Source organism: Thioalkalivibrio sp. ALJ15 (assembly GCF_000383695.1).
Classification (GTDB): Bacteria; Pseudomonadota; Gammaproteobacteria; order Ectothiorhodospirales; family Ectothiorhodospiraceae; genus Thioalkalivibrio.
Map to the genome: position 1 here is coordinate 589973 of NZ_KB912056.1, position 54588 is coordinate 644560.

Genomic DNA, 54588 nt, shown 5'->3' on the forward strand with positions numbered 1-54588 from the left:
CGACGATGAAAATCCTGGTAACGGGTGGGGCGGGCTACATTGGTTCACATGTCGTGCGCCAGTTGCTGGCCGATGGTCACGATGTCGTCGTGTACGACAATCTCAGCACAGGGCATCGCTGGGCCATTGGTCATGCCGCGCTGATCGTCGGCGACATGGCAGACCGCCAGCGCCTGCACGGTGTTCTTGCGGACTACGCTTTTGATGGCGTCCTGCACTTCGCCGCCAGGATCGTCGTTCCGGAGTCGCTGGCCGATCCGCTGGGGTACTACGGCAGCAACACCCGCAACACCCTGAACCTCCTGGAGGGGTGCCAGGCGACGGGCGTGCGTTTCCTCGTCTTTTCCTCGACCGCCGCGGTATACGGCATCCCGGAAAATAACCCCGTCGACGAAACCAGCCCGCTCCTGCCCATCAACCCCTACGGCGCGTCCAAGGTCATGTCCGAGCGGATGATCGCCGACTTCGGTCAGGCGAGTGATCTGCGTTACGTCTGTCTGCGCTATTTCAACGTGGCCGGCGCGGCCCCCGACGGGACGCTGGGCCAGGCCACTCCCAACGCGACCCACCTGATCAAGGTGGCCTGCCAGGCCGCCCTGGGCGAGCGCGAAAGCATCACCGTCTTCGGCACCGATTACCCAACCGCCGATGGCACCTGCGTCCGCGACTACATCCATGTCGAGGATCTCGCCGCGGCCCACCTTCGCGCGATGGACTACCTGGTCGCGGGCGGCTCCTCGCAGGCCCTCAACTGCGGGTATGGCCATGGCTACAGCGTGTTGCAGGTCCTCGAGTCCGTGCAGCGCATCAGCGGTTACCGATTCCCCGTCATCCATGGCCCCCGCCGCGCCGGCGATCCGCCCGCCCTGACCGCAGACGCATCCCGAATCCGCGACCTGCTGGCCTGGTCCCCCGAGTACGACGACCTGGACCTCATCGTCCGTCACGCCCTCACCTGGGAACGCCGCATGACCACCGCCGCCGCACCCCACCTGGCCGTCCGGCTCCACCCCCTGCCCATGCCGGAAACCACCGCCCACGCCTACGGCGCCCCCTGATCCTCCGTCGAGGCGGTCGTCCGCAAGCGGGCAGCCTCTCCCGTTACAGGACCGTGCGGCGGGCGAGGTGCAGGAGCCGCGCGGGCATCTCGTACTCCAGCTCCCAGATGATGCTCATCGGCTTGCTGCCCTCGTGGTGCTGGTAACGCACCGGGCCGCAGAAGGTGAATGGCTCACTGAGGCCCGTCGCATCACGCTTAGCCCGCCGAATGAACAGCATGGGCGTGTAGCCGAGCTCTTCGTGGTGGATGTAACGCTGCCCGGTCTCCGAGGTGGGTGAGGTGCCGGACTGTGACTGCCAGTGGAACCGCCGCTCGTTGAGGGCGTAGTCCTCGTACATGGTGGTGGGCGAGAACTCCTGCTCGGATTTCTCCAGGGTCACAAACAACGCATCCACCCGCCGCTCCGGTACGTGCCGCACACCCTCCTGCTGGGTGATCGGCTTCTCCAGGCTACCGAGCCCCAGCGCCAGCAGGATCTGCTCGCGGGTGTAGGACGCGTGCAGTTCCAGTGGCCCCGTCTGCTCCGGGAAGGTGATGCCGCTGGCGGGGACGATACGCTCGTGTCGCCAGGCGGCGACTTCCTGGAGATCCCGGTACAGGGGGCGCTGTTCGCGGACGAAGGCGTCCACGGCGGATAGGTCCCCGTCCCCCGGCCGCGTCTTGCCCCATAGCGTGCTGTGGACAAGGGCCAGCCGGAGCCGATCTTCTTCGGCAAGCTGCTCCACGTTCGCGGCCGGCTGCGCCAGATGGGTCTGCAGGGTTTCCAGCAACTGGTGATCGTCACACCGCGCTAAGCGCTGCAGCCCACGTTTGAGGCCGCTGACATAGGGTCCCAGCGCTTCGGTCGACTCGCCTCCGCAGTCCGCGCGCAGCCGGGAGGGCAGGTCCTTGCGCAGCAGGTCTTCCGCTTCATCCATATGCAGGCAGTCGAGCATCTTGGGCAGGCTGGCGGAGTCGATGTCCTCCCGGAAACAGTCCTTCAGCTCGCGCACGATCTGCGGTCGCTGGCGGTTGATCTGCGCACGGATGTTGTCGAGCACGTGCTGGGTGGCCAGGCGGTCGAGGTGGATCAGGCAGCCGCTGGGTAACCAGGGGAAGCCTTCCTGAATCTGGTGATCCACCCGCTTCTCCGGCCGCGCGCTGAGCGCCCGGAACCGAGCGGCGTAGCGAAAGCGCCGGTGCTGCGGCGCGACGAAATCCAGCACGGTCAGATGCGGCTTGCCCTCGTGCAAGCGCAGGCCGCGGCCCATCTGCTGCAGGTAGACCGTCAGGCTCTCGGTCGGGCGCAGCAGCAAAACGGTGTCCACCTCCGGCAGGTCCACGCCTTCGTTGTAGAGATCCACCGTAAAGATGAAGCGGATGCGCCCCTCGCGCAGGTCACGCTGTATCGACTTCCGCTCGTGATCTGAGCTGTCGCCCGTCAGCACCGCGCTGGGCACCTGCTTGGCCGAAAAATACTCCGCCATGAACCGGGCATGGGCGCGACTGATGCAGAAACCCAAGCCCCTGACCGAGCCGAGATCCGTGGCGTGTTCATGGGCCTGCTGCAAGACCCAATCGGCGCGCGCCCGGTTGCCGGTGAACACCCCTTCCAATTCTTCGGCGTCATAGCCCCCGCGCCGCCAACTCACTCGGCTCAGATCCACGGACTCATGGTCGGCTACACCGAAGTAGTGGAACGGCACCAGCAGGCGGCGCTCGATCGCATCCGGCAGGCGGATCTCATGCGTGTAACGCTGGCCGAAGTGCTGGCGGATGTCGTCGGCATCCGTGCGCTCCGGCGTCGCCGTCAGACCCAGCAGGCACTTGGGCCGCACATGCTCGAGGATGCGCTGGTAGCTGCCGGCGCTACTGTGGTGCGCCTCATCCAGCACCACGTAATCGAAATGCTCCGGGTCTAGGCGATCGAGGTCCCGTGCATTCCAACTCGCCACCGTACAGAACAGGTGGCGGTCCTGACTCGGACGCGCCCCGCCCACCAGCACGTCGCCAAACTCGTGGTCCTGCAGCACTTGCCGAAAGCTGGCCATCGCCTGACGCAGGATCTCCTCGCGGTGCGCGATGAACAGCAGCGACGGGCGCCCCTTGTCCGCCTGCTCGCGCGCAAACCGGCGATAGTCGAACGCGGCGATCATGGTTTTGCCGGTCCCGGTGGCCGCGATCACCAGATGACGGTCGATGCCCGAACGGCGCTCGCGCCGGATGTCCTCCAGGATCTCCTGCTGAAAGGCATACGGCCGCAGGTCGAAGAACGTGGTGGCTTCTTTCTGCGCCCCAGGCCCCGAGCTGAATTCCGATTCCAGTGCCTGTTGCAGACGGGGTAGGTCGTCCGTGGTGAGCGGTTCGAACTCCGCCGGGTCTGCCCAATGCGCCTCGAACGAGGTCTGGATCTGGCGCCACATATGCGGCAGCTCGTACTCGCTGACCTTGGCCGTCCACTCCAGGCCCTCATCCATCGCCACCCGCGAGACATTCGCCGACCCGATGTAGGCGCTGCCGAAGCCGGTGCTGCGATGGAACAGGTAAGCCTTGGCATGCAGACGCGTGCGGTGGGTGTCGTACGAAACCCGAACCTCCGTGTTCGGCAGGCCCAGCAGAAACTCGATCGCCTTGAGATCCGTAGCCCCGAGGTACGAGGTCGTCGCGATCCGCAGCCTGGGCGAGCCATCGGCCGTCGGGGTCTCGGTAAAGCGCTTCAGCGTCTCGCGCAGGGTGCGAATCCCACTCCACTTGATGAAGGACACCAACCAATCGGCCCGCTCCGCACTGGCCAGCTCCTTCTCGATCTGCGTGACCAGACTCGGTGTGCGATCGGACCCAGTCAGCAGGCTGGACAGAGCCAAGGGAACATCCGGCCGTGGCGTCTCCTGCTGCCCAACCTGATCAGCCGACGGGGAACGCACCTCCAGCAACTGCCGAAACGGCGGCTGCGGAAGGTCCTCCTCGATCCCCGAAAGCGGATGCCCCGCCGCCGCCAACGCATCCGCCAGCCCCTGCACGGCTCGCGTCCAGTCCTCGTGTCCCTTTTCGCGCAACTCACCTGCGCGCTCCGCAAGCCGCTGCGCCAGCTCGGCGACCAGGGCCATCGCCAGATCATCGCCCTCTAGACCCTGGCTCCAGCGGGCGTGATCCTCCAACCCCAGGGCCTCGAGCGCCTGTCGTACCCGCGGCGTATCCAACCGTTCATGCAGGCCGACCCATTGGCCACTGGACAGGGATTTGGCAGCGCTATCTCGGCTCATTCGGAACGTGCAGCGATAAAGGCTTCGAGCAATGGTATGTCCGCAGGCGCAAGCTCGAGCCCTTGAGCTTCCGATGGCGACACCCAGCACCACCGATCGTGCACGGACAGCACCGGATTCTCGTCTTCCGTCCAGGCTCGCAGCGCCACCAGCTCAAGGCCCCCATTACCCGGAATCGGCGTACGCCCGATCTCTTCCCCCACCCGGAGCCCCATCGACAGCTCCTCGCGGAATTCCCGGCACAACGCGGCCTCCAGGCTCTCGCCCGCCTCAGCCTTGCCCCCGGGGAATTCCCAATACCCCGCCAAAGCCTGATCGGCCCCGCGACGCGCCAGAAAGACCCGCCCCTGTGCGTCCTCCAGAATGCCGCAGACCACCACCGCCTGACTCGCTTCCGTGAGAGTTTCCAACACCGGCTCTCCGTTAACCTCTGGCCGGAGCGTACCAGGGAACGCCGCGACAGCTCCCGTCGGAAGCCTGATTTTCGAGCCACGCGTCGTCGTTCCTCCCGTCACGCCACTCGGCCATAACGGTGATATACCGATTCTGTATAACACCACGTTCTGTCATACCCGAGGCGCCGCTCTCCACGACTCGTCCCGAATCCGTTCACCCCCAAGCCTTCAACGTCGGCCCCTGCATCCCGCCTAAGTTGGATCGGCCGGCCGATCTAAGCCTTTGATCAAGCGCCAACGATTGTTCATTACAGTGGGTGGGACGCCCTGCCACTCGACGCGACGCACACTACCATGATAAAAGCGTGGTTTACCTGTGGTGGTGTGCCACCGATAGGAGAACGCCGGGATGATATGCAGAATCTGTATATCACCAATCTGGCAGATTCTGTCTAATCTACTGTTCGCCGTCATCTGGACGTTTTCGTTGAAATGAAACGATTAATTGATCTCACTGCCGAGGAAGCACGTGCTCACTTTATGAAGGGGAGCAGTTACTTCAACGGCGATATGCCCCGATATATCAGTTTTGAGCCGATTCTCAACGACGTCGCAGCTGTGCTGAACGGGGGACTGTACTCCCAGTTCCAGGCATCGAAGCCGGGGCTATTGCCAAACGTCAACTACAACTTCATCGCCAACAAGGATGGCCGGTTCGCTTGGCGCCCGTACGAGCTCATGCACCCAGCGATCTACGTGTCCCTGGTCAATGTGATCTGTGAGAACGACAACTGGGCACTTATACAGAAACGATTCGGGGAGTTCGAAAATGGCGTTGTCGACTGTTGTAGCGCCCCGGTCATGTCTGTCGATCACCAGACCGATGTAGCCACGCAAGTTCGTAGTTGGTGGCAAAGTGTCGAGCAGCGTTCCTTGACCTATTCCCTCGAGTTCAGTCACCTGCTGCACACGGACGTAACGGATTGCTACGGGTCGCTTTATACGCACAGCATCGCCTGGGCAATTCACGGTCTTGAATCAGCGAAGAAGAACAAGGGCAAGAACTCGCTTCTTGGCAACAAGATCGATGCACACATACAGGCAAGTCGATACGGTCAAACGAACGGAATTTCTCAAGGTTCGGTGCTGATGGATTTCATCGCTGAGCTTGTCCTTGGATACGTTGATGAACAAATTAATGACGCTCTTAGCGATTGCAACGACATTCGGATACTGCGGTATCGGGATGATTTTCGTATCTTCGCAAATAGCGATGATCGCGCAGAGGAGGTCCTGAAGGTTGTTAGCGATCATCTCAGGCAAGTCGGAATGAAGCTCGGTGTCGCGAAGACGATCGCTTTTAGGAATGTGGTTGCAGGTTCCATAAAACCGGAAAAACTGGCGGGAATTGAACTGCAGGATCTAGGTGAGGCCAATGCTAAGACGATCCAGAAGCAATTGCTTCGCCTTCATTCGTTCGGCCAGAAATTCCCAAACAGTGGTGCCCTTCGACGATTGATCAGTGACTTTCACTCTAGTGTGGCAGATCAGTCGGAAGCCCCCGAGGATCTTGAGGTTCAGGTCGCTATCGCGACCGATATCGCCTTTGTTTCACCCGCTACCTTTCCAGCAGTCGCTGGCATCCTCAGTCACCTAATTTCGCTCGCCCCAAAGAACCAGAAGGTAGCTCTTTGGGAGAAGGTGAGGATGAAGATGGCGCGCATACCGTACAACGGCTATCTTGAAATCTGGCTGCAACGTGTCACTCAGCCGCAAGCGGTAGGCCTTGAGTTTGAAAGCTCAGAACCGATCTGCAAGATCGTAAACGGCGAATCACCACAGCTCTGGGAAAACGAGTGGATCGCCAATGACGCACTCAAACAGGCTTTGGACGTTTCGAATATTGTTGTCGCGGCCTTGTCGGATGAAGAGGAAGTGGTTCAACCTGAAGAAGTCGAATTATTCAAAGAAAATGCATGGGCATACTAGTGCGGTGCAAATGACGCCGAACAAATCGTTGCAGCAGACGTTTGGCCCGCCACGTACTTTTTCTGCCGCAAAAGCAGGCGCCGCCTCAAACGCCGCTCAACTCTGGCGTTATGCGAGTAACCAGAGAGTAGGGATGTGGATAACCTTTATCTGAAAATGACAGGCAACGCCTTCGATCAAGGATATAGGCTCGATAAAATGATCGCGGGGCTGTCGGGGACTCAGCAGGTGCTGGATGGCGTCTACAGAGGCGTCACCGGGAAAGGGCGGCTGTCTAAGAAAGATCGCGAGCAATACAAGCTTGTCGCCTACGAAGTCCAAAACAAATGCCTGTTCGTAACGCTAGGCGCGATTTTCTCGGGTATCCAGCAGATACTCCCACTTGTCCATTCGAATTCGCCCGAGGCAATGTGGGAGTATACGAGAGAGACGGTGAGGTTTCTCTACGATATATACAAGTCTGCGCATTCCGGCGAGGCCATACACATTGAGCAGAGAGATGATAATACAACCGTGGTTCACAAGGGAGATGGTAATAAAACAAATGTCTACCATGGCCCTGTGCAGCTCATGGGTGCACAAATTATCGTTGGTCTTCGGAGTTTTGATGACGCATTGGAGGAAGATAATGTGTCTGGAATCGAGCTCGGCGCAAAGCACGAAAAAGAGCCAGCTATAAGAATACCGCTTGAAGAAAAGGGGTTGTATTATCCGCCGATTACCATAGACAAAGAACCTAAAACGCTTCATTGCGACATATTCGATTTCAATAAATACGAAAAAGAAGGGCGGCTGTCAGTGTCTTCTGGTCAGAATATTGCTGCCGGAAAATACAAGTTCAGGGTCGTAGGGCGACAAGAAGTCGAGGAGTATATCCTGTCGATGACTGAAACAGACGTGGAAGTCCATTGCATGGTCGAGTATGAGCATGACCCACTAAAAGAGAGCTCCATCGGTGCGCTTTTGATTATGGATGTGAGCGCATAACACGTCGCTCCAGCCGACGTCAGGCCGCGATGCGGCCTTCCTCGGCTGAGCTTGGCGTTAGAGCGACAGCATGCCGAATACACGAGGAGTCCCGTGGCCCCTGGGACCACGGGGGTCAGACCTTGCCTTTTGCCCTGCGATGGGCGTGCCTGAAGCATTCCCCCATGCCGTTGATGGAGTACGGCATGGCGCCTTCCCCATCGCTTCCGGGGTCACCTTTGACCGCCTCGGGAACCGCGCGAGCAGCACGCGCGGAACTTCGGGGTCAGACCTTGCCTTTTGCCCCGCGATAGGCGTGCCTGAAGTATTCCACCATGGCGTTGATGAGCGGCCGCACAGCCCCTTCCCCAACGCCACCGGGGTAACCTTTGACCGCTGCAAGGACGGGGTCTAGCGTCCAAAGGACGGGGCAGTAAACGGCCCGTGGAAATGCGTTGCAACCTCGCCGAATTGCGAAGGAGGCTCACTATGCGCAGCGTAGAAAACATGCCGGTGCTCGACTGGCAGGACGGCAAGAACGCCATGCGGGCGAAGTTCCAGGTGATGCACGAGGAGCCGGTGGTGCTGAAGATGCCGGCCGACATGGACTGGTCAGTGAACGAGGGCGAGTTCGGCTGCACGCTGGACGAGGACGGCATGCCGCGCGACTGCGAAGGTGGCAGCCTGCTGCATCGTCTGGCAGAGCTCAATGAGATGCCCGGAGGGAAACACTGACCCATGTACCCACTCGCGTTGGTACCCCAGGTTTTCCGAGGCAAGGCGCGGCGTGCAGCGGGTAGTGGTTCTACCCGCAAGCGGTGCAACGCAGGATCGGGGAACCTGGGGTGCCAACCCCGAAGGGGCTCGGCCGCTTTTGTGTGCGCACGGCGTTGCGGCTCCCTTGTGCAGAATGACTGCACGGCAGTCACCGCGCCTTGTTCGCACGCAAAAGCGACTCGAGCGCGAGCGTGTACATGGGTCAGTGTTTCCCTATAGGACATCGGGAAGGCCTGCGCCTACTCCAGCTCGCGCGTGGATATCGACGCCGCGGGCTCCCGCATCGTCGTGCACGACTGATCGGGGCTGGGCCGCCGGTCCGTCCGGCGGTGACCGTGCAACCTGGAGCGGTGGGCGATGTCGGTGATCCACCACGAGATGGAGATCGACGCCGCTCCGGAGGCGGTGTTCGATCTGATGGCCCGGGTGGAGGCGTTCGCCGCCTACAGCGAGGCCATCGAGTCCATCACCCGCGTCGGGCCCGAGCGCTACCGCTGGCGTGTGCGGGTGGCCGGGGTGCCGCTGGTCTTCGATGTGGAGGAGCTGGTCGCGGTTCCGCCGCGTCTGCTCGGCTGGCGCGCGCTGGCCGGGTTGTCCTGCGAGGGCTGCTACCGACTGACGCCGAGCGCGCGCGGCACGCATCTGGAACTGGCCGTGCGCTGCGGCGACGAGAATCCCCTGACCGATGGCCTGCTCGGCCTGGCTGCCCACCCGCTGCTGGATGCGCTGGGGGCAGAGGTGGTGCGCAACGCCTGGCCGCGCCTACACGGGGCGTGATGCCTACGCCTGCGCGTGAAACTCGCGGTATTCGTCGAGGAAGGCGAGGCGGGTGGTGTCGGTGACGCGATCGATGAACAGGGTACCGTCGAGGTGGTCGATCTCGTGCTGGAACACGGTGGCGAGGAAGCCCTCGGGTTCCAGGTGGCGGGGCGTGCCGTCGGGCTCGTGGTAATCCACGGCGATGTGGCGCGGCCGGGCGACCTCCCCGCGCAGCCCGGGTACGGACAGGCAGCCTTCCCAGTAGCGTTGCGGGGTTGGGTCCAGCACGGTGACGACGGGGTTCACGAGGGCCAGGCGGCCGGTCGGTACGGCACCGGGGTAGCGGGTATTGCCCGGCTGGATCTCGATCACGGCGACGCGATGCGGAACGCCAATCTGGGCAGCAGCCAGGCCGAGGCCTTCGCTGGCGTGCATGGTGTCGACGAGGTCGTCCACCAGGGCGTGCAGCCCGGGGCTGTCAAAATCGGATTCGGGTACCGGGTCGCAGACGCGACGCAGATCAGGGTGTCCCATGCGCAGAATACGGCGAACGCTCATGGGAAGGATGGTGCCACAGGAGAGATAATGGTGGCCGGGGACGGAATCGAACCGCCGACACGGGGATTTTCAATCCCCTGCTCTACCGACTGAGCTACCCGGCCATTTCTCGGAGGGATTCGCCCTTCGGGCGAAGGGCGGTATTAAAGCGGTCCGTGGCGGCTACGTCAAGCAATCGCCGCCGAACCGCCGGGAATCAGGACTGGTTCGGGTCGACGAAGCCTTCCGGCTTTTCCGAACCATCGCCGAACAGGAACTTTTCCATTTCCTCTTCCAGGAACTTGCGCGCCTTGGGGTCGACCGGGGTCAGGCGGTATTCGTTGATCAGCATGGTCTGGTGGCCGAGCCAGGCCTGCCAGGCCTCCTTGGACACGTTCAGGTAGATCTTCTTGCCCATCTCGCCGGGGTAGGGCGGAAAATCGAGCCCGTCGGCCTCTTTACCGAGTTTCACGCAGTTAACGGTTCGTGCCATTGCCGGAATCCTTGTGTTCGTGCAGATAACGCTGGATGGGAGCCGGGATGCCGACCGCCCGTGATGTGCCGGGTTTATACCAAATCGCCCTGTCGCCTTCCATGATCCCACACGCGTTCGGCGGGAGCCGGTAGCAGTGGATGCGCAGATCGAGGTGGTAGTGACTGAAGGTGTGGCGCAACCCGTTGGTGTCTTGTGCCTCGGCCTGCGGCCACTGGCTGCGCACCCACTCGTCGAGTTCGGGCGCCGCGGCGGCCTCGGGGAGGCTGTACAGCCCGCCCCAGATGCCCTGTGCCGCGCGTTGTACCAGCAGGCTGCCCTGGACGGTTTGCAGGTGGGCGGCGTGGCGGATGCGCGTGGGCAGGTCCTTGCGTGGGCGCGGCGCGGGCAGCTCTCCGGTCCGGTCTTGCGCCAGGGCCTGGCAGTCGCCGGCTACGGGGCACTGGGGGCAGTCCGGGCGCGTGCGCGTACACAGGAGGGCGCCCAGGTCCATGATGGCCTGGGTGTAGTCGGCGCAGCGGGTGGTCGGGGTGCGTGCCTCCGCCTCGGCCCACAGTTCGCGCTGGACGCTCGGGCTGCCGGGCCAGCCTTCGACGGCCGCGTGGCGGGCGAGGACGCGCTTGGCGTTGCCGTCCAGGATGGGCTCCGGCCGGTCGTGGGCCTGGGCGATGATCGCGGCCGCCGTGGAGCGGCCGATGCCGGGGAGCTGTTCCAGGGCCTCGCGCGTATCCGGAAAGTCTCCGCCATGCTCGCTCACGATGTGTTGTGCGGCGCGATGCAGGTTGCGGGCGCGGGCGTAGTAGCCGAGGCCGGACCACAGATGCAGGACCGTGTCCTGGTCGGCGGCCGCGAGGGATTCGACGTCGGGGAAGTGTTCCATGAAGCGCAGGAAGTACGGGGTCACCGTCTCCACGCGCGTCTGTTGCAGCATGATCTCGGAGACCCAGACGCGATAGGGCGTGCGAGGGTGCTGCCAGGGGAGGTCGCTGCGGCCGTGCCGGGCGAACCAGGCAAGCAGCCGTTCGGCAAAGGGTGTCATTGCGGGGGTGTCGAAATGAAGCGGCCGGCCTCGAAGGCCGGCCGCTTGAATGCCGAGTTCGCCGGCACGATTACCGCAGGCGCTCGCGCAGGCCGCGTTCCAGCTCGCGTCGAAGATCGCGTTCGCCGGACTCTTCCGTCTCGCCTTCGGCGTCGTCACTGCGATCGCCGTCGAGGCGCTGCATCAGGCGATCGCGCAGGCGCTCTTCTTCTTCGCCCAGGCGGTCGCGGACATCGTCCTCGAAGCGCTCGCGCAGGATGTCTTCCAGGTCGAGGCGAAAGCTGGGGTCGCCAAAGGTGCCCGAGATGCGGATCGGCAGGCGGATGCCGCTCAGGTCTTCCAGGGAGCGTCCGCCCTGGCCCTCGAGGGTGCCCACGATGGTGGTGTTGACGAGGTAGTCGAGGGTGTCATCGGTAAGATCGGCGCTGCCCTCGCCACGCACGCGCAGGAGCGGGGAGTTGGCCACCAGGTCGTCGTTGTGCACGACGCCATCGCGAATGTCGAAGGTGCCGGTCAGGTCGCTGAAGTCGGTCTGGTTGGGTTCGTCTTCTTCCAGCCGTTCACCGCGCAGGCGCGCCTCCGCTCGGCGGATCACCTGGGCGACGTTGATGCCACGAACGGCACCGTCGGAGAACTGCATGGAGCCGGAGCCGTTCAGTGCGCTGCGCAGCGCGTTGACGGTGTTTCCGCGAGTGGCGATATCGAGTTCCAGATCGCCGATGCCCATGAGCCGAGCGTCATCGCCCTGCATGTCTTCCAGCAGGGCGCCGATGTCCAGGTCGGCCAGGTCGGCCGCGAGTTCGTAGCGCGGGGTGTCTTCGCGTACGTCGACGCGCACGCGGCTGGTCAGCTGGCCTTCGTAGGCCTGCGCTTCCAGCGGGTCGATGCGCCAGTCGCCTTCGTTGGCGCGGATCTCCAGCTGGATGTTGCGCATCACCATACCCAGAGCGTCCAGGCGCTCCAGCGCCATCTCGCCGCGTACGTCGATCCCGCGCAGCAGCTCCACCGGAAGCTCGATGGCGATGTCGTCATCGTCGTCGCGTTCGCCATTGGAGGGGCCGCCCTCGGTGCGGGCCTGTTCCACTTCGGGTGGCAGGTAGCGATCGAGGTTCAGCTCGTTGCCGCTCAGGTCGAAGTCGAACAGCGGACGCTCGCCACTGGTGTCCCACCGGGCGTTGCCGGTCAGCCGTGTATCGTCGATGGTCACCAGGAACGGGCTCAGCTCCAGTGACGTCAGGCTGCCGCGGGCCGAGAGGTCCAGCGCTACACGCTTGAGGGCGTCCGGGTCATTGGTTTTGGGCGGTTCGAGACCGATATCTTCCATCAGGTCCGGGACCGAGAAGGTGTTGCTGCGCAGTTCGCTGCGCACGGCCAGCTCTTCGCCGGCGCCCAGCCCGGTCAGCTCGGTGAAGCCCGTCAGGCGCACATCACCCACGCCAACGGTTACGCGCTCAAAGCGCATCTTGGTCTCGTCAGCGATTTCCAGCGCGACGTCGGTTTCCAGCGAGACGCCGATCGGGCGCGGCAGTCCGGCGCCTTCTACGCCAAAGTTCGCGTTCAGGCGGCGGATGGAATAGCGATTGCTCAAGAGGTCCAGATTCATCAGGCCCTCCAGGTTCATCGCGAATTCGACCGGCTCGTCCAGGTCACCGCCCTCGGCGTTGACCACGGCCTCCATCTCCAGTGGTGTTTCCACCCCGGGGCGGAAGCGGCCGACCTCGAGGCGGAAGGGATCCAGCGTGGCCTGCAGTCCGGTCATGCGGTCGTCCCAGTGCACCCGGGTGTTGGTCAGGGTTACACCGGCGATGCCGATGCGCTCCATGGCCAGACGCGATTCGGTGGCGGTGCGTTCCTCGCCGTTGTCGCCGGTGACGGCCTCGTCGCGGGCATCCTCGGCACGTTCGGTGAGGTCGTCCCAGTTGGTGCGCCCGTCTTCGTCGCGCGCCAGGTTCAGGCGCACGCCATCCCCCTCGATGTGTCGCACGTCCAGCTCGCGCCGAAGCAGCGGCATCACCGCCACGGAGACATCGACGACATCCAGCTCGGCGAACGGGTCGTCGCCAAAGCCCTCGGCATTGCCGAAGCGAACCTCTTCCAGGCGCAGGCCGAGGTTGGGGAAGAAGGTCAGGCCGATCGGGCCTTCCAGGGTCAGTTCGCGACCGGTGGCATCGCGGACTTCAGCCTCGATGCGCTCCTTGTAGTCGTTGGCGTCGAAGGTCGCGACCAGGTACACGGCGACAATCACGGCCAGCAGCAACAGGATCGCGATCAGGGCCAGCAGGCGCTTGATCCATTTCATCGGGGTTCTCCTTGCGTCGTGTCCGCACGCCAGGTGCCGCTGCGGCCGCCACGCTTCTCCAGCAGGCGCACGCCATCGATCACCATGCCGCGGTCCACGGCCTTGCACATGTCATACACCGTCAGCAGCGCGGTGGAGACCGCGGTCAGGGCCTCCATCTCCACGCCCGTCCTGGCGTGGACCTCGCAGGTCGCCTGCACACGGACGGCGGTACTCTCGATATCCAGTTCCAGGGCCACCCGCGTCAGACCGATTGGGTGGCACAGCGGGATCAGGTCACCGGTACGCTTGGCTCCCATGATACCCGCGACACGAGCGATCCCGAGAACGTCCCCCTTGGCATGGCGGCCTTCGCGGATACGCTGCAGGGTCTCCGGCTGCATGTGGATGCGGCCTTCGGCAATCGCCACCCGGTGGGTGATCGACTTGTCGCCGACATCGACCATGTGCGCATGGCCTTCGGCATCGAAGTGAGTGAAATCGTTCATCGTCGCTATAATGCTTGACTTGAACCCGTGATGACAGGGGCCCGCATGACCGTAACTGTTCACTACTTTGCACGCCTGCGCGAGGAAATGGGGCGCGCCGACGAGCAGGCCGAGCTGCCCACCGAATCGATCTCGGTGGGGGATCTCTGGCGGCACCTGCATGGCGATGCGCCGCCGGAACGCCTGATGGTGGCGGTCAACCAGGAACAGGCTGCACTGGATACGGTTGTGCGCGATGGTGACGAGGTCGCCTATTTCCCGCCGGTGACCGGGGGCTGAGGTGGCCGTCGAGCTCTACAGCGAAGACTTCGACCCCTGGGCGCTGGTGGCGCGTGCAGAGCGAGACATCCCGGCCGAGGCGCGCGGGGCGGCCAGCGTGTTTGTCGGGCGCATGCGTGACTTCAACGAAGACGACACTGTGACCGGGCTGTTCCTGGAGCATTACCCCGGCATGACCGAGCGCGAACTGGAGCGCATCGTCGCCGAGGCCGAGTCGCGCTGGCCGCTGCTGGGCTGTCTGGTCGCGCATCGTGTAGGGGACGTGCGGCCGGGCGATGCCCTGGTGCTGGTGGCCACCTGGTCCGCGCACCGGATCGCCGCGCGCGATGCCTGCTCCGACATCCTGGAACGCCTCAAGCACGAGGCCCCGTTCTGGAAGCGCGAACGCCTCGCCGACGGCAGCGACCGCTGGGTCGAGAAAAACACCCCCGGCTTCTGATCCTTCCCGGCTCGAGGTGCAGTCTGCCAGGCCCGGTCATCCCGGCCGCAGCGAAGCGGAGAGCCGCGATCTCCTGCACAAGGCTGACGACAAGCCCCGAGATCCCGGATAACCGCTGCGCGGTTTCCGGGATGACGACATGGGGGGGGCGGCGAGGTGGACGAAGCTCTGTGGGAGCCTGCTTGCAGGCGAAGCCCCTGCCAAAGCCGGAAGGGCAGCTCTAGCGCAACGTCAGATAGAGCGTCTGATTGCCGCGGCGAAGCTGCAGCTCCAGTGCCTGGTGCGGCGATAGCTGGCGCGGCAGATCGGACAGGTGCTCGACGCGCTGGCGGTTGACCGCCAGCAGCACGTCGCCGGGGCGAATCCCCGCTCGGGCGCCCGGGGTGCCCGCCTCCACGTCGATGATGACGACACGGCTGCGACTGGCACCGGGCGGTGTGTGTTCCGCCAGGCGCACGCCCTCCAGCCGTGGATGGATCGCAGCGCCCTCGGCCTGGCGGATCTCGGGGCGTTCCAGGCGCGTGGTCAGGGTGCGCTCGCGCCCGTCGCGCAGGACCAGCATCTCCACCTCGCTCCCCACCCGCAGCAGACCCAGGCGGTTGCGCAGGTCCGCGGCATTGCGCACGGCTTTTCCGTCGATGGTCAGCACCACGTCGCCGGCCTCGATCCCGGCACGGCTCGCGGCGGAGTCCGGTTGTACGTCGGTAATGACCGCGCCCTGGGTAACGTCGAGATCGAAGGCCTGCGCCAGCGCCGGCGTCAGGTCCTGGATGCCGACGCCCAGTGCGCCGCGCTCGACGCGGCCCTCGGCGACCAGCAGATCCTGGATCTGGCGCGCCATGTTGGTCGGGATCGCGAACCCGATGCCGATGTTGCCGCCGCCGCGCGCCAGGATGGCGGTGTTGATGCCGACCAGTTCCCCGCGCAGGTTCACCAGCGCGCCGCCCGAGTTGCCCGGGTTGATGGAGGCATCGGTCTGGATGAAGTCCTCGAACCCGGAGCCGCCGAGTCCGCTGCGCCCCAGCGCGGAGACGATGCCGCTGGTCACCGTCTGGCCGAGGCCGAACGGGTTGCCGATCGCGACGACAAAGTCGCCGACGCGCAGGGCATCGGAATCCGCCAGTGGGATCGCGCGCAAGTTCTCTGCGTCGATGCGGATCACGGCCACGTCGGTTGCCGGGTCGGTACCAACCACCTCCGCCTCGTACTGGCGCCCGTCGTACAGGGTCACCAGGATCTCGTCCGCGCGCGCGATCACATGGCTGTTGGTCAGGATGGTGCCTTCGGCCGCATCCACGATCACGCCCGAGCCGAGCCCCTGACGCTCGCGTTCGCGCTGGCGCTCGGGCAGGTCGAAGAAACGGCGGAAGAACGGGTCGTCGAACAGCGGATTGACGGATTCCACCACGCGGGCGCGGGTGGCGATATTGACGACCCCGGGGATGGTGCGTTCCAGCATCGGGGCCAGAGAGGGCAGGGGCTGGCCGTCGACCTCGGCGGGGAGTTGTGCCAGGGCCGGGCCGGCCCAGGCGAGGGTCGACAGCAGAATCAGGAAAGAGACCAGCCGACGCATGCGCGCTCCTTGTGTCCGTGCACTACGTGTCCGTGAACTACGGTGTCAGCCCTGCGCGCGGGGCAAACGAGGACTGTTCCGCCATCTTGCGGTACCAGTCGCCGGCCTCGTCCTCGGGCGGGGCCTGGATCATCAGCTTCAGGTACAGGTCGCCGGGCGGTTTGCCCGGCAGGCCCTTGCCCTTCAGACGCATCTGCTTGCCGGACTGCGAACCCGCCGGGATCTTCAGGTTGACCCAGCCGTGCGGTGTGGGGACCTCGATGGTGGCGCCCAGTGCGGCCTCCCAGGGGGTGATCGGGATGTCGCGGGAGAGGTTGCGGCCCTCGACGCGGTAGCGGCTGTCGGGCTTGATGCGAATCTCGAGCAGCAGATCGCCAGAGCCGCCGGTGCCCACGCCCGGGTCGCCCTGGCCGCGCACGCGCAGGCGCGAGCCGTCCTTGGCCCCGGCCGGGATACGCACGCGCTGCACGCGCCCGTCGGCATCGTTGACGGAGATCTCCGTGCCCTTAAGGGCCTGATCGAGCGTGATCTCGACCTTACCCTCGCGGTCGGCACCACGCATGTTGAAGCCGCCCGCACCGCGGCGACGGCCCGCGCCGCCCATCCCGGCACCGCCGAAGATGGACTCGAAGAAGTCGGAAAAGCCGCCGAAATCGGCTCCGCCTCCGGCGCCCGCGCCACGGTGCTGGGCCCAGCCGTCCCATCCAGGCGGCGGACGAAAGTCCTGCCCCTGGCGCCAGTTGGAGCCGAGCTGGTCGTAGGCCTTGCGCTTTTCCGGGTCGCCCAGGGCCTCGTAGGCCTCGTTGACCTCCTTGATTCGGGTCTCGGCATCCGGGGCCTTGCTGACGTCCGGGTGATACTTGCGCGCCAGCTTGCGGTACGCCTTCTTGATGGCGTCCTGGCTGGCGTCGCGGCTGACGCCGAGGATCTTGTAGTAGTCCTTGTATTCCATTGCACTCCCAGAGTTGCCTCTGTCCGATCCCCGGGGGACACCCGGATCCCTTGGTGGTTGTCGGCCCGTACCCGATCTTTCCCATGATAGCCGGGATTCGGCTGTCACCCGTGCATCGGCTTCATGAAACGGGTGGCGATGATCCTGTTGCCGCCATCAAAAAACGAGGCGCCGCCCGCTTGCGCCGGCAGCGCCCGAATTCCGGCAGCCGTGACGGCTGCCGGCAGGGTTGGTGCCGGATCAGCCCGTGATCTCGATCCGGCGTGGCTGTACGCGTGCCTGTTTCGGAATACGAACCTCCAGCACCCCGTTTTCGGAGCGCGCGGAGATGTTTTCGGCATCCGCGGTGTCCGGCAGCGAGAAGCGGCGGAAGAAGGTGCCGCGCACCCGCTCGATCCGCTTGTAGCCGTTCTTTTCCTCTTCGCTTTCGTGCTTGCGCTCGCCGCGCAGGGTCAGCACGCCGTTCTCCATGTGGAGTTCAATGTCCTTCGGGTCCACGCCGGGGATGTCCGCGTGCAGCACGTAGGCATCGGTCTCCTCGCGGATATCGACGGCAGGCGCCCAGTCGGACGTCGCGGCGGAGTCGTCCGTGCCGGGCATATCCGGCATGCGGCCGAGTTCGCGCGACAGCTGACCCAGCAGGCTCCACGGTTCGTAACGCATCATTGTCATGGCTTTACCCTCCTCTTCCGGGTGTCAACTCTGACTCACCCATGGAGATAGGGGCCGCCGGGTAAATTTCAAGGGGTGGGAAAGGGGGCTGCGGCGCGCTGTCAGGGCCGTGTGAGGCGGCGGAAATCCAGCAGGCGATGCTGGTCGTCGGTGACCAACTCGAACACGCCATAGACGCCGCGCTGGTCGAGGTGCTGACGCAGCAGCCGGGCGGGAAACTGCACGCTGATGCCGCCTTCCGACTCGGCGTAGACGACCGCCGCGCGCCCGGTGTAGTAGTCCTCCATCTCGTGGCGCGAGATGGACAGGTGCACGCGGTAGCGATGCATTAAGGAAACACCGATTATTCGAGGTTCTGTACCTGCTCGCGCATCTGCTCGATCAGGACCTTCATCTCGACGGTTGCGCGGGTGATCTCCAGGTCATGCGACTTGGAGGCGAGGGTATTCGTCTCGCGGTTGAACTCCTGCATCAGGAAATCCAGGCGCCGCCCGCTGGGGCCGTCCTTGCCCAGGATCTCGCGCACCGCCTTCACGTGGCCGTCGATGCGATCCAGCTCCTCGGCGATATCCAGGCGTTGTGCCAGTAGCGCCACCTCCTGCTCCAGCCGCTTCGGGTCCAGGCTCAGGTCTAGCTCGTTGATGCGGCTCAGGGTGCGTTCGCGCTGTTCGACCAGCATCGGCTCGCGCCGCTCGCGGATGAGCACGACATGCTCGGCCAGGGCCTCCAGGCGATCGCGCAGGCCGTTGACCAGTTCCTGGCCCTCGGCCTCGCGCATCGCCACCAGGGCGTCGATCGCGCTGTCGAGCTCGGCAAGAATGGGGCCGGCGAGGCGGTCGGTGTCGATTTTCGCCCCCTCCAGCACCCCGGGCCAGGCGAGGATATCCAGCGGCGACACGCTGGCATCGTGTTTCATCATGTCGGCGACGGATTCGGTCGCCTCGATCAGCGACTGCACGCGGTCCACGTCGAATGCGGTGGGCGAGCCGCCCGACTGGCCGCGATCGCGCAGCACCACATCGACCTTGCCCCGACTCAGCCGTTTCTTGAGGCGATTGCGCACCTCGGGCTCCAGCGCCCGCAGGGCCTCCGGCAGGTGGATGCGCAACTCGAGATAGCGATGGTTGACGCTCTTCAGTTCCCAGTCGTAAACGCCCTGGTCCAGCGTCATCGGCTGCCGGGCGAAGCCGGTCATGCTCGCGATCATAAGGTCCCCTGTTGATAGCCCTGCGCGTGGTAACAGCCCGGTGCGCGTGTGATTTGCTGGCGTCTTCGGCCGCCTTTGCCCCAGATCCGCCGCGGGCGCGCTCATGTGAGAGCCTCTCCCGTCTCCCGTATACTGCGCGCCACTCCAATCTAGCAAGGATCAAGCATGCGACCCAGTGGCCGACAAGCCGACGAGATGCGCCCGGTGCGTTTTACCCGCCATTTCACCCGGCACGCGGAGGGTTCCGTGCTGGTGGAGTTCGGCGACACCCGGGTGCTGTGCAACGCGACCATCGAGTCGCGCGTGCCGCCGTGGCTGAAGAACAAGGGTCGCGGCTGGGTGACGGCGGAGTACAGCATGCTGCCACGCTCGACGCACGACCGCATGGCGCGCGAGGCCGCGCGCGGCAAGCTGGGCGGACGCACCATGGAGATCCAGCGTCTGATCGGCCGCTCCCTGCGCGCCGTGGTTGACCTGGAGGCCCTGGGCGAGCGCCAGATCATCGTCGACTGCGATGTCATCCAGGCTGACGGCGGGACCCGTACCGCCTCGATCAGCGGTGCCTATGTCGCCCTGCGCGACGCGATCCGCAAGGCGCGCGAGCAGGGCATGATCCGCAAGGACCCGCTGCACGGGCACCTGGCGGCGATCTCGGTGGGCATCTTCAACGGTGCGCCGGTCCTCGACCTGGATTACGACGAGGACTCCCAGGCCGAGACCGACCTGAACCTGGTGATGAACGAGGCCGGCGGCGTGATCGAGATCCAGGGGACGGCCGAGGGCCATGCCTTCCGCCGCGACGAGCTGAACCAGATGCTGGATCTGGGCGAGAAGGGCATCCAGCAGATCGTCGAGGCCCAGCGGGCGGCGCTGGCCAAGGGAGACACTGATTGATGGACACGTTCGCGTTGGCGCCCCATGTTTCCCGAGACCAGGCGCGGCGCGCAGTCGGTAGTGGTGCTACCGGCAAGCGGCGCAACGCAGGATCGGGGAACATGGGGTGCCAACCCCACAAATTCTTGACGGACGGGGCTCGGCCGATTTTGCCCGCTGACTGCGTTGCGGCTCGCTTATGTAGCTCGGCTACACGTCGCTCACCACGCCTTGTCAGCACGCAAAATCGACTCGAGCGCGAACGTGTCCATCAGTCAGTGTCTCCCTGGGGCTGAGTCATGGACCCGTCCCGTCGCGTCGTCCTCGCCACCGGCAACCCCGGCAAGCTGCGTGAGATCCGGGCCCTGCTGGAGCCGCTGGGGCTGGCGATCGAGCCGCAGTCGGAGCACGCGGTGCCCGAGGCCGACGAGACCGGGCTGACCTTTGTCGAGAACGCGATCCTCAAGGCACGCAACGCCGCGCAGCATACCGGCCTGCCCGCAATCGCCGATGATTCCGGCCTGGAGGTCGATGCCCTGCGCGGCCAGCCGGGCATCTACTCCGCGCGTTATGCGGGGCCGGAGGCGGACGATGCCGCGAACAACGCCAGGCTGCTGAAGGCGCTGGCGGGTGTCCCCGAGGCCCAGCGAGCCGCGCGGTTTCGCGCAGTCGTCGTGTTTCTGGAACATGCCGAGGACCCTTCTCCGCTGATCGCCGAAGGGGTCTGGCCGGGTCGTATCGTCGAGCAGCCCAGCGGTGCCAACGGCTTCGGCTACGACCCGCTGTTCTTTGTGCCCGAGGAGGGCTGCACCTCGGCCGAACTGAGTCCGGAGGCCAAGAATCGCCTGAGCCATCGCGGCCAGGCCCTGGCCAAACTGGTGGCACAACTGCGGGAACGTGCCGATCACTGAGCCGGCGCCTATGCTCGCGGCATGAGCGCATTCCCGACCCCGCTGCCCCTAGCCCTGTACGTGCACCTGCCCTGGTGCGTGCGCAAGTGCCCGTACTGCGACTTCAACTCCCACGAGCCGCGGGGCGAGGTCCCGTTCGACGCGTATGTCGAGGCGCTGATGCGCGACCTCGAGTCGCAGCTGCCGGATGTTTGGGGGCGGCGTGTGGACAGCGTGTTCATCGGCGGCGGGACCCCCAGCCTGTTCCCGCCCGAGGCGCTGGCGGACCTGCTCTCCGGTCTGCGTGCGCGGCTGCCCCTGCGCCCGGATGCCGAGATCACGCTGGAGGCCAACCCCGGCACCGCAGATCGCGCATACTTCCATGGCTACCGCGAGGCCGGGGTCAACCGGCTGTCGCTGGGTATCCAGAGCTTCGACGACGTCATGCTCGAGCGACTGGGGCGCATCCACGGCGGGGCCGAGGCCCATGCCGCGGTCGAGCATGCCCGTGCCGCGGGGTTTGACAACATCAATCTGGATCTCATGTTCGGCCTGCCGCAGCAGTCCGTCGAGGCAGGGCTGGCGGATCTCCGGGCCGCGATCGAACAGGAACCCGAGCACATCTCCTGGTATCAGCTGACCCTGGAGCCGAATACCTATTTCGCAGCCCGGCCCCCGGTATTGCCACCGGATTCCACGATCGAGGAATTGTTCACACAAGGACAATGTGCGCTGGCTGCGGCTGGCTATACTCGATACGAGGTTTCCGCGTACGCCACGAGGGGGCGGGAATGCCGGCACAACCGCAACTACTGGACGTTCGGCGACTACCTCGGCATCGGGGCCGGGGCCCACGGCAAGCTGACGTTGCCGTCCCAGGGGCGGGTGCTGCGGCGGACCAAGCCGCGCCAGCCCGCAGCCTACCTGGAGACGCCCGACCAGCACCGCGACCAGGCGGTCCCCGAGGCCGAGCTCCCGTTCGAGTTCATGCTCAACGCGTTGCGTCTGGTGGAGGGAGTGCCCGCGCATTGCTTCGAGGAGCGCTGCGGTCTGGACCTGACTACGCTGGAACCGGCCCTGGGCGAGCTACGGGCAGAGGGTCTGCTGGTGTCCGATCCGCAGCGCCTGCAGCCGACCGAACGCGGCCTGGCCTTTCTCAATGACATTCTGGAGCGTTTTTTGCCGGATGCGGCGGGTGTGACAGCCGGTGCCCAGGTAATGAAGGGTCCGGAGGAGGTGCGGTGATGCGACCGGTGGAGTTTGTCGGCTTTACCTGCCCCTGGTGTGGCGAACCGGGCGAGACGACGGTGGATATGGTCAGCGCGGACCGGGAATGGATCGAGGACTGCGCCGTGTGCTGCGCGCCCATCGTGTTTCGGCGCGTCGAGGCCCCGGATGCCGAGATCCCGCAGGTGGAGGCCATTCGGGAGGGAGGATGAGTGTGGCCCCGCCGTATACGCCGATCGCCTGCGAGCGCTACTCCGAGCTGGAGCTGGCGATCCTGCGCGGGCAGCACCTGCGTACCCACTGGCGCCGGGGCGAAATGGATCGGATTGCGGTGGTGCGGCCGCTGGATCTGCGCACGCGGCGCGGGGCCGAGTACCTGATCCTGCGTGACGCCGAGGGTCGACGGCAGTGGTGGCGGCTGGATCGCCTGGTCAGCTTCGAGCCGGTGCCCGGCTGATACGCCGGCCTTGCGCGGCGAGCGTATGGCCCGCCCCTGGAGATCGCTTCGCTGGCGCTCGCGATGACGGGAGGCGGGCGGTGCCCGCTTCGCGTCAGCTGCGCTTCATCTGGTCGAAGAACTCGGAATTGGTCTTCGAGGACTGCATGCGGCCGAGCAGGAATTCCATCGCCTCGATATCGTCCATGCCGTGCAGGAACTTGCGCAGGATCCAGAGCTTCTGCAGCTCGTCCGGGGCGGTCAGCAGCTCTTCGCGGCGGGTGCCGGAGCGGTTCACGTTGATCGCCGGGTAGATGCGCTTCTCGGCGATGCGGCGCTCCAGGTGCACTTCCATGTTGCCGGTGCCCTTGAACTCCTCGTAGATCACCTCGTCCATCTTCGAGCCGGTCTCGACCAGCGCGGTGGCGAGGATGGTCAGGCTGCCGCCTTCCTCCACGTTGCGCGCGGCACCGAAGAAGCGCTTCGGACGGTGCAGGGCGTTGGCGTCCACGCCACCGGTCAGCACCTTGCCGGAGCTGGGGGCGACGGTGTTGTAGGCGCGCGCCAGGCGGGTAATGGAGTCCAGCAGGATCACCACGTCGCGCTTGTGCTCGACCAGGCGCTTGGCCTTCTCGATCACCATCTCGGCGACCTGCACATGGCGCTGGGCCGGTTCGTCGAAGGTCGACGAGACCACTTCGCCCTGGACCATGCGGTCCATCTCGGTGACTTCCTCCGGGCGCTCGTCGATCAGCAGCACGATCAGGTAGCACTCGGGGTAGTTGGTCGCGATGCTCTGGGCGATGTTCTGCAGCATCAGCGTCTTGCCCGCCTTGGGCGGGGAGACGATCAGGCCACGCTGGCCCTTGCCGAACGGCGCCACGATGTCGATGACGCGGGCGGTGATGTCCTCGGTGGAGCCGTTGCCGCGCTCCATGCGCATGCGCTTGGAGGGGTGCAGCGGCGTGAGGTTCTCGAACAGCACCTTGTGCCGGGCATTCTCCGGTGGTTCGAAGTTGATCTCCGAGACCTTCAGCAGCGCGAAGTAGCGCTCGTTGTCCTTGGGCGGGCGGATCTTGCCGGCGATGGTGTCGCCGGTACGCAGCCCGAAGCGTCGAATCTGGCTGGGGGAGACGTACACGTCGTCCGGCCCGGCCTGATAGGAGCTGTCGGCGCTGCGCAGGAATCCGAAGCCGTCGGAGAGGATCTCCAGGACTCCGTCACCGTAGATGGCTTCACCGCTTTTGGCATGGGCCTTCAGCAGGGCAAAGATGATCTCCTGCTTGCGGGCGCGGGACATGTTGTCGATGCCTTTTTCTTCTGCAAAGGCGACGAGATCGGCAGCGGACATCCGCTTCAGTTCGGTCAGGTTCATTCGTGGGGTGCTGTGTTCAACGTGGATGATCGGCGACCGGGGATGGCCGCTCGGCTTGCCTTGGATTGAGTATCGGGGGCAGGTTGCGGTCTGGCGACCGCCTGAACTGAACCGATGGTAAGCGACGCGCCCGCTTGGGGCAAGGCCTGGTGGCGTCGTTTTTTTGGTACTGCAACCCCGGGGCCGCATGCGACCCCGGGGTATGCCGGATCAGAGGTGCTGGTCCAGGAAAGCGGTCAGCTGCGACTTGGACAATGCGCCGACCTTGGTGGCTTCGACATCGCCATTCTTGAACAGCATCAGCGTCGGGATCCCGCGAATGCCGTACTTCGGCGGCGTGGACGGGTTCTCGTCGATGTTCAGCTTGGCGACTTTGACCTTGCCGGCGTATTCTTCGGCGATTTCATCCAGAATGGGGGCGATCATCTTGCAGGGCCCGCACCACTCGGCCCAGTAGTCCACCAGGACTGGCTGATCCGCCTTCAGGACGTCTTCGTCGAAACCGGCGTCTGACGTGTACACAATTTTGTCGCTCACTCCGAGCCCTCATCACTTGGGTTGGGGGAACAGCCCGCAACGCCGGCTGCACGGCTCTTACTATCGACGATGATCGCCAGACAGTTCAAGTAATAGAGGATTCACATGACCGATCCCGCGCAGGAAACGCCCCGCTTCGACCAGCTCGATCTGCCCGAGGCCGTACAGGCGGGCATCCGCGCCACCGGTTTCGAGACCTGCACGCCGATCCAGGCGCTGACCCTGCCCATTGCGCTGGCCGGGCGGGATGTCGCCGGGCAGGCGCAGACCGGTACGGGCAAGACCGCGGCCTTTCTGATCGCCACCTTCAACCGTCTGCTGCGCCAGGCGCCCGCGCCCGATCGCCGGGCGACCGATGTGCGCGCCCTGATCGTCGCCCCGACGCGTGAACTCGCCATCCAGATCCACAAGGATGCCGAGATGCTGGGGCGCGAAACCGGGCTCAAGCTGGCGCTGGCCTATGGTGGTACCGGTTACGACAGCCAGCGCGAGCAGCTGGAGGCCGGGGCCGACATCCTGATTGGTACGCCGGGCCGGATCATCGACTACTTCAAGCAGAAGGTGTTCGGGCTCGGGCACACCGAGGTGGTGGTGCTGGACGAGGCCGATCGCATGTTCGATCTCGGTTTCATCAAGGACGTGCGTTTCCTGATGCGTCGCTGCGCGCCGGCCAGCGAGCGGCTGTCCATGCTGTTCTCGGCCACGCTGTCGCTGCGTGTGATGGAGCTGGCCTACGAGCACATGAGCAACCCGGAAAAGGTCCAGGTCGAGGCCGAGACCCTGACCGCGGATCGCGTGCGCCAGGTGATCTACTACCCGGCGAACGAGGAAAAAATCCCGCTGCTGCTGGGGCTGGCGCGCGATCTCAAGCCGGAGCGGGCCATCGTGTTCGTGAACACCAAGCACGGGGCCGAGAAGGTCTGCGACTGGCTGAACGTGAACGGGCAGAAGGCCGCGCTGCTCTCGGGTGATGTGCCGCAGAACAAGCGCTCGAGCCTGCTGGAGCGCTTCACCGCAGGCGAGTACGCCTTTCTGGTGGCGACTGATGTCGCGGCGCGCGGACTGCACATCCCGGCCGTGACCCACGTGTTCAACTTCGATCTGCCGCAGTCGGGCGAGGACTACGTGCACCGCATCGGGCGCACGGCGCGCGCCGGGGCCGAGGGCGACGCCATCAGCTTCGGTTGCGAGGACTCCGCGTTCTACCTGCCGGACATCGAGTCCTATCTCGGCGAACGGATCCCCACGGAGACCGTGGACCCCGCAGCCCTGTTCAGCGACCCGGTGCGCCCCAAGCCGCGCCCGCGCAAGCCGCGCGACGACCGGCGCGGCGGCGGTGGACGTGGCGGTGCGCGCGGATCGGGTAAACCGTCGGGCGGCGGCGGGCACCGCCATCGCAGCGGGGGCGGCAAGCCAAAAGGCTCCTGAGCCGTTCTGCGAACAGGCGCAAGAGGGAACAGGGAGGGGAAATGGTGCCGACGGCAGGAGTCGAACCTGCGACCTATCGATTACGAATCGATTGCTCTACCAACTGAGCTACGTCGGCGAAGCGCGCCATAATAGCGGGGGTGGGGCTCGACAACAATCCCGCGCGACCGGCGGCGCGGGTTCCGGATCAGGCCGTGCGCTCGCTGACCCGAATAATCACGTCCACACCCAGCAGCTCTTTGCCTTCCGGCAGCGGGGGCAGGTGCGAGATATCGACCCGTGCGGGATCGACGTCTTCCAGCTCGCCGGTGTCGGTGTGGAACAGGTGGTGGTGCGGATTCAGGTTGGAGTCGTAGAAAAGCTTGGTCGGGTCGATCACGACCTCGCGCACCAGGCCCTTCTCTGCGAACAGCTTGAGCGTGTTGTAGACCGTGGCCTTGGAGACGCGCGACGAATGCTGCACCAGGCGGCCGAGGATTTGTTCGGCGCTCAGGTGCTGATGACGCGCGAACATTACGCGTGCAATCTCCACGCGCTGCTCCGTCGGAGAGATCGTGTGTTCGCGCAGCAACGCGCGGGCGTCGTCGACGTCCAGCAGATTCGGATTGTCAGATGTAGCAGACATATTCCGGACAATATAACAGCTGCTGGATCGCGTCCAGATCACGTCAGTCCGATGGGGGTCCGGAGGCGCAAGCCTCTGATAGAATGGAGCGGGTGATGGGAATCGAACCCACATTAAGAGCTTGGGAAGCTCCCGTTCTACCATTGAACTACACCCGCTTGAGTCGGCGATTGTAGGTCTTGTTGGCCTCCGGCTCAACGGCAAATTGACCAGTCGAAGAACTATGCAGATTCAGCTGAACGGCGAACCCTTCGAACTCCCCGAAGATGGCGAGGCCACCCTGGCTGCGCTGATCGAGGCGCGTGGCCTGGGCGGTCGCCGCCTGGCAGTGGAGGTCAACGAGGAGCTGGTACCGCGCAGCGAGCACGCCGCGCACCCGTTGCATCCCGGCGATCGCGTGGAGATCGTGCAGGCGATTGGGGGCGGTTGAGTCCGAGTCGCCGTCCGTAACTACTTTCAACGAAGGAATCACCATGACCGAATCGGCCGCCGCGTCTGCCGACGACCTCTTCCGCGTGGGTTCACGCGAGTTCACCTCCCGTCTGCTGGTGGGCACAGGCAAGTACCGCGATCTCGATCAGACCCGTGATGCCATTGAGGCCAGCGGGGCGGAGATCGTCACGGTCGCGATCCGCCGCACCAACATCGGCCAGAACCCGGACGAGCCCAACCTGCTGGACGTGATCTCGCCGGAGCGCTACACGCTGCTGCCGAACACGGCCGGCTGCTTTACCGCCGATGACGCGATCCGTACCTGCCGCCTGGCGCGCGAGCTGCTGGACGGGCACAACCTGGTGAAGCTGGAGGTCCTGGGCGACGAGAAGACCTTGTACCCGGATGTCTTCGAGACCGTGAAGGCCGCCGAGACCCTGGTCGCCGAGGGCTTCGACGTGATGGTCTACACCACCGACGATCCGCTGCTGGCGAAGCGCCTGGAAGAGATCGGCTGTCTGGCGATCATGCCGCTGGCCGCCCCGATCGGCTCCGGGCTGGGTATCCAGAACCGCTACAACATCCGCGAGATCGTCGAAAACGCCAACGTTCCGGTGCTGGTCGATGCCGGTGTCGGCACGGCCTCGGATGCCGCAATCGCGATGGAGCTGGGCTGCGACGGGGTGCTGATGAATACCGCCATCGCGGCTGCCGAGGACCCGGTGATGATGGCCTCGGCCATGCGTCACGCGATCATCGCCGGGCGTCAGGCCTACCGTGCCGGGCGCATGGCGCCGCGCCGCTACGCCTCGGCCTCCTCGCCGCAGACCGGCCTGTTCTTCAGCTGAGCATGAGTGAGTCTGCTGATTCTGCCTCCGAGGACAAGCCCTTTTACCGGCGTATCCGCAGTTTCGTGCGCCGCGAGGGGCGGCTGACGCCGGGCCAGCAGCGTGCGCTGGACGAGCTGTTGCCGCGCTTCGGGCTCGCGCTGCCGGAGCCCGCGGCACCGCTGGACCTGGCGGCCGTCTTCGGCCGCGAAGCGCCGGTCACGCTGGAGATCGGCTTTGGCGACGGCGAGAGCCTGGCCGAGCAGGCCGCGCAGAACCCGGGGCGCGATTACATCGGCACCGAGGTCCATCGCCCGGGCGTGGGTCACCTGCTGCGCGAGGTGGAGCAGCGCGGTCTGACCAACGTGCGCGTCTCCGACCACGACGCCGTGGAACTGCTGGAGCACTACATCGCGCCGGCGGCCCTGGACGGGGTTCAGGTGTATTTCCCCGACCCCTGGCACAAGAAGCGCCACCACAAGCGCCGCCTGATCCAGCCACCGTTCGTGCGCCTGCTGGCCTCGCGTATGCGCCCGGGCGGGCGGCTGCACCTGGCGACCGACTGGGCCGAATACGCCGAGCACATGATGGCGGTACTGGAAGAATGCGCGCCGTGGTTCGAGCCGGATGGCCCGGTGCCGGCCCCGGGGCGGCCGCCGGAACGCCCGGTGACCAAGTTCGAGCGGCGCGGCGAGCGGCGCGGCCACGCGGTGGCCGATCTCCTCTACAGGCGCACCGACGCCGAGGCCTGACGGGCCTCAGGCCTCGCCCATCCACCAGGCGCTGACCGCGCCGGCCAGGCTCATCAGGGCGAGCACGAAAATCGCGACCTCGGTGCCCGCGAGCTGGGCCAGCAGCCCGAACAGCCCGCCCACGAGCAGCAGCGCGCCGATCACGGTATTGCTGACGGCGGTGAACGCGGCGCGGGTCTTCTCGGTGGCCATGTCCACCAGATAGGTCTTGCGCCCCAGCCGCACGCCGGCATGGCTGACCCCCAGCAGGAAGAACAGCAGCGCGTAGACGACCCCGCCCGGCACCAGCGCCGAGTCGGTATCCACCGGCGCGAACCAGACACCCAGGGCGACCAGGATGCCGAGCCCTGCGGCCAGCAGGCCCGAGAGAATCAGTACCCAGCGGGAGGAACGATCGGACAGGCGTCCCCAGACCGGGGCGCTGACCGCCGAGGCCAGCCCGCTGGCCAGGATCAGCAGCCCAAGCGTGCCCAGATCCCCCGAGGTCGCATCTTCGGCCAGCAGCACATAGAACGGCAGCGCCAGGGCCGTGCTCATCAGCAGCGCGCGGGTGAACACGAAGTGCCCGAACGCGCGGTCGGTCCACAGCAGGCGTACCGAGGACAACGCCTGGGTGATCGCGTTGCCGCCGCCCTCGGTGGAGCCCGGGGCCTCGTGCAGGCGCGTAAAGGTCGCGGCCGCCACCCACCAGGCGCCGGCGGAGGCGGCCAACAGGGCGACGAATATGCCAATACCGGCATCCTCGAGGTTCGCCAGGGTCAGATAGACCCCCAGCCCCAGCGTGAAGAAGCCGGCCAGCGAGGCGGCATAGCCCATCACGGTGCCGCGGCGCTGCTTGGCAATCGTCTTGCCGAGCACGTCCTTCGCGGCCACCGAATTGATCCCGCGCGCCAGCGCGAACACGGTCAGCAGCCCGAGGATCGCCCAGCCCGCCGCCGCGCCCTCCAGGGTCAGGGCGACGATCGCCATCCCGGCGACCGCCAGCCCGGAGAGGACCGAGCCCAGGATCCAGAACCCCTTGCGGATGGCGCGGCGGCGAATGGAGGCGGCGACGAACAGCTGCGGGAGCAGCGAGCCCGATTCGCGGATCGGGACGAGGAAGCCGGCAAACGCGGCCGGGGCGCCCAGCGCCCCCAGCAGCCAGGCCAGTACCAGCCGCGCCGAGGCCAGCTCGTCGCCAATCTTGCTCAGCGTGTTGGAGACCAGGTGGACGAAGAAATTGACCGGCTGCGCGCGGCAGGCATCCTCCGGGATGTCCTTGCAGACGCGCGCGTCCTCTTCCCCGGCGATGGTCTCGTACAGGTGCAGGATCGGACGCGGCAGCTTTTCCGAATCAGTCTCGGCCATCGGTATCCCTGGTTACGAGGAGATCCCCCCCCCGCGCTGTCATTGCGAGGAGCGAAGCGACGAATCCATCGATTCTCGAAACAACCGGCCCCGCGGCCCTGCCATCGTCAGGAGGCTGCCTCGTCACCTCCTCGCCATGAGGGGCAGGGCCGGATTAGCGCCGCCCGGCGAGCGGGTCGTTCGGGTCGACGCTGTCGCGAAACGGCTTGCGCCGGTCGAGGTTCGTCAGCTGGTAGACGTTGCCCAGCCAGTTGTTCATCACCGCCAGCGCGGTGTCATGCCAGGTGTTGTCCAGGCGGTCGAGCAGCAGTGCCTCCGGCAGTGCCGGGATCTCGGTGCAGTGCTCGACCGCGACCTGCACATGCTCGCGGTGCTCGTCGAGGATCGCCGCCGCCTGCGGCAGCAGGTAGTTCTCCGGCAGGGGCGGATAGCTCTCGCGCTCGCCCTGGATGTAGCGCACGACCTCGCGCTTGTACTCCTTGAGCAGGCTGATCGAGTCGTACTCCGGATGCCCCTGGAAGAAGACCATGCGGAAACCATCCGGTGATGCACCCAGATGGATGCCGGACTGCTCGCTCTCCACCAGTACACGCAGGCCGTGGCGCTCGAACTGCTCGCGCGAGACGTCGTTGTAGCGCGAGTGTGGCACGTCGAAACGCGTGTTCACGCCGGTGACCAGCGGGTGGCCGCGGTCCACCACGCGATGCGGGAACACGCCCCACAGCTTCTCGCCCATGTGCACGCGATGCTCGCCGTAGCGGGCCTGCAGTACGGCGTGGGTGGCAAGGCAGGAGCACAGCGTGGAGGTCACGTTGTCCCAGGCCCAGTCGACGACCTCCGCCAGGGGCTCCCAGAACGGCTCCAGCGCCAGATCGGGCTGGGTCACGTTGGCCCCGGTGATGATCAGCGCGTCGAGGCCATCCTTCTTCAGATCCTCGAAGTCCTCGTAGTACTGCTTGATGTGATCGCGCCCCTTCGGCCCGCGCTTGAGTTGCGGCAGGGTGAAGGGGTGGATGTAGAACTGCGCGATCTGGTTGCTCTCGCCAATCAGGCGGAAGAACTGGCGCTCGGTGGCCGCCAGGGCGGCGTCCGGCATCATGTTGAGCAGCCCGATATGCAGCGCGCGGATCTCCTGCTGCTGGGCGAAGTCGCTGGGCAGTACGGTCTCGCCTTCGCTCTTCAGGCGGGCGAAGGTGGGCAGGTCCGAGTGGGCAACGAGTGGCATTACAGTCGCGCCTCCCGCTCCAGGGCCATGCACACCAGGTCGTCAAAGTCCGCGGCGTTGCGGACCTGCGCGAGCTCGGTGGTGCTGATGGTGTAGCCGTGTGCCTCCGCGATTGCCTCGTAGCGTGGCAGGCGCGCGCGGAACAGGCGCGAGAACACCCAGCGCACAAAGGCGTCCGGGTCGATCTGGGCGACATAGTCCAGCCCCTCGTCGCGCATGTACTCGGCAAGCTGCTGGTCGAGGAAGGCCTCGCGGTAGTACAGCGGCTTCGGGTCGCGTTCCGCGCGCTCGATCAGCTGGCGCTCGTCTTCGTCAGTCGCCTTGATGTAGAGGATCAGCGTGTGCTCGGCGAGGGTCTCCAGGACGCCGGGGCTGTCCAGTTCGCAGACCGAGCCGCCGGCGTCGTTGACGAAATGCGGATAGCCGAACAGCGTCTGCGACTTGTGGATGAAGTCCGGCACGTCGAGCATCGCCTGCACCTCGGACTCGTGGTGCAGGTTCTGGCGGCGCTTGAACTCGGTCAGCGGCAGGCCGCCCTGTTCAGGGTTGCCGAGCTTGCCGAGGAAGCTCGCGACCGGGTGCAGGTTGTCCACCGTGATGTTGTTGATGATCTGGATCGAGTCCGAGCGCAGCAGGTCGCGCAGAAACGGCACGGCCATCGCCTGGGCCTTGATGTTGTCCAGGATCGGTTCGCTCAGGTAGCGCGTGCCGATGCGGTAGTCACCCGAGTAGTGGAACCACTCCTCGCGTCGGAGCATGTTGGACAGGCGCGTCTTGCCGACACCGGACATCCCCAGCAGGGTGATCCGGCGATGGTCCAGTTGGCGGTATTCTTCGGGCGAAAGGCGCATGTCCGGGTTTCGTTTAACGTCGCAGGATGAACAGGATACCCGCGATCACGGCCAGACCGCTGATCACATAGTGGTCGTACTGAAACTGCAGCCCCAGTAGGCCGCGCAGGCCGAACAGGATCAGCCACGCGCCCAGCAGAATGTTTCCTAGCATGCGCATCCCTGCGTTTCTCCCCGTCTATCGTTAGCGGATCAGTTGACTGAGCTCGCGGAACTGCGGGTCGGCCGCGTCGCGCAGCCACTCGAACAGTACCGATTCGTGGTTCGTGATGATCGCGCCCGCCGCGCGCAGTCGCTCCAGTCCGTTGCGCTTGCGCGTGGCGTCGCGCGAGCAGACCGCATCCTCGACCACGAACACGGTAACACCTGCGTCCAGCAGTTCCAGAGCCGTCTGAGTGACGCAGATATGCGTCTCTGCGCCGGTCAGGATGATCTGGTTGCCGCCGGTCAGGCGCGCGTGGAGGTCGTCTTCCGCGCAGCAGGAGAAGGCCGTCTTGTCGGTCAGCGTGCCATGTCCGTCCAGTGCCTGCTGCAGGCTCGCGGTCACCTCGCCCAGCCCCTTCGGATACTGGCGCGAGACCTCGATCGGGATGTCCAGCTTGCGCGCGGCCTCGACGAGCCGTGCGGTGTGGCGTTCCACCGCATCGCGTTCGCTGTCCGGCATTGCGGCCAGCAGCCGCTCCTGCAGGTCAATCAGGACCAGGCGGGAACGGGCACGGTCGCAGCGGGCGCGTGGATCGACGGTCATCGCTCCAGCAGCTGGTTGATCGACTCCAGGTCCGCGACGCTCAGGCGGCCGGCGGCGCGCTGCAGGCGCAGCGAGTCGGTCAGGAAGCCGTAGCGGGCCTCGGCGTAGTCACGCTCGGCGCGGAACACCTCGCGCAGGGCCAGCAGCACGTCGACCTGGGTACGCGTGCCGACCTCGAACCCGGCTTCGGCCGACTCGAAGGCGGCCTGGGTGGAGATCAGTGCCTGCTCCAGGGCGCGCACGCGCGAGCTGTTCGCGATCACCGACAGATAGGCATTGCGCGTGTCCTGGGTGGTGCGGCGTTCAACGAGCGACTGGCCTTCCTGTGCGGCCTGGAAGTCCTCGCGGGCCTGGCGGGTCAGCGCGCTCACGCGCCCGCCGGTATAGAACGGCACCTCCAGGCGCACGCCCACCTGGGCCTCGGTGCCTTCGTTGAACAGGGGCCCCGCGCCCTGCGCGCCAGCGCCGCCGTCATCGATACCGTGGAAACGGTTTTCGCTGACCGAGGCGTTCAGGTTCAGCCTTGGCTGGCCCTCGGCGCGCTGACGCTGGATCTGCTCGCGGGCGGTCTCGGTGGTCAGACGCTGGGCAGCCAGCTCCAGGTTATTTTCCAGCGCGATATCGACCCATGCCTGGGCATCGGCCGGTTCTGGCGGGGTTAGTTCGGCGTCCTCGCGCAGCACGTCGAGTTCGTCCCAGTACGTATTGGTGATTACCGCGAGTTGTTCGCGCGCCACGTCCAGCTGGTTCTCCGCGGCGATGCGTTCGGCCTCGGCGATGTCGCGCTGGGCCTGGGCCTCTTTCACGTCGGTGCTGGCGATCAGACCCACCTCGAAGCGGCGCTCGGTCTGTTCCAGCTGGCGGCCGATGGCCTCGAGCTCCGCCTCGCGAAAGGCCAGTGTCTCTTGGGCAACCAGTACATCGAAGTAGGCCTCGGATACCCGCAGGATCAGGTCCTGGCGGGCGGCGTCCAGCTCGGCCTCCGCGCGCGCAATCTCGAGATCGGCCTGGGTCAGTTCAATGAAATTGCGGCGGTCGTAGAGGCTCTGCATCAGCGATACGCCAAAGCTGGTCTGGCGTCCGTCGAAGCTGTCCTGGTTGCGATAGTTGTTGTAGAAGGCGCCGGCCTCGGCGTCACCGGTGATCTGCGGCAGGAACGCGGAGCGCGCGATCGGGCGGTTCTCGAGCACGCTGCGGTACTCGGCCTTGGCCGCGCGCAGCTCGGCGTCTTCCGTCGCGGCGCGCTCGTAGACCTCAAGCAGGCTGGCGGCCGGGGCGGGACTGGCCACCAGCAGGGCGATGCCGGCAGTCGCCAGCGTGGAGAAGATACGTTTGACGGACCGGTTCATGGGCGCGGCTTCCTGAAAAGACAGGTAAAGCTCCATCGTAGGGAAACACCGGGCAATGTGCACGCGGACCCGTGTTTCTGCGATGGAGACCCCGGCGGGCGGACGGCCGGGGGTGGGAAGTCAGAATTCGAACGCGGGTTTCGGTTCGAAACCGACCAGCGGCTCCACACGCGTCTCGAACAGCACGTCGTGGCGGACGCTGTCCTCGGTGGTGCGGGTAATCAGGTTGGCCTGCATGATCGGGCCGTCACCGGTGATCACGAACAGCCGGCCACCCAGGGTCAGGTAGCGTTCGAGGAAGTCGTTGTATTCGGTCATCGCGCCGGTCAGTACGATCACGTCATAGCGCTCGCGCGGCGGAGCCCACTCGGGGGTCACGGTGGCGGTGCGCAGGCTGGCGTTCTCCAGCCCCAAGTCGACCAGCGTATTGCGCGCATTCAGACGCAGTTCGTCGATGCGCTCGATGGAGTCGACGTGCGCGGCCAGGCGTGCCAGGCAGGCGGTGACATAGCCGGAGCCGGTACCGATCTCCAGCACCGTCTCGGTCGGCTGCGCGGCGGCGGCCTGCAGCAGGCGGCCGATCACCACCGGTGGCAGGGTGTGCGCGCCATGGCCGAGCGGGATCTCGGAGTCGGCGTACGCCAGGGCCTTGTAGGCGTCCGGCATGAAGCGTTCGCGTGGAAGCGTTTCCATCACGTCCAGTACACGCATGTCCAGCACGTCCCAGGGACGGACCTGCTGTTCAACCATGTTCATCCGGGCCAGGGCGAAATCCATCGCGGAGTCCTCGAGTACGTCAATAGCGGCGAAAGAGTACGTTCGCACGCTCGTCCAGGCAAGTTGCTGTAGGAGGCCAGCCCTCTGGCCGATGGGCCCGGACCGACAGCCGATCGGCCAGAGGGCTGGCCTCCTACGGGTTCGGGGCGGTGTGGAGGGCATCCTCGATCGCCCGGATACGCGCACGCTCCAGGGCCTCGCCGAGGGCCTTGCCCTTGTGCCCCTCGGCCATCAGGGTCTGGACGTCGACCCCCTGCGCGGCCGCCACGGCGCGGCGCACCGCATCGGCCTGGGGATAGGGCTTGTCCTGCCAGCCGGTGCGCCCGCGAAAATCTGCCTCCACCGCGAGCAGGAAGGGCTCGACGTTGTCCGGCCGGCGCAGGGCATCGAGCCCGTCTACGAGTTTCATCACCGTCTTCGGGCGCAGCTCGAAGACCCGGTGCACCAGTCCGTGATAGCGCGCGACCCGCACGGCCAGTTCGCGGTAGCGGTTGGGGATGCGCAGGCGCTCGGCCAGTGCGCGGATCAGTACGACCCCGCGCTCCTCGTGGCCGTGGTGGCTGGGCAGGATCTCGGGGTCGGTGTTGCCCTTGCCGAGGTCGTGGACCAGCGCAGCGAAGCGGACCTCCGGGGACTCGGACAGGCGAGTGGCCTGGCCCAGCACCATCAGGGTATGCACGCCGGTATCGATCTCCGGGTGGTAGCGCGCCGGCTGCGGGACGCCGAACAGGCATTCGATCTCGGGGAACAGGCGGGCCAGCGCCCCGGCCTCGCGCAGCACCTCGATGAAGCGGCGCGGGGCCGGGCTCTTCAGGGCCTTTTCGCACTCGGCCCAGACGCGCTCCGGTACCAGCGCATCGACCTCGCCGGAGGTGACCAGCTCGCGCATCAGCTCCCGCGTGTCATCGGCGACCCGAAAGCCCCATGGCTCCAGTTGTGCGGCAAAGCGGGCCACGCGCAGCAGTCGCACCGGGTCCTCGGCGAAGGCGGGCGAGACGTGACGCAGCAGGCGCGCCTCGAGGTCGGCCTGGCCGTTGTAGCAGTCGATCAGATGGCCGTCGGCGTCCTCCGCCATCGCGTTGATGGTCAGGTCACGCCGTTCGAGGTCGGCCTCCAGCGTGACCTCGGGCGAGGCATTGAACTGGAAGCCGTGGTAGCCGCGCGCGGTCTTGCGCTCGGTGCGCGCCAGCGCATATTCCTCGTGCGTCTCGGGGTGCAGAAAGACCGGGAAATCCCGCCCCACCGGGCGGAAGCCGGCAGCCTCCATGGCCTCGGGCGTGGAGCCCACCACCACGTAGTCGCGTTCATGCACCGGGCGCCCCAGCAGCCGGTCGCGCACCGCGCCCCCGACGAGATAGGTCTGCATGGCGCCCGCGCGGCCGCTAGCCGCGGTCGACCTCGCGGGTATGGGTGCGCAGGGCCTGCTTGCGTGCCTCGATGCCGCCACCGAGGTACTCCGGGGCGATCGCCTCGAGGCGCGTCGGGCAGGGCAGACGGGACTCACCTTCGCAGACGCTGTCGATGGTCAGCGAGGCGAAGTTGTCGCGCGACAGCGGCTTGCCGGGCACGAACTCGAACACGCTGGCCTGCAGCTTTCCGGCCCAGTCGGGGAGCGCGATGACCGGGCGGCGGTGGCCGATCAGGCGGCCGACATAGCGCACCAGCTCTTCCAGGCTGTAGGTCTGCGGACCGCACAGCTCAAAGCCTTCGCCGAAGGTCTCCGGATCCTCCAGGGCATCCACGAAATGCTCGGCGACATCGCCCACGTAGACGGGCGCGAACTCCGCGTCCGCCCTTGCCAGCGGCATGAACGGCGAGATCTTCAGCAGGGTGGCGAAGCGGTTCAGGAAGGAGTCGTCGCGCCCGAAGATCACCGACGGACGAAACACCGTGACCGGGAACGCATCGCAGGCGAATACCAGCTGTTCAGCCTCGCCCTTGGTGCGCAGGTAGTGGCTGGGCGGGTTCTCCATGTCGGCCTTCAGCGCGCTCATCTGCAGGAAGCGGCGCACTCCGCAGCTTTCGGCGGCCGCCAGGGCCTTCTGCGTCAGTTCCACATGCGCGGCGCGAAAGCCCGAGCCGTTGCGGCCGCGCTCGTTCAGGATGCCGACCAGGTTGATCACCGCGTCCTGCCCCGCAAAGACGCGCTCCAGCGTGGCCGGGTCGTGGGCGCTGCCCTCGACCAGATCGACCTCGGGGTTCACCAGCAGGTCACGGTGGCGGTGCGGGCGCCGCGACAGCACGCGCACGCGGATACCGCGATCGATCAGGCGGCGGATGATCTGGTGGCCGACAAAGCCGGTGCCGCCGAGGAGGCAGACAGAGCGAATCGAATCAATCGACATGGTCCCAAGGTCCTTCCGAAAGCCAGTGGGGCTGGTCTTATACTCGGGTGACTGTCAATCTTCAAACCGGGTTCCGCAAGCGCCCTTTAAACTTCAGAGGCCTCGACATGACCGACCTGACCGCGATCAATCCCGCCACTGGCGAAACACTGGCCCGGTACCCGCGGATGGGTCCCGAGGCCCTGGAGGCCGCGCTGGCGCGGGCGGCCAGCGCCCAGCAGGACTGGGCGGCGCATCCGGCTTCGGTACGGGCCCAGTGCCTGCGCGATCTGGCTGCCGTGCTGCGGGATCAGCGCGAGGCGCTGGCGCGCACTGCCACTCAGGAGATGGGCAAGCGCCTGGTCGAGGCACGTGCCGAGGTCGACAAGTGTGCGAATGGCTGCGAGTACTACGCCGATCGCGGTCCGGACTTTCTCCAGGACACGATGATCGCCTCGGACGCGAGCCGCTCGTTCATCGCCTGGCAGCCACTGGGCACCGTCCTGTTGGTCATGCCCTGGAACTTCCCCTACTGGCAGGCCTTTCGTCAGGCGCTCCCGGCGACCCTTGCCGGCAACACCGTGCTACTCAAGCATGCCTCCAATGTCCCAGGCTGCGCCGAGCACCTGGAGCGTGTGTTCACTGAAGCCGGTCTGCCCGAAGGCGTGTTCCAGAACCTGCCGGTCGGGTCGGACGCGGTAGAGGGCATCATTGCCGATGCCCGCGTGCAGGGCGTGAGCCTGACGGGATCGGAAAGGGCCGGGCGCGCGGTGGGCGCGGCTGCGGGCAAGGCGCTCAAGACCTCGGTGCTGGAACTGGGCGGCTCCGATGCCTTTATCGTGCTGGCGGACGCCGACCTCGACCATAGCGTCGAACAGGCGGTGCGCGGGCGCTTCCAGAATAACGGCGAGACCTGCATCGCCGCCAAGCGATTCATCGTCGAGGAATCGATCGCGGACGCCTTTGTGGAGCGATTTCGGACGGCCATCGAGGCGCTGGTAATCGGCGACCCGATGAGCGACGACACGAATATCGGGCCGCTGGCGCGCGACGACCTGCGTGACGAGCTGCACGACCAGGTCCGGCGCAGTGTCGCCGCCGGCGCGCGGCTCGTTACCGGCGGCGAGCCGCTCGAGCGGGCGGGCTACTTCTACCCGCCCACGCTGCTGGACGCGGTCGAACCGGGTATGCCCGCCTTCGACGAGGAGACCTTTGGCCCGGTCGCCGCGGTGACCCGCGCACGCAACGCGGATCACGCGATCACGCTCGCCAATCGTTCGCGTTTCGGTCTGGGCGGCAGTGTCTGGACCGCCGACCCGGTACGTGGCGAGGCCCTGGCCCGGCGCCTGGAATGCGGCTGCGCCTTCGTCAACGGCATCGTCAAGAGCGACCCGCGCCTGCCCTTCGGTGGGGTCAAGGACTCGGGCTACGGCCGCGAGCTCTCCGAACTCGGCATCCGCGAGTTCCAGAACGCCAAGACGATCTGGGTGGGATAGCACCACCCTGGCCAGGAGCGTCCTCTAGTGCGCGGGAGCGCTCCGGGGGCGGGCGCGGTACAGGCCGAGTTCCAGGCGGCTGTGGTGGTCGGCGTGATCACGCTTTTCCAGGATGCGGGCCACCAGGGGCTCGTCGCGGTCCAGCAGCTCGGCGGCTAGGCCGTTGCGGTCCCGTGGCAGGTAGCCGAGTTGGTGGTCGACCCAGTCGATGGCGACGGCCTTGTCGTCGTGGGGGTTCAGCCGCTCCCGGCGCAGGGTCAGGGCCTGGCCGCGCTTCAGGGCGTTCCACAGCTTCGGCGCATCGTGGTGGCGAAAGCCGGCCAGCGGGATGGTCTGCAGCAGTTCCTCGGTGGTGGCGGTGGCGCTGTAGCGCCCGCGCTTGGCGTAGTAGCCGCGCAGGGTGGGGATCGGGCGGGCCTGCTGGGTCTTGTTCGGCATTTCGGACTCCCTGTGGTCTGGATCTTGGGGTCCGTTGTAGCACTGGGGGTGGCTCACAGAATGAGCCACCCCTGTTAATCACCTCTTGAATGCCCCTGGACGGCTTCCCAGTGCACGGTGTCGCCACGCCGAATGGTGCCCGGCCCCAGGGGCCGCAGGCAGATACCGCTGTCCTGGCGCAGGGCCCCCGCGAGGTTGTAGCCGACCACCTGGTTGAGCCAGCCGCAGGGCGGGCGCGGCCGGGTGATGGCGAAACGCACGGCACCGATGCGCAGGGTCCCCGCGCGCGGGCTGCGTCGGAGGCCGCTGACCACGAGGTTGCGGCGGTGGTCGCCGGGCACCGGGGTTGCGGGCTGGCGCAGGCGGCGCGCCCGCCGCGTGGCGCGCTCCATCTCGGCGCTGCAGATGAGGGTGACGGGGCAGGCTTCCACCGTGTGCCAGTGGCCATGTCCGGTGGCGTAGCGATCTCCGGTCAGGCCCGCTTCGGTGACATCCACGGCGGCGCGCTCGCACATGGGTGCGCCGGCCTGGTCGGCGATCCAGATCGCCTCCAGTCGGCCGGAGGCGGTGGTGGATTTGCGGTGGGCCAGCCAGCGGCGCAGCATCAGGACGAAGCCGGGTATTGCGCAGCGGCCTCGTGCAGCGTGGCGGCGACGCGGGCGCGCAGGGTTTCGGGGGCCAGGACCTCGACCCCGGCGCCGTGGCGCAGGATCTCCTGGATCAGCTCGGTGGGATCCCCGAAGGGGACTCGCAGATGGTAGTGCTCGCCTTCGAAGTGGCCGGTCTGGTCCGGGTGCCAGGTCTCGTCCGCGACCCAACGCGCGTGTTCCGGGGTGAAGCGCAGCACCGCCCATTCCTGCGCGGGACCGGTGAAGATGCCGAAGGCCGCGCCGGTGTGGGCATCCAGCGTGGACTCGTCAATATCGCGGTAGGTGCCCTCGGCCGGGGCTGACGAACGGATGCGTTCCAGGGCAAAGGTGCGCAGGTCCTGTGCCTGCTCGCACCAGGCGATCAGATACCAGTTGTCGCGGTAGTAGAGCAGGCGTTGCGGGTGCACGACGCGCCGGGTCGCGGTGTCGCGGGCGCGACCGTGGTACTCGATTGCGATTGGCTGTTCGTCCAGCGTGGCGGCGGCCACGGCCTGAAAGCCCTCGCTCCGCCCGACCCGCTGCGCCAGCGGCTGGATGCGGATGCGACGACGCACGGCGTCCGGCTGGTGCCCGCCGCTGGCGAGCAGCTCGCGGATACGACCCTTCAGTGGACCCAGCGTGGGTGCCAGCAGACCCGGCTGCACGTCTTCCAGCAGCTGCTCCATGGTCAGAAGCGCCAGCAATTCGGATTCGTTGAACCACAGCCCCGGCAGTTCGAAGGCCGGGGCGTCCTGCCCATATCGGTAGCCGTTGGCCTTCGGGTCGTACTCAATCGGCGCCTGCATGAAGTCGCGCATGTACTCGAGGTCGCGCTTGATGGTGGCGCGCGAGACCTCGAGCCGTTCCATCAGGTCCGCCAGTGACGGCGGGCGCCGCGCCTGCAGCAGGCGGTGCAGATGAAAGATGCGTTCGGCGCGGTTCACCGGGTCAGCAGGGAGACGGTCATGTTCGGAACGCTAAGCGTAAATGCGGTCTTTTCGCAATGCTGTGGGCTTGATGGTGGGTCGGAGCGCTCCCGGTCGAGCCGATGACCTGGAGGTTTCGTGCACGGCGTTCGGAGCGATGTGTGTCTTCGCAGGCCGTTAATTGTGCAAGGGGGCACGGCGATGTCGATGAAGCTTCGCGTTGCGAATTGCGCCGACAGACGGTCAGCCCTTCCAGGCATGCTTCCAGCATGAGCTCCCGAATCGTTTCATGTTCGGACTCCCGGGAGCGTGGCCCGCAGCAGTCATCTGGTGCGACTGTGCCGGACTCGAACAGGTGGTGCAGATCCTCTCCCTGCCACTCGGCGATGACGCGGCGTGAGGCGCTGTCGATGATCCGCAGCGAAGGGTGGGTGCGTTCCAGCCAGGCATCCAGTGTGAACATCCGAGACCTCCTAAAGTAAATGAGAAGCGTTCGCAATTGAAGGTTGAAGAAAGACAGCGCACGGGTCAAGTGGCTTTCCGGGTTTTTGTGAAAAATTCAGACCCATCCGCCTCTCGGGTTGCCAAGGGAGAGATGCTGCGGCTCCTGCCGCTCGCGCCCAGGAGGTTGTTTCAGTGGGGCAGGCCCCGCGCGATACCGGAGACAATCGTCATGGATAGTCCAGACGGAGCGCGAGGCGGCGTTGGCCGGGGGGAATAGGGGGCGATCGATGCACCGCACCGCGCCCATTTTCCGACGAGTAGCGTTTGCCCTTCATCAGGATGGCCTGTCCAGCTTCGGTGATTAACGGAGAGCGCCCGCCTAGCACGCCCTCGTTGTCGTTCTGTTGCAGTCGTTCGCGGTTCAGGTGTCGCTCGTCCGCGTACTCGGTGCTGGGCCCGACGTAGGTGCACAACATCCGAAGGACATTGTTGTCCACATGGAACAAAGGGCAGGGCTGGTGATCGAGGACTTCGAGCTGAATCCTGACGCTGACCGCGCTCGCAACGATGGCGAATGCATGGGCGAGATGTTCAATGTCCCGGCCCAGCAGATGGACCTGGAATGGGGGCTGTCCGGTGGCTTCCAGGAGCCGGAGCCGTACCTGGTCGGGACGGCAGCGGGTATCCAGCAGCATACCCGGCTCGGTACTGGCCAGGGCTTCCGACTGAGTTGACAGGGCTGGGCCCAGAGATCGCCTCCAGATCAGGGAATTGACCTCTTCACGGTGGATGCCCAGGAGCTCCCGGGCCTGGTCGACGAAGCGGTGATGGCTGGAAGGCCCTGGGCGATTCGCGGGTTGATTCTCCGGACTCATGCGGATGAAACCTCTCGGGTCCGGGATTCTTCCGGCGATCCCTCGGGCTCGTCCGAAAGGCGCCAGACCGGAAACGGGTCCTCGAAGTACTGCCATTGCTGCGGGCCCGCCGCCATTTCGTCGTCGGTGAGCAGGCAGGCATCGAGACGCTGGCGCATGGCGTCTGCGTCCATTTTTATACCGATCAGTACGATCTCCTGGCGGCGATCGCCGAAACGTTCGTCCCATACTGGCGCTATGGCCGTGTCCCACCAGTCCTCGTTAGTGGGACGTTTCTCCGGCGGTACGGCGGCCCACCAGAAGCCGGCGGCGTGATGCGTCAACGCGCCGCCGGCCTGCGACAGTGTGCCGGCCCAGTCCGGGCGCGAGGCCAGCCAGAACCAGCCCTTGCTGCGGATCACGCCGGGCCACTCCTGGTGCAGCAGGTCAAAGAAGCGGGCCGGGTGGAACGGGCGATTCACCCGATACACGATGCTCGAGATCCCGTATTCCTCGGTTTCCGGCGTGTGTCCGCCCATCATCTCCTGCGCCCAGCCAGCGGCCTGCGATGCGCGGTCGAAGTCGAAGCGGCCGGTGCCCAGAAGCAGTTCGAGGGGAACGTTGCCATGGGTGGCCTCGATCACATGCGCTTCGCGGTTCAGGCCGCGGACCACGCCGCGAACGGTCGCGAGTTCATCGGGCGTCGCGCGGTCCACCTTGTTGATGATGATGACATCTGCAAACTCCATTTGATCCACCAGAAGGTCGACGACGGTGCGCTCGTCCTCCTCGCCCAGTGATTCACCCCGATCCCCTAGATAATCGGTGGAGGCATAGTCCTTCAGCAGGGCGCCGGCGTCGACGACGGTCACCATGGTGTCGAGGCGGGCGACATCATCCAGGGACTGACCGTTCTCGTCGCGGAAGGCGAAGGTGGCGGCCACGGGCATGGGCTCGGAAATGCCGGTGGATTCGATGACCAGGTAGTCGTATTGCCCGGATTCGGCGAGGCGGCGCACCTCCACCAGCAGGTCGTCCCGCAGCGTGCAGCAGATGCAGCCGTTGGTCATCTCGACCATGCGGGCATCGGTACGGGTGACGGCATCCTGGCCGCCGCGCACCAGGGCGCTGTCGATGTTGATCTCGCTCATGTCGTTGACGATGACCGCGACGCGCAGCCCCGACTGGTTGTGCAGGATGTTGTTCAGCAGCGTGGTCTTGCCGGCGCCGAGAAAGCCGGAGAGGACGGTGACGGGAAGACGTTTCATTGCTACCTCCAGGGGAAATGCTCGGGCCGCTGGAGCGCGCCCGAGTCGAATGGGGATGCGGCCTCAGCGAACGATTACGTGCTCGGTCTTTTCCTGGCGTTCCTTGACTTCGATGCAGAGGGTCGCCGTGGGACGCGCCAGCAGGCGTGGCAGGCCGATGGGTTCACCGCTCACTTCGCAGTAGCCGTATTCGCCGGTCTGAATACGATCCAGGGCCTGGTCGATCTTTCGCAGCAGGCGTCCCTCGCGTTCCTGTACACGCATGGAGAGGAGCCGGGACTCCTCCATTGCCGCGCGGTCCAGTTCGTCCGGGGTGCGCTCGTTGTCGAGCAGTCCATCTCGGGCACCCTCGATGTCGGCCAGGATCTCGTCGCGCATTTCGAGCAGGCGCTCGCGGAAGTACGCGAGCTGGGGCTCGCTCATGTAGGCCTCGGCAGGCATGGCCAGCAGTTCGTCGCGGGTCATGGGGTTCCGTCGGTTGCGCTAAGGATGTTATACCATAACGTTTCGATTGAGCCCCGACAACACGGATCGGCCACCGTCCTGTGATGGGGTCGACCCGCCTGCAACAAGGTGTCTTATGTCCTCTACCTGTGTGTCTCCGGTCTCACCGGATACGGAAACCTCCGCGACCGATCCGCTACCGGATATTGCCGCGTCGGCTGCTACGCACGCCTCCGCACTCGACTGGGTGGGTATGGAAGACATCACCCTTCCGCTGTATCTGACCGGCCAGCCAGTGGTCGCCCGGGCCAGCGCGGGGGTGAGCCTCGATGACGCGGGCGCGCGCGGTATCCATATGTCACGGCTCTACAGGGCCCTGCGGCAGCTGGAGTCCCGCGAGCTGGACGTTGCGCGGCTGTGTGATGTGCTCGAGGCGTTTCTGGCTTCGCACGGTGGCCTGTCCAGCGTGGCGGAGGTCCGTCTTGCCGGGGAGCTGCCGCTGGAACGGCCGGCCCTGGTCAGTGCGGCCGCGGGCTGGAAGCGCTACCCGTTCCGGATCGCTGCACGCAGCGAGTCCGGGGCTGTGTCCCTGGAACTGGAGGTTCAGGTGGGCTATTCCTCCACCTGTCCCTGCTCCGCCGCCCTGGCGCGGCAGGCGATCCAGGAGCAGTTCGACCGCGACTTCACACGCTCGGCCGTGGATGCGGCAACCGTGCGCGAATGGCTGGGCCGGGCCGAGGGGATTGTCGCGACGCCCCATAGCCAGCGCAGCGAGGCAACCGTTACGGTCGGTCTGGATCCGCTGATATCGACGCTGCCCCTGCCCGATCTGATCGATGGTGTGGAACAGACGCTGGGCACAGCCCTGCAAACGGCGGTGAAGCGTGTCGACGAGAAGGCCTTCGCGCTCGCCAACGGCCGTAACCTGATGTTCTGCGAAGACGCCGTACGGCGCCTGGACAGCACCCTGCGCCCGGAGTACTCCGCCCGCGGCTATCGCATCCACGTTCGCCATCGCGAGAGTCTGCATGCGCATGACGCGGTCGCCCGTGTTGAACGAAGGGTGACCGACCGTCGCTGAAGCCGTCGGCCCGTTGCGGACCGGCATGCCTGGCGGTGACGACGATGCATAAAAAAGCCGCCGGATTGCATATCCGGCGGCAACGCTTACGGAGGTTGGAGAGACCAAAGGCAGAAAGCCGCCTTTCGTCCTGGCGACACACAGCTGTCCGGGCTGCGCATCTAAATGAGAATCATACGCAACTGTGTATTGGTGTCAACATGCTCGGTCAGTAATGCTGTGTGCCGTTTGGTGAGCCGGTATCGGCTTGAGGCTACTCCGGGTTCGGGAGGGTCTGATGAGGCTGCAGCGGGTCGTGCAGGCCGCGATGCCGGTCGGCCATCGGTTCGGCCACGATCAGGTAGTCTGCGCCGTGTTTCAGCCCCTCCTGGCTGCGGGCCAAAGGCAGGGCGCGTTCACGCAGGACCTCGATCTGGTGGTGCATGGCCTTGGCCAGACCCTCGTCGCTGAAATGCGGCAGCTGCCGCAGGCACAGGTCGAGCTGGCCGTTGACGAACCGTTCGCGATAGTGGATGGGAAAATAGCGGACATCCAGAACCCGGAATCCCGCGATTCCAAGCTGGCGCATGACCCAGGATGATGGATATTCGCGATAGGGCCGATTGCCGGCAATCAGCAGGCAGGCGTCACGCAGGCGTCCGATCTCCCTCACGAGCGCGCCGGCTTCATCTTTCGGTTCCACCAGCACGTAGGGTTCGACGCCCACCAGATACAGCCGGTCGCCCACGTGCGGCCGCAATCGGTGCAGGGCGCGGTCCTGCCAGTAGGGCGCGAAACCTTCGATGGCCCCGATAAAGTAGTCCAGCAGCACCGTGTCAAAGCGTTCACCGAACAGAAGCTGATCCGACATCCAGTTGCCGACCAGGATGCGGTCTTGCCGGCGCCGCGCCGTGCCCGCCGCCTTGCGGGTCGTGCGCGCCATCTCCTGGGAGGCCGTCACCGCCGTCCAGCGCTCGGTATCCAGGCGGCTAATCCACTCGATGGACTTGCGACCCGTCCCGGCATCAAGAAAGCTGCCCCAGGGCTGGTCGCCCTGCGCCTTCTCGATGGCCTGGAAAATCGGCGAAGTGCCATTCGCACTGGTGGATGACGAGTGGGCGGTGTTGGATGTCATGGCGTCAGTCGTTGCTTGCGGTGGGGTGGAACGCGTCGGGTCAGCGCAGCATGGCGGCGAGGCGGGCGCCGAGCGCGAGCATGACGTTGACCAGGACCAGCACCGGTGCGAAGGGCTGATCCAGCGGCAGGCTGATGGTCCAGGCGACAAGGAACCCGAACAGGGCGATGCCCTGCGTCCAGAGCACCAGCCCGGTGAGGTTGCGTGCGAGCCAGGCTGCACCCCAGGCCGGCAGTAGCAGGGTGGCCAGTGCAGCCGGAAGTCCCAGGACCATGCTCCCCAGAACGATAGCGGCGACCAGCCAGACGATTTCGCCGAGATGCTGCCAGACAGCCGGCCTGCTTGCCGCCGACACATCCGGTGCGATCTGCGCATGCAGCCATACGCGGAGGAGCACCGGGACCATCAGGAGGGTCAGCAGGCTCAGACCGGTCGCCGCCCAGAGCTCATTGGGGCCGGCAAAGTAGAGCTGGCCTTCGGCCCAGGCAGCGGCCGCCAGGCTGGCCTGAGCAAAGTTGGCGGCCAGTAGCGTGACCGCCGCCAGGCCGGCGAGGAAAACGGCCAGGGGCAGGCGTTCCCGATCCCGGCTGCGCTGCAGCAGCACCATGATCCCGCCACCCAGCAGCAGCGCCACGGGCAGCACCGGCCAGTGCAGGACCGAGGCGAGAACCCCGCCCACGGCTGCCCATTGCCCCAGGGCCAGCGCCTGCCAGACCGATCCGCGCAGGAACAGACCGGCCCCGGCGAGCGCCAGCACCATGGTGACGAGCACGCCGGCAATGAAGGGTGTCAGCAGCAGGTCACCCGGCATCCAGGTACTCCGCAAGTGGATGGTTCTCCAGGCCGAGCGCCTGCAGGAATTCATCGTCGTGGCTGGTGATCAGCATGCTCGTCTCGGCCGGGACCGCCCTGATCAGTTCCACCGCGTCGGCACGGACCTCGGCATCCAGATGGTTGGCGGGTTCATCCAGCAGGATCAACCGCTGCGCCGACGAGTCTTCACCTCGGCTGGTCAGCACGGCGGCCAGACGCAGAAGTTGCCACTGACCGCCGCTCAAGCAGTCCAGCCGCCGATTCAGCAGGGCCCGAACTCCTTCATGTTCGGGCACGCTGGCCCCCATCGCGCGCAGCCAGTCGTCTCCAGACAGGGGCCAGGGCTGCGGGCGGGCGTGGTCCTGAGCCAGCAGGCTGGGTCGCGTACGGGGGGCGAGTTCAAAACGCCCGCCGTGAACGCGGGCCTGTCCGGTGATGGCTTTCAGCAGTAGCGATTTGCCCACCCCATTGGGTCCGGTCAGGGCCCAGCGGGCACCTGCCGGGATCTCCAGGGACAAAGGCCCGATCACCGGACGGTCGAACCCGAGGAGGGCCGACTGGGAGTGCAGGATGGGCGGGACAGGCTCGGGTGGCATGCAGGTTCGAAAGAATGGGGCGGTGGCCAATGATAACGGACCCGGAAAGTGGCTTTCCGGGTCCGTCGTGACAGCGGCTTCTGCTTTCTTCAGCGCTGGGGCAGGGCCTGCGCCCAGGTGCTCATCAGTTCGAGGTAGCCATCGAGGCCGGAGTCCGCCGGCGGATCCAGCGGTACGGCGTGCGTCGGCCAGCCCAGGTTCCGTTCCAGGAATTCCGCGCCGCGAGGCGGCTGGAACTCGGCGTACAGGACAGTGCCCTCGGTGCCTTCGAGATCGTCCACGAGGCTGCGCAGATGGCGCGCGGTGGGCGGGATCCCCGGCGCCGCTTCCAGATAGCCGACGATCTCGACTGGCAGCCACTCTTCCAGATAGTCGAGGTCCTCGTGGTAGACCACGATGCGCTGGTCAGGCTCCACGCGCTCGGCCAGCTTCTCGGCGTGTTCGCGCAGGCTTTCGGCGGCTGCCTCTGCACGCTGCACGAAGGCCTCGGCGTGATCCGGCCGCAGTTCTCCCATGCGCTGTCCCAGTGCCAGGGCGAGTTCGGCCATACGCAACGGGTCGGCATTGAAATGCGGATTGCCCTCCTCGTGCACGTGGCCCATGTTCGGCCCGTCCATGGTGATGGAACGGCGCAGTTCGACCTTGTCGGCCGCGCGGAAGTGGCCCGGCTGCCCCGAGTTGATTGCACGGTTATTGGCGCCGCGCTGGGCGGCGGGCAGCCAGCCTTCTTCCAGACCGGCGCCCAATTCCAGCAGCATGTCGGCCCGGCGCAGGGCGGCCATGAAGCTGGGGCGGGCATCCAGGTAATGTGCGTCGCGGTCCGGCGGCGCGAGCACGCGGACCTCGGCCTCGTCGCCTCCGATCTCGCGGGCCAGGGCACCGAGGCTGGATGTAGTGGCCACGATGTTCAGTCCGGCGGCTGCCTGCGCGGGTAGCAGGATGAAGGTGAGTGCCGCCACCGAGGCCACGGCGGCGAGGGTCCGGGTGATACGGGTGCGAGTCTTGCTAAAGGACATGCGGGACTCCTGGTCATTTCGGGATACGGATGGGGCCGACAGGGCATCAACGGTCCTGCCGACCCTGAACGACGCGATACTGATCAGAAGCGGTGGGCGCCGTGCGCGCCGAGGGCCACGTTCAGCTGCAGCATGAATTCCAGCCCGCGGTCGCGATCACCGTCCTCGTCGACGAAGTCGTTCTGCGACAGCTGCGCGCGCAGGAATACCGGCTCCACGGGGCGGAAGGTGACCTGGGCGGAGTGGCGGTAGCTCGTGCCAAAAGAGGGCTCCGCAAAGTTGCGCTCGCTGCCTTCGTTGGTGGGCAGCCCGCGATTGGTCAGGCCCAGGGCCTCGGAACGCAGGCCGGCCTCCCAGCGTGGGGCGAAGCCGTACACCCCCTGGATATAGAGACCATCCTGGCGCGCCTTGCCGCTACCCTGGGCGTTGCCGGCGATGGTGGTCTGGTCTTCGCGACGCTGGTAGTCGACGTCGATCTCGCGATAGAAGTACTCGCCCTGCAGCCGCCAGTCGCCGTGCCCGTAGGCGCGGCCCGAGCTGTACTTGTAGACGGCGTCCAGCCCGGCGAACCAGGCATCGCCATCCCATTCCTCCAGGCCGGAGCCATGCTCGGTCTCTTCCTGCCAGGTGTTTGCGTAGCCGCCGGAGACGCCAAACTGCATGGCGTGATCCGGTCCCAGATCCGGGCCGAACTTGGCGAATGCGGTAACGAGCCGGGGTCCCGAGACATCCGAGAACGAGGATCGAATGTCGTCCCCGGCGTTGGTGGTATGCGTGCCGCCGCCGCCCTGATAGGGGATAAAGCTGTTGTCGCCCTGAAGCAGTTCCACCCCGAGCTGGATGTAGGTCTCGGTCGGAGCGAGCCAGGTGGCCTGAACGCCAGTTTCCTGCAGTCCGTGGTCGCCGAACAGATATTCGTTGACCAGCGGGCGGTCGACGAAGTCCCAGTCATGGACGTGGCGGCTGTTGATGTAGCCGATGTCCGACAGGAATTTACCTGCCTTGACCTGGAAGCCGCCGGGCAGGGCTCGGGTGGTCAGGTAGGCCTCTTCGACTTCAACATGGTCCTCGTCGAAACCGATCATCAGCACGCCATCGAACAGATCGCCGAGGTTGGCCTCGAACACCAGCTCGCTGTGCCCGAGGTTGAAGCCGTCGTCGAACCCGTGGTCATGCCCGTTTCCGTGGTCGTGCCCATGGTCATGGCCGTCATCGAAGCCGGCTGGGTCGCTGATCCCGCGGGACATCTCGTTGTAGTAGACCCCTTCCAGGATCAATGAGATATCCAGCCCCCAGTTGCGGTCTCCCGCGCGCGTCTCCCACTGCTGGGCGGTGGCGGCGGTCGGCACGGCGAGTGCCAGGGCGGTCAGTCCGCCCAGGGCGGGACGGAGCAGGTGTGTGTTGTGCGGCATGACGGACTCCCAAACATGTATAGACACGCCGAAGGCCTCGGCGTGAATAAATTGTTATATCGTTACACGACGATGTCACGTTATAAGATAACGTTCTGGGGCGCAACCCCGACGGCGGCCGGAGGGACTACAGGTGCCTGGGAATCCCGACGCTTGTCAGGGCTTTGGCCCAGACCTCGAGCTTGGCCTCGAAGCTCCAGCGGGCGTTGGCCGGACTGGTCGATGGCAGGCGCAGGGCCTCGACGCCGAGTGCCCGGGTTTCGTGCAGACGGCGTGCGCTTTCCGCGCCGTTGTGCAGGGCGAGGCGCAGTTCCGGCGCTTCCCGTGTCAGCCGCGTGAGGTCGTTGGGTACGGCGGCACGGATGGCGCTGTCCAGGCTGCCCTCGCGCCGACAGGTGCCGTAGACATCCCAGAGGCCGATGCGGTGCGTGAGCAGGCGCTGGATGCGTTCGGGGTATTCAAGATCGGGGAAGGGCTCGCCGAGGATGGCGGCCATGATCGGCCAGAACTGGTTGCGCGGATTCGCGTAGTACGCCTGTGCCTGGAGGGAAGCTACGCCGGGGAAGCTGCCCAGCACGACGGCGCGGGTGCGGGTGTCCAGGACCGGGGGAAATGCCTGGAGGGTGGCGGGCACGGCAGTCAGGCGTTACGGCAGTCCGCGCAGTGCCCGTGCAGCTCGACCATGCGCGAGTCGATCGCAAAGCCCTGGGCGGTGGCCTGGGCTTCGAGTGCCTGGGTGGCTGGCTCCGGGGTATGGAACTCGGTGATCTGGCCGCAGCCGTCACAGATCATCAGCGCGGATTCATGGCGCTCACCCGGGTGGGAACAGGCGACGAAGCCGTTCAGGCTCTCGATGCGGTGGATCAGGCCCTGCTCCAGCAGGAAGGCCAGGGTCCGGTAGACCGTTGGTGGCTTGATGCTGTGGTCATCCGAGGACAGCGCATGGATCAGGTCGTAGGCCTTGATCACGCCGTCGGTGCGCAGGATCTGTTCGAGGATGCGGCGGCGCTGCTCGGTCAGCCGCGCACCGCGTCGGGTGCAGACACGCTCGGCGTCCGCCAGTGCCTGGTCGATATCTGCCGGACTGTGGGAATGCGCTGTCGAGGTCATGGGGCCTAGGATAGCGGAAAGTGGCTCGGGCCTCTCGGCGTTGGTCGAGGGCCCCTGCCTCGCTAGCGCCGCTCGATCTCTGTTGAATCTGCGTCTTGCGCCGCGGGGGTGGCCGAGGCGGCATCCGCAGGCGCCGCTTGCGTCGCTTCGTGACGCGCAAAGACCCCGGCTGCCCAGCGCGCGCGCTGCTCGGGCGGTTCGGTGCCGTCGCGCCCGACCAGGTGCGCGTCCACCGCGAGCAGCCGGCTCTCCAGTCCCTCGCCATTGGCGATCTGGATCGCAAGCCCGGGGCGGGCATTGAGTTCGAGAATCAGGGGGCCGCGGTCCTGATCGATCACGACGTCCACGCCCAGATAGCCCAGTTTGCTCAGTTCGTAACAGCCTGACGCCAGCTGCATCAGTTCATTCCAGCCGGGGATTTCCAGCCCGACAATCGAGTGTTCGGTGTCGGGGTGTTCCCAGATGGGCCGGTTGTGCTGCACGCCGCCGATGGTCCTGCCGGAAGCCAGGTCGATCCCGGTGCCGACCGCACCCTGGTGCAGGTTGGCCTTGCCGTCGGAGTCCTGGGTGGGCAGGCGCATCATGGCCATGACCGGGTACCCCCGGTAGACAACGGTCCGGATGTCGGGCACGCCACGATAGGTGATCTGGTCGAAGGCCGAGGAGAACCGGACCCGCTGCTCGACCATCGCGACGTCGGGACGTCCGCCCAGGCTGTACATCCCGGAGAGGATGTTGGAACAGTGGTCGTGCAGCTCGTTCATCTCCATCGTGCGACCGCTGGCGCGCCGCAGCCGATCCCCGCGCCAGCCGGTAATGACCAGGATGCCGTCGCCGGCGGCCCCGTGCGCCGGCTTGATCACGAAGCCGTCGGGATAGGCGCGCAGCAGCCGCTCGAGTTTGCGAATCTCGTGATGCGAACGGACGACCCCGTAGAGTTCGGGCACCGAAAGGCCGGCATCCAGGGCGAGGCGCTTGGTCTCCAGCTTGTCGTCCACCCGCGGGTAGAACCGTCGGTGGTTGTACTGGGCGATGAAGCGGGCGTTGCGCGCGTTCATCCCCACAATGCCCTGCTCGCGCAGGGTCCGTGGGAGCACGAAGCGTGGCAGCCAGCCCATGCTAGCGATCCTCCGAGCGTCTGGAGGGCTGCATGGCCTCCTGCATGCGGCCGAAACGGAACAGCTCGCTCAGGCGATAGCCCGTGTAGCGCCCGAGCAGCAGGGTCATCGCCAGCAGTACCAGCAGCAGTTCGGGGAATACGAACAACAGGTGTTCCAGGTGGCGATTGGCCATCAGCCCATAGGCGGCGGCGGCCACGGCCAGGCTGCCGATGCCCTGGGTGATCGCGTCCGATGGACCGTGTTCTTCCCAGACCACGGACATGCGCTCGATCGTCATGGCCAGGATGACCATCGGGAACAGCGACAGCGCGAGCGCCCGCTCGAACCCCAACTGGTGCGAAAGGATGCTGATCCCGAGCATCAGCATGATGACCACGCTGACCACTGCCGCCAGTCGTGGCACGAGCAGTAATCGCAGGTGTTCGAGATAGAAGCGCACGGCCAGGCCGAGCGACACGATCAGGGTGAACAGGATGATCCCGGCCAGCAGCTGCGTCTCGCGAAAGGACAGCGCGATCAGCACCGGCATGAACGTGCCGAATGTCTGGACGCCGATCACGTTGCGCAGGAACACGATGATCATGGCCCCCAGGGGGACCATGAGCAGCACGCGGTAGGTGTTCTGGGTCCCCAGCGGGAGATTCAGGGTGGAGAACTCCATCAACTGGGCGTTGACGGTCTCGCCGAATCGCTGGGCAGTGGTCAGGGCGTCCTGTACGCCCCGCGAGACGGCAAAGCGGACCTCGGCGTCGCGTCCGTTGGAGACCTCCAGCAGGGGCGCGGACCCATGGGCCCAGACGACCACATCGTCCGGGTATTCGATCTCGCCCGACAGCGGGTGAATGGGCACCCAGCGCCGCGTGTTGTGGACCTCGATCCAGGTTTCCGGGCGTATGTCGCGGCGCCCGTCGCGCAGGTGCAACGTGGTGACCATGCGCGCGGGAATCCGGGCCGTGGCCAGGAGTTCGATCAGGGTCTGGCTGCGTTGCACGCGGTCGCTGCCGTCATCGGCGAATACCGCGGCATTCGATGCGGGCGCGGCGTGGGCAAGGTCATTGACCAGCACCGAGGCGAAGGTCTGAATATCCGAAGATCGGCTGCGGACGTCCTCGATCAGCGCATCCGCTGCGGAGCGGTAGGGCTCGGTCCATTCAGGGGCCCCGACGGGGCCTGGGTAGTCAGCGTCCGAGCGGTCATCGCTGTCGCGGTAGAGGGTCGCCCGGTAGTACAGCACCTGTTCTCCGCGCGGCTGCCGTGTGGTCCATTGGGCAATGCGGTCGTCCTGGCCGCGCAGCGTATTCAGGCCATAGCCGCGCGAGACGAAGCCTTCATCCAGGATGGCGAAATTGGGCAGGCGATCCGGGATGCGCAGCTGCACGTTGGCCGCACCGCCGGTGGGCTGATAGCGAACGCGTGCTTCAACCTGCCAGGTCTCGGCCGATGCCCCGGGCATGACGGGCATGTCCAGGGCGATGACCTTGTACGCAAAGATCCCGAGCCCGATCGTGCTCAACAGCACGATCAGGATCGGGAGATGAAAACGTCTCACGAATCGTCGTCTCCGCAGTCGGGCGCGTAGGTATGTTCGGCCCCGGAGTCGACCAGAATATGCCCGGCCAGGTGCGTGCGACCAATGAGGGCCTGATAGGTGAGGTTAGTGCGGTCGATGAGGGTCGTGTCGCCCTTGATGCGCTGGTCGCCGATGCAGAACTCCATCGCGATTACCGGGCGCTCCTGGCTCTCGCCGCTGTGACGGCGGATACGGACGATGCGCTCGACCGGGCGTTCCAGGGTGATATAGGCGTCGTCGTCATCGGGGTCGATGACATCGAAGCGGATCCAGTCCTCGCCGTCGCGCTCGAACTTTTCCTTGTTGAGTGCGTTCAGGGACGATGATGTCGCCCCCGTGTCCAGGCGCGCCTCCAGCACAATCCCCTCGCCCACGATCTCGACATCTTCGACGGTGCCCAGAATGGCCAGGGATGACGGATCTTCCTTCGCGTGTACTGGGGCCAGGGCAAGGGCCAGGCCCAGCAGCATTCCCCCGAAAGCGGTTTTCGTTAAGCTGGACGGAAGGGTTGGGCGTATGGACACGGGGCCTCCTCGGGTATGGGGGACAAAATGGATCCTAGTGTATCCCAGAGGCGTCACGGCCCATGTTAGACAGTTCACAAACCTTCTTGGGAGGCGCGATGCGCTGGGTAGTCGATCTCGACGATCTGAATATGGACGATGTGGCCAGGGTGGGCGGCAAGAACGCCTCCCTGGGCGAGCTTCTGCGCGAGCTGGGGCGGGCGGGTGTGCGCGTGCCCGGCGGGTTCGCGACCACGGCCGACGCCTTCCGCGCGCATCTGGAGCACGAGAACCTCGCTGCCCGGATCAAGGCGCGCCTGGCCGATCTCGACATCAACGACATCGAGGCCCTGCGCGAGGCGGGGCGCGAGGTGCGCGGCTGGATCGAGGCGGCGCCACTGCCGGACGAACTGGAACAGGCGGTGCGCGAGCACTACGCCAAGCTGGGCGATGACGTGCCCGTCGCCGTGCGCTCATCGGCCACCGCCGAGGATCTCCCCGAGGCCTCGTTTGCCGGACAGCAGGAGACGTTTCTGAATGTGCGCGGTATCGATGCGCTGCTCG

The 54588-nt window shown here is 65.9% G+C and carries 60 protein-coding genes and 3 tRNA genes (1 of these 63 running past the window's edge); 19 read left to right on the plus strand and 44 right to left on the minus strand.

The window, feature by feature from the left end:
- Positions 1 to 5: 5 nt before the first annotated feature.
- The gene (gene galE, locus G015_RS0102750; RefSeq protein WP_012983855.1) at positions 6 to 1058 is read left to right on the plus strand and encodes a UDP-glucose 4-epimerase GalE; all 1053 of its coding nucleotides are present in this window, start codon (positions 6 to 8) and stop codon (positions 1056 to 1058) included.
- 43 nt (positions 1059 to 1101) lie between these two features.
- Here the strand turns inward: galE and G015_RS0102755 are convergent, their stop codons facing one another.
- Both G015_RS0102755 and G015_RS0102760 read right to left on the minus strand, forming a co-directional pair.
- The gene (locus G015_RS0102755; RefSeq protein ID WP_012983854.1) at positions 1102 to 4302 is read right to left on the minus strand and encodes a DUF3427 domain-containing protein; all 3201 of its coding nucleotides are present in this window, start codon (positions 4300 to 4302) and stop codon (positions 1102 to 1104) included.
- On the minus strand, positions 4299 to 4712 hold the full coding sequence (locus G015_RS0102760) for a (deoxy)nucleoside triphosphate pyrophosphohydrolase (protein WP_028490882.1): 414 nt from the start codon (positions 4710 to 4712) through the stop codon (positions 4299 to 4301). Before G015_RS0102760 ends, G015_RS0102755 begins: the two co-directional genes overlap by 4 nt.
- Positions 4713 to 5189: 477 nt before the next feature.
- On the opposite strand from G015_RS0102760, the gene G015_RS0102765 reads away from it, so the two are divergent.
- From G015_RS0102765 to G015_RS0102780, 4 genes are all read left to right on the plus strand, one after another.
- Positions 5190 to 6686: an RNA-directed DNA polymerase gene (locus tag G015_RS0102765; protein ID WP_012983852.1), complete on the plus strand. Its 1497-nt coding sequence runs from the start codon at positions 5190 to 5192 to the stop codon at positions 6684 to 6686.
- Positions 6687 to 6821: 135 nt separating this feature from the next.
- A complete protein-coding gene (locus G015_RS0102770) occupies positions 6822 to 7673 on the plus strand; it encodes a hypothetical protein (RefSeq protein ID WP_012983851.1) in 852 nt (283 codons plus the stop codon).
- A gap of 468 nt (positions 7674 to 8141) precedes the next feature.
- Positions 8142 to 8387 carry a hypothetical protein gene (locus tag G015_RS0102775; protein ID WP_012983850.1) on the plus strand — a complete coding sequence of 82 codons (246 nt, stop codon included), beginning with the start codon at positions 8142 to 8144 and terminating at the stop codon, positions 8385 to 8387.
- A 399-nt stretch (positions 8388 to 8786) separates the two neighbouring features.
- Complete coding sequence (locus G015_RS0102780) at positions 8787 to 9206, plus strand: SRPBCC family protein (RefSeq protein WP_012983849.1); 420 nt, start codon at positions 8787 to 8789, stop codon at positions 9204 to 9206.
- Between the two features lie 3 nt (positions 9207 to 9209).
- Here G015_RS0102780 and def read toward each other — a convergent pair whose 3' ends face one another.
- The 6 genes from def to moaC form a co-directional block, all read right to left on the minus strand.
- Positions 9210 to 9746, minus strand: coding sequence for a peptide deformylase (gene def, locus G015_RS0102785; RefSeq protein ID WP_012983848.1), 537 nt, complete (start codon positions 9744 to 9746; stop codon positions 9210 to 9212).
- Between the two features lie 28 nt (positions 9747 to 9774).
- Positions 9775 to 9850, minus strand: a tRNA-Phe gene (locus G015_RS0102790).
- Positions 9851 to 9942: 92 nt separating this feature from the next.
- Positions 9943 to 10218, minus strand: a complete 276-nt coding sequence (locus G015_RS0102795) for an oxidative damage protection protein (RefSeq protein WP_012983847.1) — start codon at positions 10216 to 10218, stop codon at positions 9943 to 9945.
- Positions 10202 to 11257, minus strand: coding sequence for an A/G-specific adenine glycosylase (mutY, locus tag G015_RS0102800; RefSeq protein WP_012983846.1), 1056 nt, complete (start codon positions 11255 to 11257; stop codon positions 10202 to 10204). The genes G015_RS0102795 and mutY overlap by 17 nt, the downstream gene beginning before the upstream one ends.
- Before the next feature lie 70 nt (positions 11258 to 11327).
- Positions 11328 to 13556: an AsmA family protein gene (locus tag G015_RS0102805; RefSeq protein ID WP_018139472.1), complete on the minus strand. Its 2229-nt coding sequence runs from the start codon at positions 13554 to 13556 to the stop codon at positions 11328 to 11330.
- A complete protein-coding gene (gene moaC, locus G015_RS0102810; RefSeq protein ID WP_018139471.1) occupies positions 13553 to 14044 on the minus strand; it encodes a cyclic pyranopterin monophosphate synthase MoaC in 492 nt (163 codons plus the stop codon). Before moaC ends, G015_RS0102805 begins: the two co-directional genes overlap by 4 nt.
- Positions 14045 to 14089: 45 nt before the next feature.
- Here moaC and moaD point away from each other — a divergent pair, with 45 nt between their 5' ends.
- Together moaD and G015_RS0102820 are read left to right on the plus strand one after the other, a co-directional pair.
- A complete protein-coding gene (gene moaD, locus G015_RS0102815) occupies positions 14090 to 14323 on the plus strand; it encodes a molybdopterin converting factor subunit 1 (protein ID WP_018139470.1) in 234 nt (77 codons plus the stop codon).
- 1 nt (position 14324) lies between these two features.
- Positions 14325 to 14762 carry a molybdenum cofactor biosynthesis protein MoaE gene (locus G015_RS0102820; RefSeq protein WP_012983842.1) on the plus strand — a complete coding sequence of 146 codons (438 nt, stop codon included), beginning with the start codon at positions 14325 to 14327 and terminating at the stop codon, positions 14760 to 14762.
- Positions 14763 to 14982: 220 nt separating this feature from the next.
- Here the strand turns inward: G015_RS0102820 and G015_RS0102825 are convergent, their stop codons facing one another.
- The 5 genes from G015_RS0102825 to G015_RS0102845 all read right to left on the minus strand — a co-directional run bounded on the left by G015_RS0102825 (position 14983) and on the right by G015_RS0102845 (position 19166).
- Positions 14983 to 16335, minus strand: coding sequence for a Do family serine endopeptidase (locus G015_RS0102825; RefSeq protein ID WP_018139469.1), 1353 nt, complete (start codon positions 16333 to 16335; stop codon positions 14983 to 14985).
- 37 nt (positions 16336 to 16372) lie between these two features.
- Positions 16373 to 17287, minus strand: coding sequence for a DnaJ C-terminal domain-containing protein (locus G015_RS0102830; protein ID WP_012983840.1), 915 nt, complete (start codon positions 17285 to 17287; stop codon positions 16373 to 16375).
- A gap of 240 nt (positions 17288 to 17527) precedes the next feature.
- The gene (locus G015_RS0102835; RefSeq protein ID WP_012983839.1) at positions 17528 to 17959 is read right to left on the minus strand and encodes an Hsp20/alpha crystallin family protein; all 432 of its coding nucleotides are present in this window, start codon (positions 17957 to 17959) and stop codon (positions 17528 to 17530) included.
- A gap of 101 nt (positions 17960 to 18060) precedes the next feature.
- The gene (locus tag G015_RS0102840; RefSeq protein WP_012983838.1) at positions 18061 to 18288 is read right to left on the minus strand and encodes a DUF2835 family protein; all 228 of its coding nucleotides are present in this window, start codon (positions 18286 to 18288) and stop codon (positions 18061 to 18063) included.
- Between the two features lie 14 nt (positions 18289 to 18302).
- On the minus strand, positions 18303 to 19166 hold the full coding sequence (locus tag G015_RS0102845; protein ID WP_012983837.1) for a YicC/YloC family endoribonuclease: 864 nt from the start codon (positions 19164 to 19166) through the stop codon (positions 18303 to 18305).
- 165 nt (positions 19167 to 19331) lie between these two features.
- Here G015_RS0102845 and rph point away from each other — a divergent pair, with 165 nt between their 5' ends.
- From rph to G015_RS0102870, 5 genes are all read left to right on the plus strand, one after another.
- Entirely contained in the window at positions 19332 to 20060 is a 729-nt protein-coding gene (rph, locus tag G015_RS0102850) for a ribonuclease PH (protein WP_012983836.1), read from the plus strand.
- 278 nt (positions 20061 to 20338) lie between these two features.
- Complete coding sequence (gene rdgB, locus G015_RS0102855; protein ID WP_012983835.1) at positions 20339 to 20950, plus strand: RdgB/HAM1 family non-canonical purine NTP pyrophosphatase; 612 nt, start codon at positions 20339 to 20341, stop codon at positions 20948 to 20950.
- 21 nt (positions 20951 to 20971) lie between these two features.
- Positions 20972 to 22174, plus strand: coding sequence for a radical SAM family heme chaperone HemW (hemW, locus tag G015_RS0102860; protein ID WP_012983834.1), 1203 nt, complete (start codon positions 20972 to 20974; stop codon positions 22172 to 22174).
- On the plus strand, positions 22174 to 22368 hold the full coding sequence (locus tag G015_RS0102865) for a CPXCG motif-containing cysteine-rich protein (protein ID WP_012983833.1): 195 nt from the start codon (positions 22174 to 22176) through the stop codon (positions 22366 to 22368). The genes hemW and G015_RS0102865 overlap by 1 nt, the downstream gene beginning before the upstream one ends.
- Entirely contained in the window at positions 22365 to 22613 is a 249-nt protein-coding gene (locus G015_RS0102870; protein ID WP_012983832.1) for a transcriptional antiterminator, Rof, read from the plus strand. Before G015_RS0102865 ends, G015_RS0102870 begins: the two co-directional genes overlap by 4 nt.
- A 94-nt stretch (positions 22614 to 22707) precedes the next feature.
- On the opposite strand, the gene rho is transcribed toward G015_RS0102870, so the two are convergent.
- Both rho and trxA read right to left on the minus strand, forming a co-directional pair.
- Positions 22708 to 23967, minus strand: coding sequence for a transcription termination factor Rho (gene rho, locus G015_RS0102875; protein WP_012983831.1), 1260 nt, complete (start codon positions 23965 to 23967; stop codon positions 22708 to 22710).
- 210 nt (positions 23968 to 24177) lie between these two features.
- Complete coding sequence (gene trxA, locus G015_RS0102880) at positions 24178 to 24504, minus strand: thioredoxin TrxA (RefSeq protein WP_012983830.1); 327 nt, start codon at positions 24502 to 24504, stop codon at positions 24178 to 24180.
- A gap of 105 nt (positions 24505 to 24609) precedes the next feature.
- Between trxA and G015_RS0102885 the strand changes: the two genes are divergently transcribed.
- Positions 24610 to 25932 (plus strand): DEAD/DEAH box helicase, encoded by a 1323-nt coding sequence (locus tag G015_RS0102885; protein WP_012983829.1) that lies wholly within the window; start codon positions 24610 to 24612, stop codon positions 25930 to 25932.
- Between the two features lie 42 nt (positions 25933 to 25974).
- Here the strand turns inward: G015_RS0102885 and G015_RS0102890 are convergent.
- The 3 genes from G015_RS0102890 to G015_RS0102900 form a co-directional block, all read right to left on the minus strand.
- Positions 25975 to 26050, minus strand: a tRNA-Thr gene (locus tag G015_RS0102890).
- 69 nt (positions 26051 to 26119) lie between these two features.
- Positions 26120 to 26557, minus strand: a complete 438-nt coding sequence (locus G015_RS0102895; protein ID WP_012983828.1) for a Fur family transcriptional regulator — start codon at positions 26555 to 26557, stop codon at positions 26120 to 26122.
- Positions 26558 to 26641: 84 nt separating this feature from the next.
- Positions 26642 to 26715 (minus strand) — tRNA-Gly (locus tag G015_RS0102900).
- Between the two features lie 65 nt (positions 26716 to 26780).
- Here G015_RS0102900 and thiS point away from each other — a divergent pair.
- From thiS to trmB, 3 genes are read left to right on the plus strand one after another with little or no spacing between them, the layout of a single operon-like run.
- A complete protein-coding gene (gene thiS, locus G015_RS0102905; RefSeq protein ID WP_012983827.1) occupies positions 26781 to 26987 on the plus strand; it encodes a sulfur carrier protein ThiS in 207 nt (68 codons plus the stop codon).
- Positions 26988 to 27030: 43 nt separating this feature from the next.
- A complete protein-coding gene (locus G015_RS0102910; RefSeq protein ID WP_012983826.1) occupies positions 27031 to 27837 on the plus strand; it encodes a thiazole synthase in 807 nt (268 codons plus the stop codon).
- Between the two features lie 2 nt (positions 27838 to 27839).
- Positions 27840 to 28568: a tRNA (guanosine(46)-N7)-methyltransferase TrmB gene (gene trmB, locus G015_RS0102915; RefSeq protein ID WP_012983825.1), complete on the plus strand. Its 729-nt coding sequence runs from the start codon at positions 27840 to 27842 to the stop codon at positions 28566 to 28568.
- A gap of 6 nt (positions 28569 to 28574) precedes the next feature.
- Here the strand turns inward: trmB and G015_RS0102920 are convergent, their stop codons facing one another.
- The 9 genes from G015_RS0102920 to G015_RS0102960 form a co-directional block, all read right to left on the minus strand.
- Positions 28575 to 29915: an MFS transporter gene (locus tag G015_RS0102920; protein WP_018139466.1), complete on the minus strand. Its 1341-nt coding sequence runs from the start codon at positions 29913 to 29915 to the stop codon at positions 28575 to 28577.
- A 154-nt stretch (positions 29916 to 30069) separates the two neighbouring features.
- Positions 30070 to 31140: a homoserine O-succinyltransferase gene (locus G015_RS0102925; protein WP_018139465.1), complete on the minus strand. Its 1071-nt coding sequence runs from the start codon at positions 31138 to 31140 to the stop codon at positions 30070 to 30072.
- The gene (locus G015_RS0102930; protein WP_018139464.1) at positions 31140 to 31991 is read right to left on the minus strand and encodes a hypothetical protein; all 852 of its coding nucleotides are present in this window, start codon (positions 31989 to 31991) and stop codon (positions 31140 to 31142) included. Before G015_RS0102930 ends, G015_RS0102925 begins: the two co-directional genes overlap by 1 nt.
- Positions 31992 to 32004: 13 nt before the next feature.
- Positions 32005 to 32145, minus strand: coding sequence for a hypothetical protein (locus G015_RS14275; protein WP_196799362.1), 141 nt, complete (start codon positions 32143 to 32145; stop codon positions 32005 to 32007).
- 30 nt (positions 32146 to 32175) lie between these two features.
- Positions 32176 to 32739 carry an isochorismatase family protein gene (locus tag G015_RS0102940; RefSeq protein ID WP_020146129.1) on the minus strand — a complete coding sequence of 188 codons (564 nt, stop codon included), beginning with the start codon at positions 32737 to 32739 and terminating at the stop codon, positions 32176 to 32178.
- Entirely contained in the window at positions 32736 to 34088 is a 1353-nt protein-coding gene (locus G015_RS0102945) for a TolC family outer membrane protein (RefSeq protein WP_020146130.1), read from the minus strand. Before G015_RS0102945 ends, G015_RS0102940 begins: the two co-directional genes overlap by 4 nt.
- Positions 34089 to 34208: 120 nt before the next feature.
- Positions 34209 to 34865: a protein-L-isoaspartate O-methyltransferase gene (locus G015_RS0102950; RefSeq protein WP_018139460.1), complete on the minus strand. Its 657-nt coding sequence runs from the start codon at positions 34863 to 34865 to the stop codon at positions 34209 to 34211.
- 133 nt (positions 34866 to 34998) lie between these two features.
- Positions 34999 to 36231, minus strand: a complete 1233-nt coding sequence (locus G015_RS0102955) for a multifunctional CCA addition/repair protein (protein ID WP_020146131.1) — start codon at positions 36229 to 36231, stop codon at positions 34999 to 35001.
- A 16-nt stretch (positions 36232 to 36247) separates the two neighbouring features.
- A complete protein-coding gene (locus G015_RS0102960; RefSeq protein WP_018139458.1) occupies positions 36248 to 37210 on the minus strand; it encodes a complex I NDUFA9 subunit family protein in 963 nt (320 codons plus the stop codon).
- A gap of 107 nt (positions 37211 to 37317) precedes the next feature.
- Here G015_RS0102960 and G015_RS0102965 point away from each other — a divergent pair, with 107 nt between their 5' ends.
- Positions 37318 to 38685, plus strand: a complete 1368-nt coding sequence (locus G015_RS0102965) for an NAD-dependent succinate-semialdehyde dehydrogenase (RefSeq protein ID WP_020146132.1) — start codon at positions 37318 to 37320, stop codon at positions 38683 to 38685.
- A gap of 24 nt (positions 38686 to 38709) precedes the next feature.
- Here G015_RS0102965 and G015_RS0102970 read toward each other — a convergent pair whose 3' ends face one another.
- The 7 genes from G015_RS0102970 to dksA form a co-directional block, all read right to left on the minus strand.
- A complete protein-coding gene (locus tag G015_RS0102970; RefSeq protein ID WP_020146133.1) occupies positions 38710 to 39123 on the minus strand; it encodes an HIRAN domain-containing protein in 414 nt (137 codons plus the stop codon).
- Between the two features lie 74 nt (positions 39124 to 39197).
- The gene (locus tag G015_RS0102975; protein ID WP_020146134.1) at positions 39198 to 39728 is read right to left on the minus strand and encodes an MOSC domain-containing protein; all 531 of its coding nucleotides are present in this window, start codon (positions 39726 to 39728) and stop codon (positions 39198 to 39200) included.
- Complete coding sequence (locus tag G015_RS0102980) at positions 39728 to 40696, minus strand: YafY family protein (RefSeq protein ID WP_020146135.1); 969 nt, start codon at positions 40694 to 40696, stop codon at positions 39728 to 39730. The genes G015_RS0102975 and G015_RS0102980 overlap by 1 nt, the downstream gene beginning before the upstream one ends.
- Positions 40697 to 40715: 19 nt before the next feature.
- Complete coding sequence (locus G015_RS14220; protein WP_155987372.1) at positions 40716 to 41141, minus strand: hypothetical protein; 426 nt, start codon at positions 41139 to 41141, stop codon at positions 40716 to 40718.
- Between the two features lie 208 nt (positions 41142 to 41349).
- Entirely contained in the window at positions 41350 to 41997 is a 648-nt protein-coding gene (locus tag G015_RS13870; protein WP_083925115.1) for a DUF1826 domain-containing protein, read from the minus strand.
- A complete protein-coding gene (zigA, locus tag G015_RS0102990; RefSeq protein WP_020146136.1) occupies positions 41994 to 43244 on the minus strand; it encodes a zinc metallochaperone GTPase ZigA in 1251 nt (416 codons plus the stop codon). Before zigA ends, G015_RS13870 begins: the two co-directional genes overlap by 4 nt.
- 63 nt (positions 43245 to 43307) lie before the next feature.
- A complete protein-coding gene (gene dksA, locus G015_RS0102995) occupies positions 43308 to 43709 on the minus strand; it encodes an RNA polymerase-binding protein DksA (RefSeq protein ID WP_018139451.1) in 402 nt (133 codons plus the stop codon).
- A 115-nt stretch (positions 43710 to 43824) separates the two neighbouring features.
- Between dksA and folE2 the strand changes: the two genes are divergently transcribed.
- Complete coding sequence (folE2, locus tag G015_RS0103000) at positions 43825 to 44769, plus strand: GTP cyclohydrolase FolE2 (protein ID WP_081622285.1); 945 nt, start codon at positions 43825 to 43827, stop codon at positions 44767 to 44769.
- Between the two features lie 253 nt (positions 44770 to 45022).
- Here folE2 and G015_RS0103005 read toward each other — a convergent pair whose 3' ends face one another.
- The 10 genes from G015_RS0103005 to G015_RS0103050 form a co-directional block, all read right to left on the minus strand.
- Positions 45023 to 45883, minus strand: coding sequence for a class I SAM-dependent methyltransferase (locus G015_RS0103005; RefSeq protein ID WP_012983800.1), 861 nt, complete (start codon positions 45881 to 45883; stop codon positions 45023 to 45025).
- A gap of 40 nt (positions 45884 to 45923) precedes the next feature.
- On the minus strand, positions 45924 to 46694 hold the full coding sequence (locus tag G015_RS0103010) for a metal ABC transporter permease (RefSeq protein WP_012983799.1): 771 nt from the start codon (positions 46692 to 46694) through the stop codon (positions 45924 to 45926).
- Complete coding sequence (locus G015_RS0103015; RefSeq protein ID WP_012983798.1) at positions 46684 to 47292, minus strand: ATP-binding cassette domain-containing protein; 609 nt, start codon at positions 47290 to 47292, stop codon at positions 46684 to 46686. Before G015_RS0103015 ends, G015_RS0103010 begins: the two co-directional genes overlap by 11 nt.
- Before the next feature lie 89 nt (positions 47293 to 47381).
- Complete coding sequence (locus G015_RS0103020; protein WP_012983797.1) at positions 47382 to 48308, minus strand: metal ABC transporter substrate-binding protein; 927 nt, start codon at positions 48306 to 48308, stop codon at positions 47382 to 47384.
- Between the two features lie 83 nt (positions 48309 to 48391).
- Positions 48392 to 49720, minus strand: a complete 1329-nt coding sequence (locus G015_RS0103025) for a hypothetical protein (RefSeq protein ID WP_012983796.1) — start codon at positions 49718 to 49720, stop codon at positions 48392 to 48394.
- A gap of 127 nt (positions 49721 to 49847) precedes the next feature.
- Positions 49848 to 50354: a DNA-deoxyinosine glycosylase gene (locus G015_RS0103030; protein WP_012983795.1), complete on the minus strand. Its 507-nt coding sequence runs from the start codon at positions 50352 to 50354 to the stop codon at positions 49848 to 49850.
- A gap of 5 nt (positions 50355 to 50359) precedes the next feature.
- The gene (locus G015_RS0103035) at positions 50360 to 50830 is read right to left on the minus strand and encodes a transcriptional repressor (protein ID WP_012983794.1); all 471 of its coding nucleotides are present in this window, start codon (positions 50828 to 50830) and stop codon (positions 50360 to 50362) included.
- A gap of 62 nt (positions 50831 to 50892) precedes the next feature.
- On the minus strand, positions 50893 to 51948 hold the full coding sequence (locus tag G015_RS0103040; protein ID WP_012983793.1) for an alpha-L-glutamate ligase-like protein: 1056 nt from the start codon (positions 51946 to 51948) through the stop codon (positions 50893 to 50895).
- 1 nt (position 51949) lies between these two features.
- Positions 51950 to 53500, minus strand: coding sequence for an inactive transglutaminase family protein (locus tag G015_RS0103045; RefSeq protein WP_012983792.1), 1551 nt, complete (start codon positions 53498 to 53500; stop codon positions 51950 to 51952).
- Positions 53497 to 53991 (minus strand): ATP-dependent zinc protease, encoded by a 495-nt coding sequence (locus tag G015_RS0103050; RefSeq protein WP_018139442.1) that lies wholly within the window; start codon positions 53989 to 53991, stop codon positions 53497 to 53499. The genes G015_RS0103045 and G015_RS0103050 overlap by 4 nt, the downstream gene beginning before the upstream one ends.
- 152 nt (positions 53992 to 54143) lie before the next feature.
- Here G015_RS0103050 and ppsA point away from each other — a divergent pair, with 152 nt between their 5' ends.
- Positions 54144 to 54588 carry the start of a phosphoenolpyruvate synthase gene (ppsA, locus tag G015_RS0103055; RefSeq protein ID WP_020146137.1) on the plus strand. Its footprint extends 1916 nt past the window's final position, so only the first 445 of its 2361 coding nucleotides appear in the window; its start codon is at positions 54144 to 54146; the stop codon falls past the right edge of the window.

Bases quoted from the DNA above. Each gene is read 5' to 3' on its own strand.
- galE (WP_012983855.1), top strand. From the start codon at position 6: ATGAAAATCCTGGTAACGGGTGGGGCGGGCTACATTGGTTCACATGTC.
- G015_RS0102755 (WP_012983854.1), bottom strand. From the start codon at position 4,302: ATGAGCCGAGATAGCGCTGCCAAATCCCTGTCCAGTGGCCAATGGGTC.
- G015_RS0102765 (WP_012983852.1), top strand. From the start codon at position 5,190: ATGAAACGATTAATTGATCTCACTGCCGAGGAAGCACGTGCTCACTTT.
- G015_RS0102775 (WP_012983850.1), top strand. From the start codon at position 8,142: ATGCGCAGCGTAGAAAACATGCCGGTGCTCGACTGGCAGGACGGCAAG.
- G015_RS0102780 (WP_012983849.1), top strand. From the start codon at position 8,787: ATGTCGGTGATCCACCACGAGATGGAGATCGACGCCGCTCCGGAGGCG.
- def (WP_012983848.1), bottom strand. From the start codon at position 9,746: ATGAGCGTTCGCCGTATTCTGCGCATGGGACACCCTGATCTGCGTCGC.
- G015_RS0102795 (WP_012983847.1), bottom strand. From the start codon at position 10,218: ATGGCACGAACCGTTAACTGCGTGAAACTCGGTAAAGAGGCCGACGGG.
- mutY (WP_012983846.1), bottom strand. From the start codon at position 11,257: ATGACACCCTTTGCCGAACGGCTGCTTGCCTGGTTCGCCCGGCACGGC.
- G015_RS0102805 (WP_018139472.1), bottom strand. From the start codon at position 13,556: ATGAAATGGATCAAGCGCCTGCTGGCCCTGATCGCGATCCTGTTGCTG.
- moaC (WP_018139471.1), bottom strand. From the start codon at position 14,044: ATGAACGATTTCACTCACTTCGATGCCGAAGGCCATGCGCACATGGTC.
- moaD (WP_018139470.1), top strand. From the start codon at position 14,090: ATGACCGTAACTGTTCACTACTTTGCACGCCTGCGCGAGGAAATGGGG.
- G015_RS0102825 (WP_018139469.1), bottom strand. From the start codon at position 16,335: ATGCGTCGGCTGGTCTCTTTCCTGATTCTGCTGTCGACCCTCGCCTGG.
- G015_RS0102830 (WP_012983840.1), bottom strand. From the start codon at position 17,287: ATGGAATACAAGGACTACTACAAGATCCTCGGCGTCAGCCGCGACGCC.
- G015_RS0102835 (WP_012983839.1), bottom strand. From the start codon at position 17,959: ATGACAATGATGCGTTACGAACCGTGGAGCCTGCTGGGTCAGCTGTCG.
- G015_RS0102840 (WP_012983838.1), bottom strand. From the start codon at position 18,288: ATGCATCGCTACCGCGTGCACCTGTCCATCTCGCGCCACGAGATGGAG.
- G015_RS0102845 (WP_012983837.1), bottom strand. From the start codon at position 19,166: ATGATCGCGAGCATGACCGGCTTCGCCCGGCAGCCGATGACGCTGGAC.
- rph (WP_012983836.1), top strand. From the start codon at position 19,332: ATGCGACCCAGTGGCCGACAAGCCGACGAGATGCGCCCGGTGCGTTTT.
- rdgB (WP_012983835.1), top strand. From the start codon at position 20,339: ATGGACCCGTCCCGTCGCGTCGTCCTCGCCACCGGCAACCCCGGCAAG.
- hemW (WP_012983834.1), top strand. From the start codon at position 20,972: ATGAGCGCATTCCCGACCCCGCTGCCCCTAGCCCTGTACGTGCACCTG.
- G015_RS0102865 (WP_012983833.1), top strand. From the start codon at position 22,174: ATGCGACCGGTGGAGTTTGTCGGCTTTACCTGCCCCTGGTGTGGCGAA.
- G015_RS0102870 (WP_012983832.1), top strand. From the start codon at position 22,365: ATGAGTGTGGCCCCGCCGTATACGCCGATCGCCTGCGAGCGCTACTCC.
- rho (WP_012983831.1), bottom strand. From the start codon at position 23,967: ATGAACCTGACCGAACTGAAGCGGATGTCCGCTGCCGATCTCGTCGCC.
- G015_RS0102885 (WP_012983829.1), top strand. From the start codon at position 24,610: ATGACCGATCCCGCGCAGGAAACGCCCCGCTTCGACCAGCTCGATCTG.
- G015_RS0102895 (WP_012983828.1), bottom strand. From the start codon at position 26,557: ATGTCTGCTACATCTGACAATCCGAATCTGCTGGACGTCGACGACGCC.
- thiS (WP_012983827.1), top strand. From the start codon at position 26,781: ATGCAGATTCAGCTGAACGGCGAACCCTTCGAACTCCCCGAAGATGGC.
- G015_RS0102910 (WP_012983826.1), top strand. From the start codon at position 27,031: ATGACCGAATCGGCCGCCGCGTCTGCCGACGACCTCTTCCGCGTGGGT.
- trmB (WP_012983825.1), top strand. From the start codon at position 27,840: ATGAGTGAGTCTGCTGATTCTGCCTCCGAGGACAAGCCCTTTTACCGG.
- G015_RS0102920 (WP_018139466.1), bottom strand. From the start codon at position 29,915: ATGGCCGAGACTGATTCGGAAAAGCTGCCGCGTCCGATCCTGCACCTG.
- G015_RS0102925 (WP_018139465.1), bottom strand. From the start codon at position 31,140: ATGCCACTCGTTGCCCACTCGGACCTGCCCACCTTCGCCCGCCTGAAG.
- G015_RS0102930 (WP_018139464.1), bottom strand. From the start codon at position 31,991: ATGCGCCTTTCGCCCGAAGAATACCGCCAACTGGACCATCGCCGGATC.
- G015_RS14275 (WP_196799362.1), bottom strand. From the start codon at position 32,145: ATGCTAGGAAACATTCTGCTGGGCGCGTGGCTGATCCTGTTCGGCCTG.
- G015_RS0102940 (WP_020146129.1), bottom strand. From the start codon at position 32,739: ATGACCGTCGATCCACGCGCCCGCTGCGACCGTGCCCGTTCCCGCCTG.
- G015_RS0102945 (WP_020146130.1), bottom strand. From the start codon at position 34,088: ATGAACCGGTCCGTCAAACGTATCTTCTCCACGCTGGCGACTGCCGGC.
- G015_RS0102950 (WP_018139460.1), bottom strand. From the start codon at position 34,865: ATGGATTTCGCCCTGGCCCGGATGAACATGGTTGAACAGCAGGTCCGT.
- G015_RS0102955 (WP_020146131.1), bottom strand. From the start codon at position 36,231: ATGCAGACCTATCTCGTCGGGGGCGCGGTGCGCGACCGGCTGCTGGGG.
- G015_RS0102960 (WP_018139458.1), bottom strand. From the start codon at position 37,210: ATGTCGATTGATTCGATTCGCTCTGTCTGCCTCCTCGGCGGCACCGGC.
- G015_RS0102965 (WP_020146132.1), top strand. From the start codon at position 37,318: ATGACCGACCTGACCGCGATCAATCCCGCCACTGGCGAAACACTGGCC.
- G015_RS0102970 (WP_020146133.1), bottom strand. From the start codon at position 39,123: ATGCCGAACAAGACCCAGCAGGCCCGCCCGATCCCCACCCTGCGCGGC.
- G015_RS0102975 (WP_020146134.1), bottom strand. From the start codon at position 39,728: ATGCTGCGCCGCTGGCTGGCCCACCGCAAATCCACCACCGCCTCCGGC.
- G015_RS14220 (WP_155987372.1), bottom strand. From the start codon at position 41,141: ATGTTCACACTGGATGCCTGGCTGGAACGCACCCACCCTTCGCTGCGG.
- G015_RS13870 (WP_083925115.1), bottom strand. From the start codon at position 41,997: ATGAGTCCGGAGAATCAACCCGCGAATCGCCCAGGGCCTTCCAGCCAT.
- zigA (WP_020146136.1), bottom strand. From the start codon at position 43,244: ATGAAACGTCTTCCCGTCACCGTCCTCTCCGGCTTTCTCGGCGCCGGC.
- dksA (WP_018139451.1), bottom strand. From the start codon at position 43,709: ATGACCCGCGACGAACTGCTGGCCATGCCTGCCGAGGCCTACATGAGC.
- folE2 (WP_081622285.1), top strand. From the start codon at position 43,825: ATGTCCTCTACCTGTGTGTCTCCGGTCTCACCGGATACGGAAACCTCC.
- G015_RS0103005 (WP_012983800.1), bottom strand. From the start codon at position 45,883: ATGACATCCAACACCGCCCACTCGTCATCCACCAGTGCGAATGGCACT.
- G015_RS0103010 (WP_012983799.1), bottom strand. From the start codon at position 46,694: ATGCCGGGTGACCTGCTGCTGACACCCTTCATTGCCGGCGTGCTCGTC.
- G015_RS0103015 (WP_012983798.1), bottom strand. From the start codon at position 47,292: ATGCCACCCGAGCCTGTCCCGCCCATCCTGCACTCCCAGTCGGCCCTC.
- G015_RS0103020 (WP_012983797.1), bottom strand. From the start codon at position 48,308: ATGTCCTTTAGCAAGACTCGCACCCGTATCACCCGGACCCTCGCCGCC.
- G015_RS0103025 (WP_012983796.1), bottom strand. From the start codon at position 49,720: ATGCCGCACAACACACACCTGCTCCGTCCCGCCCTGGGCGGACTGACC.
- G015_RS0103035 (WP_012983794.1), bottom strand. From the start codon at position 50,830: ATGACCTCGACAGCGCATTCCCACAGTCCGGCAGATATCGACCAGGCA.
- G015_RS0103040 (WP_012983793.1), bottom strand. From the start codon at position 51,948: ATGGGCTGGCTGCCACGCTTCGTGCTCCCACGGACCCTGCGCGAGCAG.
- G015_RS0103050 (WP_018139442.1), bottom strand. From the start codon at position 53,991: ATGCTGCTGGGCCTGGCCCTTGCCCTGGCCCCAGTACACGCGAAGGAA.